Annotated in this window: 54 protein-coding genes, 2 tRNA genes, 3 rRNA genes, 1 pseudogene and 1 other annotated feature (1 of these 61 cut by a window edge); of the genes and pseudogenes, 38 read left to right on the top strand and 22 right to left on the bottom strand. The window is 38.7% G+C overall.

Going from position 1 to position 54,825, the window contains the following annotated elements; all coding sequences use genetic code 11:
* The first annotated feature begins 669 nt into the window (after positions 1-669).
* The 18 genes and pseudogenes from rpmH (at position 670) to G0028_RS18970 (ending at position 14,605) form a co-directional block, all read left to right on the top strand.
* Positions 670-804 (top strand): 50S ribosomal protein L34, encoded by a 135-nt coding sequence (gene rpmH, locus G0028_RS19050; RefSeq protein ID WP_000831329.1) that lies wholly within the window; start codon positions 670-672, stop codon positions 802-804.
* 35 nt (positions 805-839) lie between these two features.
* The gene (gene rnpA, locus G0028_RS19045; RefSeq protein ID WP_130075121.1) at positions 840-1,232 is read left to right on the top strand and encodes a ribonuclease P protein component; all 393 of its coding nucleotides are present in this window, start codon (positions 840-842) and stop codon (positions 1,230-1,232) included.
* Between the two features lie 9 nt (positions 1,233-1,241).
* Complete coding sequence (gene yidD, locus G0028_RS19040) at positions 1,242-1,562, top strand: membrane protein insertion efficiency factor YidD (protein WP_174494066.1); 321 nt, start codon at positions 1,242-1,244, stop codon at positions 1,560-1,562.
* 5 nt (positions 1,563-1,567) lie between these two features.
* Positions 1,568-3,307, top strand: a complete 1,740-nt coding sequence (yidC, locus tag G0028_RS19035) for a membrane protein insertase YidC (RefSeq protein WP_130075123.1) — start codon at positions 1,568-1,570, stop codon at positions 3,305-3,307.
* An 89-nt stretch (positions 3,308-3,396) separates the two neighbouring features.
* Entirely contained in the window at positions 3,397-4,761 is a 1,365-nt protein-coding gene (mnmE, locus tag G0028_RS19030) for a tRNA uridine-5-carboxymethylaminomethyl(34) synthesis GTPase MnmE (RefSeq protein WP_180046925.1), read from the top strand.
* Positions 4,762-4,963: 202 nt separating this feature from the next.
* Complete coding sequence (locus G0028_RS19025) at positions 4,964-6,205, top strand: tyrosine-type recombinase/integrase (protein ID WP_180046923.1); 1,242 nt, start codon at positions 4,964-4,966, stop codon at positions 6,203-6,205.
* A gap of 680 nt (positions 6,206-6,885) precedes the next feature.
* Complete coding sequence (locus G0028_RS19020) at positions 6,886-7,122, top strand: helix-turn-helix transcriptional regulator (protein ID WP_180046921.1); 237 nt, start codon at positions 6,886-6,888, stop codon at positions 7,120-7,122.
* 2 nt (positions 7,123-7,124) lie between these two features.
* On the top strand, positions 7,125-7,337 hold the full coding sequence (locus tag G0028_RS19015) for a helix-turn-helix domain-containing protein (RefSeq protein WP_180046919.1): 213 nt from the start codon (positions 7,125-7,127) through the stop codon (positions 7,335-7,337).
* Positions 7,334-7,840: a Bro-N domain-containing protein gene (locus G0028_RS19010; RefSeq protein WP_180046916.1), complete on the top strand. Its 507-nt coding sequence runs from the start codon at positions 7,334-7,336 to the stop codon at positions 7,838-7,840. Before G0028_RS19015 ends, G0028_RS19010 begins: the two co-directional genes overlap by 4 nt.
* Entirely contained in the window at positions 7,833-8,201 is a 369-nt protein-coding gene (locus G0028_RS19005) for a hypothetical protein (protein ID WP_180046915.1), read from the top strand. The genes G0028_RS19010 and G0028_RS19005 overlap by 8 nt, the downstream gene beginning before the upstream one ends.
* A 128-nt stretch (positions 8,202-8,329) precedes the next feature.
* Positions 8,330-8,662 (top strand): hypothetical protein, encoded by a 333-nt coding sequence (locus tag G0028_RS19000; protein WP_227554832.1) that lies wholly within the window; start codon positions 8,330-8,332, stop codon positions 8,660-8,662.
* Between the two features lie 2 nt (positions 8,663-8,664).
* Positions 8,665-8,976 (top strand): hypothetical protein, encoded by a 312-nt coding sequence (locus tag G0028_RS18995; RefSeq protein ID WP_180046913.1) that lies wholly within the window; start codon positions 8,665-8,667, stop codon positions 8,974-8,976.
* Positions 8,973-11,105 (top strand): DUF3987 domain-containing protein, encoded by a 2,133-nt coding sequence (locus G0028_RS18990; protein WP_194088736.1) that lies wholly within the window; start codon positions 8,973-8,975, stop codon positions 11,103-11,105. The genes G0028_RS18995 and G0028_RS18990 overlap by 4 nt, the downstream gene beginning before the upstream one ends.
* A 254-nt stretch (positions 11,106-11,359) precedes the next feature.
* Positions 11,360-11,599, top strand: coding sequence for a hypothetical protein (locus G0028_RS18985; RefSeq protein WP_180113115.1), 240 nt, complete (start codon positions 11,360-11,362; stop codon positions 11,597-11,599).
* A gap of 52 nt (positions 11,600-11,651) precedes the next feature.
* Positions 11,652-11,975: pseudogene (gene ssb / locus G0028_RS18980) on the top strand (single-stranded DNA-binding protein); the annotation flags it as partial.
* 1,019 nt (positions 11,976-12,994) lie between these two features.
* Complete coding sequence (locus G0028_RS21280; RefSeq protein WP_257222311.1) at positions 12,995-13,129, top strand: hypothetical protein; 135 nt, start codon at positions 12,995-12,997, stop codon at positions 13,127-13,129.
* A 12-nt stretch (positions 13,130-13,141) separates the two neighbouring features.
* Positions 13,142-14,361, top strand: a protein-coding gene (locus G0028_RS18975; RefSeq protein ID WP_194088711.1) for an IS3 family transposase whose coding sequence is annotated in 2 segments (ribosomal slippage) — positions 13,142-13,418 and positions 13,418-14,361 — 1,221 coding nt in all. Because the reading frame shifts where the segments join, the coding sequence is not laid out codon by codon here.
* Positions 13,417-13,533 (top strand) — a sequence feature (AL1L pseudoknot). (Overlaps the previous gene by 117 nt.)
* 40 nt (positions 14,362-14,401) lie before the next feature.
* A complete protein-coding gene (locus G0028_RS18970; protein WP_180047002.1) occupies positions 14,402-14,605 on the top strand; it encodes a NirD/YgiW/YdeI family stress tolerance protein in 204 nt (67 codons plus the stop codon).
* Between the two features lie 61 nt (positions 14,606-14,666).
* Here the strand turns inward: G0028_RS18970 and G0028_RS18965 are convergent, their stop codons facing one another.
* Together G0028_RS18965 and G0028_RS18960 are read right to left on the bottom strand one after the other, a co-directional pair.
* Positions 14,667-15,851: an MFS transporter gene (locus tag G0028_RS18965; RefSeq protein ID WP_180047004.1), complete on the bottom strand. Its 1,185-nt coding sequence runs from the start codon at positions 15,849-15,851 to the stop codon at positions 14,667-14,669.
* A 144-nt stretch (positions 15,852-15,995) separates the two neighbouring features.
* Complete coding sequence (locus G0028_RS18960) at positions 15,996-16,262, bottom strand: metal/formaldehyde-sensitive transcriptional repressor (RefSeq protein ID WP_130075130.1); 267 nt, start codon at positions 16,260-16,262, stop codon at positions 15,996-15,998.
* Positions 16,263-16,349: 87 nt separating this feature from the next.
* Between G0028_RS18960 and dmeF the strand changes: the two genes are divergently transcribed.
* Both dmeF and G0028_RS18950 read left to right on the top strand, forming a co-directional pair.
* The gene (gene dmeF, locus G0028_RS18955) at positions 16,350-17,327 is read left to right on the top strand and encodes a CDF family Co(II)/Ni(II) efflux transporter DmeF (protein WP_180047006.1); all 978 of its coding nucleotides are present in this window, start codon (positions 16,350-16,352) and stop codon (positions 17,325-17,327) included.
* 81 nt (positions 17,328-17,408) lie between these two features.
* Positions 17,409-18,113, top strand: coding sequence for a DsbC family protein (locus tag G0028_RS18950; protein WP_174494059.1), 705 nt, complete (start codon positions 17,409-17,411; stop codon positions 18,111-18,113).
* Between the two features lie 52 nt (positions 18,114-18,165).
* Here the strand turns inward: G0028_RS18950 and G0028_RS18945 are convergent, their stop codons facing one another.
* The 3 genes from G0028_RS18945 to guaD all read right to left on the bottom strand — a co-directional run bounded on the left by G0028_RS18945 (position 18,166) and on the right by guaD (position 20,702).
* Positions 18,166-18,417: a GlsB/YeaQ/YmgE family stress response membrane protein gene (locus G0028_RS18945; RefSeq protein ID WP_130075133.1), complete on the bottom strand. Its 252-nt coding sequence runs from the start codon at positions 18,415-18,417 to the stop codon at positions 18,166-18,168.
* Positions 18,418-18,615: 198 nt separating this feature from the next.
* Positions 18,616-19,143 carry a hypoxanthine phosphoribosyltransferase gene (gene hpt, locus G0028_RS18940; RefSeq protein ID WP_130075134.1) on the bottom strand — a complete coding sequence of 176 codons (528 nt, stop codon included), beginning with the start codon at positions 19,141-19,143 and terminating at the stop codon, positions 18,616-18,618.
* 242 nt (positions 19,144-19,385) lie between these two features.
* Positions 19,386-20,702: a guanine deaminase gene (gene guaD, locus G0028_RS18935; RefSeq protein ID WP_180047009.1), complete on the bottom strand. Its 1,317-nt coding sequence runs from the start codon at positions 20,700-20,702 to the stop codon at positions 19,386-19,388.
* 179 nt (positions 20,703-20,881) lie between these two features.
* On the opposite strand from guaD, the gene G0028_RS18930 reads away from it, so the two are divergent.
* Complete coding sequence (locus tag G0028_RS18930; RefSeq protein WP_180047011.1) at positions 20,882-21,355, top strand: hypothetical protein; 474 nt, start codon at positions 20,882-20,884, stop codon at positions 21,353-21,355.
* Positions 21,356-21,520: 165 nt separating this feature from the next.
* Here the strand turns inward: G0028_RS18930 and G0028_RS18925 are convergent, their stop codons facing one another.
* Positions 21,521-22,681, bottom strand: a complete 1,161-nt coding sequence (locus tag G0028_RS18925) for a glutathionylspermidine synthase family protein (RefSeq protein WP_180047013.1) — start codon at positions 22,679-22,681, stop codon at positions 21,521-21,523.
* Between the two features lie 54 nt (positions 22,682-22,735).
* The gene (locus G0028_RS18920; protein WP_130075138.1) at positions 22,736-23,104 is read right to left on the bottom strand and encodes a hypothetical protein; all 369 of its coding nucleotides are present in this window, start codon (positions 23,102-23,104) and stop codon (positions 22,736-22,738) included.
* 142 nt (positions 23,105-23,246) lie between these two features.
* Between G0028_RS18920 and G0028_RS18915 the strand changes: the two genes are divergently transcribed.
* Positions 23,247-23,843 carry a nucleotidyltransferase family protein gene (locus G0028_RS18915; protein WP_174494056.1) on the top strand — a complete coding sequence of 199 codons (597 nt, stop codon included), beginning with the start codon at positions 23,247-23,249 and terminating at the stop codon, positions 23,841-23,843.
* A gap of 49 nt (positions 23,844-23,892) precedes the next feature.
* Here G0028_RS18915 and G0028_RS18910 read toward each other — a convergent pair whose 3' ends face one another.
* Both G0028_RS18910 and G0028_RS18905 read right to left on the bottom strand, forming a co-directional pair.
* Positions 23,893-24,855, bottom strand: coding sequence for a TerC family protein (locus G0028_RS18910; protein ID WP_174494055.1), 963 nt, complete (start codon positions 24,853-24,855; stop codon positions 23,893-23,895).
* Positions 24,856-25,206: 351 nt separating this feature from the next.
* On the bottom strand, positions 25,207-26,406 hold the full coding sequence (locus tag G0028_RS18905) for a sugar transporter (RefSeq protein WP_180047015.1): 1,200 nt from the start codon (positions 26,404-26,406) through the stop codon (positions 25,207-25,209).
* A gap of 320 nt (positions 26,407-26,726) precedes the next feature.
* Here G0028_RS18905 and G0028_RS18900 point away from each other — a divergent pair, with 320 nt between their 5' ends.
* The 3 genes from G0028_RS18900 to G0028_RS18890 all read left to right on the top strand — a co-directional run bounded on the left by G0028_RS18900 (position 26,727) and on the right by G0028_RS18890 (position 28,389).
* Positions 26,727-27,017 (top strand): GNAT family N-acetyltransferase, encoded by a 291-nt coding sequence (locus G0028_RS18900; protein ID WP_174494053.1) that lies wholly within the window; start codon positions 26,727-26,729, stop codon positions 27,015-27,017.
* Between the two features lie 78 nt (positions 27,018-27,095).
* Positions 27,096-27,380: a GNAT family N-acetyltransferase gene (locus G0028_RS18895; RefSeq protein WP_174494052.1), complete on the top strand. Its 285-nt coding sequence runs from the start codon at positions 27,096-27,098 to the stop codon at positions 27,378-27,380.
* Positions 27,381-27,918: 538 nt separating this feature from the next.
* A complete protein-coding gene (locus tag G0028_RS18890) occupies positions 27,919-28,389 on the top strand; it encodes a BLUF domain-containing protein (protein ID WP_180047017.1) in 471 nt (156 codons plus the stop codon).
* Positions 28,390-28,464: 75 nt separating this feature from the next.
* Here the strand turns inward: G0028_RS18890 and mpl are convergent, their stop codons facing one another.
* Together mpl and G0028_RS18880 are read right to left on the bottom strand one after the other, a co-directional pair.
* Positions 28,465-29,832 carry a UDP-N-acetylmuramate:L-alanyl-gamma-D-glutamyl-meso-diaminopimelate ligase gene (gene mpl, locus G0028_RS18885; RefSeq protein ID WP_130075145.1) on the bottom strand — a complete coding sequence of 456 codons (1,368 nt, stop codon included), beginning with the start codon at positions 29,830-29,832 and terminating at the stop codon, positions 28,465-28,467.
* Positions 29,833-29,982: 150 nt separating this feature from the next.
* Positions 29,983-30,732, bottom strand: coding sequence for a hypothetical protein (locus G0028_RS18880; protein ID WP_180047019.1), 750 nt, complete (start codon positions 30,730-30,732; stop codon positions 29,983-29,985).
* 94 nt (positions 30,733-30,826) lie between these two features.
* On the opposite strand from G0028_RS18880, the gene G0028_RS18875 reads away from it, so the two are divergent.
* The 4 genes from G0028_RS18875 to G0028_RS18860 all read left to right on the top strand — a co-directional run bounded on the left by G0028_RS18875 (position 30,827) and on the right by G0028_RS18860 (position 34,899).
* Positions 30,827-31,168 carry a DMT family protein gene (locus tag G0028_RS18875; protein ID WP_180047021.1) on the top strand — a complete coding sequence of 114 codons (342 nt, stop codon included), beginning with the start codon at positions 30,827-30,829 and terminating at the stop codon, positions 31,166-31,168.
* 175 nt (positions 31,169-31,343) lie between these two features.
* On the top strand, positions 31,344-31,859 hold the full coding sequence (gene purE / locus G0028_RS18870; RefSeq protein ID WP_130075148.1) for a 5-(carboxyamino)imidazole ribonucleotide mutase: 516 nt from the start codon (positions 31,344-31,346) through the stop codon (positions 31,857-31,859).
* A 27-nt stretch (positions 31,860-31,886) separates the two neighbouring features.
* Positions 31,887-33,008 (top strand): 5-(carboxyamino)imidazole ribonucleotide synthase, encoded by a 1,122-nt coding sequence (locus tag G0028_RS18865; protein ID WP_180047023.1) that lies wholly within the window; start codon positions 31,887-31,889, stop codon positions 33,006-33,008.
* A gap of 595 nt (positions 33,009-33,603) precedes the next feature.
* Positions 33,604-34,899, top strand: a complete 1,296-nt coding sequence (locus G0028_RS18860) for a lytic murein transglycosylase (RefSeq protein WP_180047025.1) — start codon at positions 33,604-33,606, stop codon at positions 34,897-34,899.
* A gap of 79 nt (positions 34,900-34,978) precedes the next feature.
* Here G0028_RS18860 and G0028_RS18855 read toward each other — a convergent pair whose 3' ends face one another.
* The 5 genes from G0028_RS18855 to grpE form a co-directional block, all read right to left on the bottom strand.
* Entirely contained in the window at positions 34,979-35,356 is a 378-nt protein-coding gene (locus tag G0028_RS18855) for a hypothetical protein (RefSeq protein ID WP_130075151.1), read from the bottom strand.
* A 102-nt stretch (positions 35,357-35,458) separates the two neighbouring features.
* Positions 35,459-36,373 carry a matrixin family metalloprotease gene (locus tag G0028_RS18850; protein WP_180047027.1) on the bottom strand — a complete coding sequence of 305 codons (915 nt, stop codon included), beginning with the start codon at positions 36,371-36,373 and terminating at the stop codon, positions 35,459-35,461.
* 96 nt (positions 36,374-36,469) lie between these two features.
* Positions 36,470-36,889, bottom strand: a complete 420-nt coding sequence (locus tag G0028_RS18845; protein ID WP_180047029.1) for a hypothetical protein — start codon at positions 36,887-36,889, stop codon at positions 36,470-36,472.
* Between the two features lie 100 nt (positions 36,890-36,989).
* The gene (gene dnaK, locus G0028_RS18840; RefSeq protein WP_174494044.1) at positions 36,990-38,933 is read right to left on the bottom strand and encodes a molecular chaperone DnaK; all 1,944 of its coding nucleotides are present in this window, start codon (positions 38,931-38,933) and stop codon (positions 36,990-36,992) included.
* 158 nt (positions 38,934-39,091) lie between these two features.
* Positions 39,092-39,628 (bottom strand): nucleotide exchange factor GrpE, encoded by a 537-nt coding sequence (grpE, locus tag G0028_RS18835; protein WP_130075161.1) that lies wholly within the window; start codon positions 39,626-39,628, stop codon positions 39,092-39,094.
* 753 nt (positions 39,629-40,381) lie between these two features.
* Here grpE and G0028_RS18830 point away from each other — a divergent pair.
* Entirely contained in the window at positions 40,382-40,642 is a 261-nt protein-coding gene (locus G0028_RS18830) for a hypothetical protein (RefSeq protein WP_180047031.1), read from the top strand.
* Positions 40,643-40,806: 164 nt separating this feature from the next.
* On the opposite strand, the gene G0028_RS18825 is transcribed toward G0028_RS18830, so the two are convergent.
* Complete coding sequence (locus tag G0028_RS18825) at positions 40,807-41,271, bottom strand: hypothetical protein (protein ID WP_174494043.1); 465 nt, start codon at positions 41,269-41,271, stop codon at positions 40,807-40,809.
* 205 nt (positions 41,272-41,476) lie between these two features.
* On the opposite strand from G0028_RS18825, the gene G0028_RS18820 reads away from it, so the two are divergent.
* The 8 genes from G0028_RS18820 (at position 41,477) to G0028_RS18785 (ending at position 50,985) form a co-directional block, all read left to right on the top strand.
* Positions 41,477-42,547, top strand: coding sequence for an alpha/beta hydrolase (locus tag G0028_RS18820; protein ID WP_180047033.1), 1,071 nt, complete (start codon positions 41,477-41,479; stop codon positions 42,545-42,547).
* A 178-nt stretch (positions 42,548-42,725) separates the two neighbouring features.
* Complete coding sequence (locus tag G0028_RS18815) at positions 42,726-43,289, top strand: peptidylprolyl isomerase (RefSeq protein WP_180047035.1); 564 nt, start codon at positions 42,726-42,728, stop codon at positions 43,287-43,289.
* A gap of 427 nt (positions 43,290-43,716) precedes the next feature.
* Positions 43,717-45,253 (top strand): 16S ribosomal RNA (locus G0028_RS18810).
* Between the two features lie 59 nt (positions 45,254-45,312).
* A tRNA-Ile gene (locus tag G0028_RS18805) sits at positions 45,313-45,389 on the top strand.
* 74 nt (positions 45,390-45,463) lie between these two features.
* A tRNA-Ala gene (locus G0028_RS18800) sits at positions 45,464-45,539 on the top strand.
* Between the two features lie 439 nt (positions 45,540-45,978).
* A 23S ribosomal RNA gene (locus G0028_RS18795) occupies positions 45,979-48,871 on the top strand.
* Positions 48,872-49,066: 195 nt separating this feature from the next.
* Positions 49,067-49,181, top strand: a 5S ribosomal RNA gene (gene rrf / locus G0028_RS18790).
* The 16S, 23S and 5S rRNA genes sit together here with 2 tRNA genes alongside, the layout of an rRNA operon.
* A 451-nt stretch (positions 49,182-49,632) precedes the next feature.
* Entirely contained in the window at positions 49,633-50,985 is a 1,353-nt protein-coding gene (locus tag G0028_RS18785) for an MFS transporter (protein ID WP_130075247.1), read from the top strand.
* Positions 50,986-51,041: 56 nt separating this feature from the next.
* Here the strand turns inward: G0028_RS18785 and G0028_RS18780 are convergent, their stop codons facing one another.
* The 5 genes from G0028_RS18780 to ileS form a co-directional block, all read right to left on the bottom strand.
* Complete coding sequence (locus tag G0028_RS18780) at positions 51,042-51,542, bottom strand: lytic transglycosylase domain-containing protein (protein ID WP_130075246.1); 501 nt, start codon at positions 51,540-51,542, stop codon at positions 51,042-51,044.
* 416 nt (positions 51,543-51,958) lie between these two features.
* Positions 51,959-52,501 carry an NADPH-dependent FMN reductase gene (locus G0028_RS18775; RefSeq protein ID WP_180047363.1) on the bottom strand — a complete coding sequence of 181 codons (543 nt, stop codon included), beginning with the start codon at positions 52,499-52,501 and terminating at the stop codon, positions 51,959-51,961.
* Positions 52,502-52,631: 130 nt separating this feature from the next.
* Positions 52,632-53,117, bottom strand: a complete 486-nt coding sequence (locus G0028_RS18770; RefSeq protein ID WP_130075244.1) for an FKBP-type peptidyl-prolyl cis-trans isomerase — start codon at positions 53,115-53,117, stop codon at positions 52,632-52,634.
* Entirely contained in the window at positions 53,114-53,650 is a 537-nt protein-coding gene (lspA, locus tag G0028_RS18765) for a signal peptidase II (RefSeq protein ID WP_130075243.1), read from the bottom strand. The genes G0028_RS18770 and lspA overlap by 4 nt, the downstream gene beginning before the upstream one ends.
* On the bottom strand, positions 53,643-54,825 hold the 3' portion of the coding sequence (gene ileS / locus G0028_RS18760) for an isoleucine--tRNA ligase (RefSeq protein ID WP_180047367.1). The gene runs 1,661 nt beyond the window's last position; only the last 1,183 of its 2,844 coding nucleotides appear in the window; its start codon lies beyond the right edge, outside the window; it ends in the stop codon at positions 53,643-53,645. The genes lspA and ileS overlap by 8 nt, the downstream gene beginning before the upstream one ends.

Raw genomic sequence — 54,825 nt, 5'->3', positions numbered from 1 at the left:
GTGAAACTCCTTTATTTAAATTTAAAAATACGGCCCGACCATACGGGGGTCGCCATTCTAACCAAGTTATCCACATCTGTCATGACTAATTCAACCCAAATTGGCTAAAAAAGAGTCTTTTCGCAAATAAATTTAAATTTAAACCTATTGTGGATAAGTTTTAGAACAACCTGTGGATAAAAAAAGGTGTGTATTTATCCACATTTTATCAACACCTGAAGATCAGACTTATTCACAAGTTAAGTTTATATTTATAAAAAATAAAAGTAGCTTTTCCTCAGAAAAATAGCAACCTAATAATAATAAATTTAAATTTTAAAATTTGAATTTATTTATAAGCAGACGGTTTTGTGTGGATAAACTTAAGTTATGAATTTAAATTTAAAATCTTACGAAATTAAATTTAAAAGTGAATCTTATTGTGGATAAGTTTGTTGATATAAATGTTTATAAGTTTTTATATTTTATAAAACAAAAGCATAAGCTGTGTATATTATTTGTTTTTGGTCAAAACAATTAAAAATATTCAATTGTTGGCTGAAATTAAAAATATGAAAATATATAAAAAAGTAAAAGAAAAGTAAAAGAAAAGTCTATATTCATTGACAGCATAAAGAATGCACAATACAATCGCGAACCTTTAGAAAAGATCAACATTGGAGTTTCAACATGAAACGTACATTCCAACCATCTGAATTAAAGCGCAAACGCGTTCATGGTTTTCGTGCTCGTATGGCAACTAAAGCTGGTCGTCAAGTATTAGCTCGTCGTCGTGCAAAAGGTCGTCATAGCTTAACTGTTTAATTTTTTAAATAGTCAAGTTATACGATTTGGGTGTTATGTCACTTTATAGTTTCAGTCCAGCGGTGAGACTCCACTGTGCTGCAGATTACAAAAGTGTATTTGATGGTGCGCTTTTTAAAGTGCATCAACCCCATTTCTTATTTTTAGCAAAAGTAACCGAACAGCCGAATAGCCGTTTGGGTATTGTTGTTGCTAAGAAAAAAGTGCGCCGTGCACATGAAAGAAATCGAATAAAACGTTTAGCACGTGAAAGTTTTCGCCTAAATCAGCAACATATAGACTTATTAGATATTGTGGTGATGCCTAAAATGGGTATTGAAGCAATTCCGAATGCTGAATTACATCAGCAGTTACAGTTTGCATGGCAGAAATTGCAGCGTCTTGTTAAAAAGCACCATAAAATAGCAATTTCCTCTCCTCAAAATTAGAGCAAGCCAATGGTTCGTATATTGCATTGGTTGATTCGTTTCTATCAAGTTGCGATTAGTCCCCTCATTGGACCTCGTTGTCGTTATATTCCAACTTGTTCTCAATATTCGTTAGAAGCAATCCACACCCATGGCGCCTTAAAAGGTAGTTGGTTCGCCACCAAGCGTATTTGTCGCTGCCATCCTTGGGGAGGATTTGGTTATGATCCTGTGCCTAAAAAAGCAATTCGTTTTATTTCATTTCAGCAAATAGATTCTCAAACGTTTCATGTTGCTGTACCCTTGCGTGAACGTTTTTCGAACCAACATCACTCTAACCACTTGGGGTAATAGATATGCAACAATGGGCCAGGTTTGCAATCCTCGGGGCCATGTTTGTCGTCGCATATTTGCTTATTTTGGCTTGGCAAAAAGATTATGGTCATGCGAACACTACTAAAACACAGCCAGCAGCTGTGGTAGCGCATGATGTTTCTGCCGATTTGCCAAATGGTCAAACGACTGCGGCAACTAGCGATGTTCCGCAAGCAAATATTGCTGCTGCACAACAACCGACAACTGTACCAGCAACCGCAAATCAACAACTGATTTCAGTACAAACTGACCTTTACCATCTTTGGATCAGTCCGAAAGGTGGTGATATTGTGCGTATTGAATTACTCAATCATGACCAAAGTAAAAACAGCGATCAGCCGTTTGTCATGCTTGAAAGTGATCCTAAACGAACTTATGTCGCACAATCAGGCTTAATTGGCTTAAATGGTCCAGACAGCAGCCGTGCAGGTCGTCCAAATTATGAGTTTGAAAAAACTGCGTATACTTTAGCAGACTTAAAAGATACTAAAGACAAAGACGGCAAAGCAATCAAGGTACTTGCTGTACCAATGATTTTCAAAACTGCTGATGGCGTGGAAATCATTAAAACCTTTAACTTTAAGCAAGGTAATTATCCAATTGAAGTGAGCTATCAGGTGGTCAACCGTAGTGCACAAAATTGGCAGGGTCAAATGTTTGGTCAACTCAAACGTGACAACTCTGAAGACCCAGGTAAGTCTGACCAAGGTATTTTCACTTTGGGTACATTCTTAGGTGGTGCTTGGGGAACGCCTGATGAACATTATAACAAACTCAAATTTGCTAATTTCTCGGAAGAGAAACTTGATACACAAGCAAAAGGCGGTTGGGTTGCTGTTGTTCAACACTATTTTGTAAGCGCTTGGATTCCTGGTCATTTTGGTGGTCAAGAATACACAGCGAAATTGGAGTCGCGTAAATCTGCAGATGGTATGAATATCATTGGATTTACATCTCCAACCATTAATGTTCCTGCTGGTAAAGCGATGAGCATTGATGCAACATTCTACGCGGGTCCTAAAATTCAATCTGAATTGAAAGATTTAGCTGTGGGCTTAAACCAAACTGTAGACTATGGTTGGTTATGGCCGATTGCAAAACTCTTGTTTATGGGCTTGCAAATGTTCCATAACGTAGTGGGCAACTGGGGTTGGTCAATTATTCTATTGACGATCTTAGTGAAACTGATTCTTTGGCCATTATCGTCTAAGAGCTATCGCTCAATGGCGAAAATGCGTGTGATTGCACCTGAAATGCAACGCATGAAAGAAGAGTTTGGTGAAGACCGTATGCGTTTCTCACAAGAAATGATGGCACTTTACAAACGCGAACAAGTGAATCCGCTTTCTGGTTGTTTACCATTGTTGCTACAAATGCCGATTTTCTTAGCATTGTATTGGGTACTGATGGAGTCTGTAGAACTTCGTCATGCACCTTGGATGCTGTGGATTCAAGATTTGTCAGCGATGGATCCTTGGTTCATCTTGCCGTTGTTGATGGGTGTAACCATGTTTGTTCAACAAAGTTTGAACCCACAACCTGCTGATCCAATGCAAGCTAAAGTATTTAAAATCATGCCAATCATGTTTACAGTATTTATGCTGTTCTTCCCTGCTGGCTTGGTTTTATACTGGATTGTGAACAACTCGATCACAATTTTACAGCAATGGTTTATTAATAAATCTGTTGAAAAAGATCGTTTAAAACGAGAAGCAGCTTAAACTTAAAAAATTAAGCAATAGCTGATTAAATCCGCTTAAGATGGTAATCTTAGGCGGATTTTTTTATTGTCAAAATTTGAGTGATCTAGATGAGTAACCCTATCAGCCAAACCACAATTGCAGCCATTGCGACGCCACCGGGCCGTGGGGGGGTAGGTGTGATTCGTCTATCTGGACCGAAAGCTTATGCGATTGCAGAAGCATTCACTCAAAAAAGCTTACCCAAAGCACGTTTTGCAGGTTTTCGTCAGTTTTTAGATGAACGCAATGAAGTGATGGATGAAGGCTTGGTGATTTGCTTCCCAAATCCAAACTCGTTCACCGGTGAAGATGTGGTGGAGTTACAGGGGCATGGTGGGCCTGTGATTCAAAATGCCTTATTGGCACGTTTACTTGAGCTGGGTGCGACTGCGGCAAAAGCAGGTGAGTTCTCCATGCGTGCGTTTGAAAATGGCAAAATGGATTTGGTACAGGCTGAAGCGATTGCCGATTTAATTGATGCAACTTCACAGGCGGCTGCGCGTTCTGCAGTACGTTCATTACAAGGCGCATTTTCCAATAAAGTAAATACCGTTTTAGAAAAACTGATTCATTTACGTTTGCATGTTGAAGCAGCCATCGACTTTCCTGAAGAGGAAATCGACTTTTTAGCAGACGGTAAGATTCTGAGTTTATTGCAAGATGTGCAATCTTCAGTGGCTGCGGTACAGCAATCTGCGCGTCAGGGGCAGTTGTTGCGTGAAGGCTTACAGGTGGTGATTGCAGGTAAACCCAATGCAGGTAAATCTTCATTACTCAATGCTTTGGCAGGCAATGATCGTGCCATTGTGACGGATATTGCAGGAACGACCCGTGATGTTTTACATGAAAAAATTACCTTAAATGGTTTACCAATCACTTTAACGGATACCGCAGGCTTACGTGAAACTGGCGATATTGTCGAAAAAGAAGGGATTCGTCGTGCAATTCAAGAAATTGAACAAGCCGATCTTTTACTGTTGGTATATGACTTAAGCCAAGGTGAAAATCCTTTGGAATTGGCAAAGAATTATTTTGCGGATCATATAGAACCAAAACGCTTGATGCTGATTGGAAATAAATGTGATTTAACTACACAACAACCTGCATTAAGTGATTTGGATGGTTTTAGGCATATCACTGTATCGGCAAAACAAGATATGGGTGTTCAGTCGCTCATAGATGCGATTACAGCGCATGCAGGTTTTCAGCCTGAAGAAGATACCTTTATTGCTCGAACTCGTCATTTAGACGCAATGAAGCGCACTCAGCACTATCTGGCAGAAGCACATGAGCAGCTTGTGGTTTATCATGCTGGAGAATTGGTCGCAGAGTCATTGCGTTTGGCACAAAATGCTTTGGGTGAGATTACAGGTGACTTTAGTGCCGATGATCTGCTTGGGGTGATCTTTGGATCGTTTTGTATTGGAAAGTAATTTCATTTTTTAGTATTGTTCAATACGTTCTAGTAAGTTCTAATAAGTAAATAAAAAGCATTAAGTAATATATACTTAGTGCTTTTTTAATATTTAATTATTATTCAATAGTGTTCAATATATTCAACTAGTGCTATGCTTTTTTTAGTCACTTATTAGATACGTGACTTAAAAATACTGGTTTTAAGTGTGAGTGCCTAAGATGCCCAAGATAAATGGTTTATTTTTTTCTACAGATAGAGAAATTCAAAACCTCAAACCACAGGAAAAACGCTATTCAGTGAAAGATAAATTGAATAATGGTTTATTCATTGAGGTTAAAGAATCGGGTGTGAAGTCTTGGCACTATCGTTACTCATTAAACGGTAAACAAGAAAGATTGGTGATAGGTCGTTATCCCGATCTATCATTAAAAGAAGCTCGACAGATTAGAGATGAATCAGCCTCATTGGTGGCGAAAGGCATTTCACCAAAACAAAATAAAAGTAAAGTCACCAGTGTGCTATTCCGTGACTATGGAGAAATGTATTTCAAGGATGTTATTCAAAAAGAGCGTAAGAACTCATATAACATGGCTTTATGTTTGAAAAATGATATTTATCCCATGATTGGCAATATGGCTATAGAACAGATCGGCGTTGATGATGTCCGCCGTGTAATATGGCGTAAGAAAGATCAAGGTTATGATGCAGCAGCCAATCAAGTCAGAGGTTTATTAAAACGTATGTTTGATTATGCTATGACATTGGGTTTAGTTCCGTTTAATCCAGTGCTTGCTATCCCAACACGCCATATCTATAAGGCAGTGCCGAGAGATCGTTATTTAAAAACAAACGAAATAAAAGAGTTCTACACTGCCCTACTCAACTCACGTATATATCGTCCTAGAAAATTAGGCATTCTATTATCACTATTAACTTTGATTAGAAAGTCAGAGCTATTGAGGGCGAAGTGGGAGCATATCAATTTTGAAACACGTATATGGTTAATTCCTGAAACAAAGGCAGATAGTACAACTGGGCATAGCCGTGAAATGCTTGTTTATATGTCTGATCAAGTTATAGAAATATTAAAAGAATTAAAACAGATTGCAGGTGATGAGCCTTATGTTTTTGTAGGTAGAAAGACAGGCACACATATAAGCCATAATGCCTTTAATGAGTCCCAAAAGAACGCCCTTAAATTAACAAGTTTAGCTGACTTCACTATTCACGATCTACGGCGTACAGCAAGCACGCATTTAAATGAACAAGGTTTTAACAGTGATGCGATTGAGGCGTGTTTGAACCACACGGGGAAAGGGGTGCGAGCAGTGTATAACAAGGCGAAGTACGAAAAGGAGCGTACTACGATGTTGCAAAAGTGGAGCGATTATATTTTTAGTGTGATTTATGAACAAAACATAATCTTTTTTAATCAGGTTAAAAATAATAAGGTAGGGTAATTTGTAATTATTTGTAATATTCAAATATGAATATTATGTTCATAAAAATGAACAACTTATATTAACTTTTGTTAATGTTTTTATTTAACAAACTTATTAAAGTCAAATGGATAGTGTCGAAACCAATATGACACTATATGCATAAATATGAACTTACACACATCCGTTTGTTCGCTTAGTTTTACGACAACATTTAACGCACTTGTGTGGCAAAGGGGTAGCCATTTAAACATAACTCTTATAAAGTTACAGCATGTTCATTGAGTTGTAATAAATGTGAAAGCAATCAATGAATAATAAAAAAGAGTTGATGTACTGGAAATACATCAACTCTTTGGATGACATGGAGTAACTGGAAATTACTACATGTCGATATTTTTAAACCATGTCCACCAAGACACAAACCTAAAGGAACTTTAGAAATGTAAACAGCTTAAAAACAAGTTTTATCGGAACTCCGATATAGGTAAGTAAACTTACCCTATAGGTAGAACTATAGTTAGGAAAGACTAACTGGTCAACATTTTGTTTACTTAAAGATACATTCCATTGTTTCTTACTGAACCTATTGAACACCAATACAATGCTATATCTAGCTGATAAAACTTAGTTTAAAAACTCAAACATTCCTACTTTTCTATTTTTGTGTCTAGGCATTTCCATCACTGGAGAATGTTTAGATGACTTTATCTAAATCGCAACAAACTGAAAATAATCGCTTGATTCGCCGTAAAGAAGTCCAAGAAAAAACAGGACTTGGAGCTTCATCCATCTATGCCATGATGAGAAGCGGTGATTTTCCTCAATGCTTAAACCTGTCAGAACGCCGTGTCGCTTGGATTGAATCAGATGTCGATTCATGGGTAGCAGATCGTATAGCCAAACATAAAGCCAACATTGTAACGATGGAGGCTTAAACATGAACCACCAAACCCAAGTTTTAGACCACCTCAAGCAAGGTAAAACCTTGAGCCAAGCCGAAGCAATCAATCTATTTAATTGCTATCGCCTGAGTGCTGTCATACAGCGTTTACGCCGTTCTGGTTGTGACATTGTGACCCACCAAGAGCCGAACTTAAACCGTGACGGCTACCACGCTCGTTATGAATTGATCGGGGAGTTTGTTGCATGAATCCATCTATTTTTAATTTTAATGAACACGGCGTTCGAGTTGCCTTTGATGAAAATGGACAGCCTTTATTTTGCTTGGCTGATGTTTGTAAGGCATTAGATATGCAAAGAGCAAACCCAAGCCGATTTAATTTAAATCCAAAGGGTACACATAGTTTGTGTACCCCTACCACAAGCGGAAATCAATTCATTACTTTTATCAGTGAAGAAAATCTTTACCGCATTGTTTTCCGATCTACCAAAAAAGAAGCATTAAATTTCCAAACTTGGGTATTTAAAGAAGTATTACCAAGCATTCGTAAGACTGGCAGTTATTCAGCACGACAAACCGCCTATGAAGAATTAAACCGCTTATGTATGCAGGCAAAGACCCAAAAGGCTAAAGGATCATTTCATGGTACTGGGTTGGTAAATCATCGTTATTCAATGCGAGATTTAAACCTAAGAATCACAACATGCAAAAACAATTTACAGCTAACTTTTGAGGGGTTACACAATGACTGAGCATGTAAACCCTGAGTTTTTCAAAGCCTTTGACCACTACAAGGCAATGCTTAAACAGTACGGCGATGGTCATCCCATTACAGAGCAGGCTTTCATGATGACTTTGCATTTAATGCCTGAACACATCAAAAAGGAAATGGATGCCAAAGCCAAAGAATTAAACCTACTGCCACCAGTAAGCGGTTACACCGATGACGGCGACCCAATGTATAGCCTTGAAGATATTGCCAAGCATTTTGGTATCAGTTTTGAAGAAGCTGAACAGCAGTTATTGAAAATGATGGACAACCGTCAACAGATCGGGCTATCCAATGACGGCATTTTGATTAATTCAGACATTCATATTAACCGTGTGCAGTAGGTGAAAGTATGAATCAAATAATAGATTTTAAAGCCAAAACTCAAGCCTTAGATGCACTCAGATTTGAGCGTATCTATTTAGATATGAGCAAATTTGCTCACATTTATTCTGACAGTATTTTAAATCCTATGGGAGTATATCCAAAACTGGATGCACCACTAAAATACTTTATTGTTGTTTTTCTTGTTGCACTACGAAACTTTCGTAGTTATAGTTCCCTTGCTTTGAGCAAAATCTCAAAGTTAGCTTTGGTCGGCTATGATTCAAACGGCGCACAGTCCGCAAGGGCTTTTTTTGTGCGTAATATCTCTATGCGTTCGCATTTTATGGTGAAGCTGTGGAGGGACACGTTTACGTGTGTAGGTATCCGTTTGAACCTATCGACCAACCCTTTACAGCTTTGCCACCCTCATTTGGTCGTGAATGGTAAAGCTCCTTTAAACTCAAACGGAGCGCATTAATCATGCCTAATCAAAATAACACTACAAACACGCCTAAAATTTATAACGCTGATGACATGCACGACTTAGCCTCAATGGCTGAGTGTGATATGGATTGGATGAGGACAGCCCTATCAGATGTGCAGCTCAAAGTGAAACAAATCAAAAAAGATTTAATGGCTCGTAATCCAAGTGCTGAATACCATTTTTCCAACTTGGAGAAAGTCTTAGAAATGTTTGTATATTTATCAGAAGATCGTTGCCGTTATCATGAAAAAGAAGCTGAAAAATTCAGAGAAGAATTTGAGGCAAATAAAAAGGCGGTGACACTATGAATATCACCACCTCCATCAAACCCGATTCGATTCTAGCAAATTGTACGTTGCTTAATCCATCGGATGACACATATTTAAACCATCCCATCATTGAACGCTTTGGCAATCCATCACAGCCGATCTATGTAGACCAATGCAAGGTAGAGATTAACGGCGTGAGCTATGAGCAACCTTTGATTCTACCTATCGTCAATGGACAGCTTGAGCATGTGCAATGCGCCGTACTACAGGACAAACAACGTATTCAAGTCATACCTGATGGTTTAGCAAAAGGCTTTGCTTGCTATGGTGAAATGCAGAAAGATAAACCTATCATCATCACTCATAATTTAGAGGCATTTTTTAAACTTGCCTCCAGTATTGCCATTGGTTTTGAACCACCATTACAGCCGTTTTCCGTTGTGTTGGTTGTATTGTCTAATCTCACCAGTAAGAAATTAACGGAACTCAAGACGTTTGATTTTGAGCAAATACAATATGTTATTCAGCAGTTATCTAAGGCAGGCTATCAACAGTTATACATGCCTGTTAGACCTGAACAGATACAGCTTGAGCCATTTAAACAGCTTGAGCAAAACACGGCTGTTCGTTTACTCAATCAATATTTGAAATATGGCGAAAATGAGTTTTTCACTGAACTGATTAAAGAAAATGACGATGCCGAAGTACAGGCATTTATTCATGAAGCGATAGAGCAATTAAATAAGCCGACTTTATGGGGCGAATTATTACCATTGGCACAAGATGACATAGTGATAAAACCTTACCCTATTGATGCTTTACCACCACTGGCAAAAGAGGCAGTGCAAGCCATATCAGAGCATGTGCAGTCGCCCATTGCCATGACTGCCCAATGTGTTATTGGTGCTTTATCACATATTGCACAAGCCAAAGTAAATGCCCCTCATCCGTTCCAAACACAAGGCGAGCCATGCAGTTTGTTTTTACTTACTGAGGGTCAAAGTGGAAGCCGTAAAAGCACAAGTAAGAACCTAGCAGATCAAGCCATTATTAAACATGAGCGTAAGCAATATGAAGAATATCGCCGTGACCTAGAGCAATGGAAAAGCGGACAGGCATCATTGAGTAAAAAAGACCGTGAGGCTTATTGTGCTGAGAACCCACCACCCAATGACCCAAGTACAATATTCACAGATATTACGCTTGAATCAATTGCAGGCTTATACATTGACGGCATTTTAAGTAATGCTTCAATTTCCAGTGATGAAGCAGGTCAATTCTTTGGCGGTCATACAATGAAAGCCGATACACGGAACCAAGCACTAGGAGGCTATGCCAAGTTATTTGATGACGGTTTTATAGAGCGTACTCGATCTAAGTCAAACTTAAATGGTAGCGGTCGTGCTTATGATGTGAGAGCTACATTTAACCTGCAGGGGCAGCATGAAGTGTTAGCCAGTGCATTAAAAGACCCAGTGTTAAGAGGACAAGGCTTTTTACCTAGATTTATTTTAACCGTACCCGAAAACCTTGCAGGCACACGCTTACAGGATGCGATTCATAGAAATAAGAATGCAAGCATTGACCATAGGCTTATAGCTTACTGGACACGTTGCGAATATCTACTCGATGACTGCCCTCATCTAAAGCCTGAACATGAATTACATAATGGGCGTTTCGTTATGCCTATGAGTGAAGAAGCAGAAGCCATAGATATAGAGTTTTATAATCAAATCGAAGCACTACAAAAGAGAGGAAAGCGTTTTGAATACTTGCAGGCATTCGCAAGCAGAGCAAGCCAACTAGCACGGCGTTTAGCTACTGTATTCGCTTATTTTGAGGGGGCGCAGTGGATTGATGCCAAAACCTTACAGGGAGCTAGTGAGGTTGTAAATCATTCATTAAACGAATGGGCAAGCTATACAGATATTGAAATCAAAACAGAAAGTGAGGCGGAGCGTCTTGCACGTTATTTGATTGATAAGTGTATGGAAGATAAAAGCAACCTATTTTCTAAGACTTTAGCTTTAAAGGGTGCGCCATCAAAACTAAGAACAGTTAAGGAGTTTAACCGCTATTTAGACACATTGATTAATCATAACTATGTCAGATTGGTTACGATTAACAAGACACAATACATAGAATTAAATCCTTTATTGTTAGAATAGCTGCGATTCTGCGATTTTTAGGATGAAAGCCTCTAATAGCAAGGCTTTTAGTGTCGCAATTAGCCTGCGATTCGGTTGCGACACGTTGCGATTCGTAGGGTAGCGATGATGAAAATCTAAATTATGAATCGCAAAGTCGCAATAAATCGCAAATGGATTCCGACACCAAGAGGCAAGCTATACAAGCGATACGGCTATAAAATCGCAAAATCGCACGATTTCCTAGAAGTGAAAAAAATTAAGGCATACAAGATATGAAAAATACGACAAGAACAGAGTTCTTAAAATTAATGAATGATAACTTTGGTTATCCAACAGATAGTTGGAAAAGATTAAAAGATGGTGATGTACTACCTCTTAATGCTCAAGTGATGACAATTGGTAAAGATGATGACGGATATTTTTACCACCTTTGTTATGACACATTTAACGGCGTAAATGTATTTCTTAAAAATATGGGGGTAACTCATTGGCACATAGTAATTAATCGTTAAGCCATTAAGCCACGATTTGATAGATAAGAAAGAATTTAAGAGATTTAGAACAATGCCAAATGTGAACAAAGTTATTTTAATGGGCGTTTTAGGTCGTGACCCTGAAACAAAGAATTTTCCCAATGGTGGCAGTATTACCAATTTCAGCATAGCAACGACTGAGCAATGGAAAGACAAAACCACTGGAGAACGTAAAGAACACACCGAATGGCATCGAATCAGTACCAATAACCGATTGGCAGAGATTGCAGGCAAGTACCTTAAAAAAGGCAGTAAGGTTTATATTGAGGGCAGTTTAAGGACACGGAAATGGAAAGATCAAAGCGGTGCAGATCGGGAGATAGTCGAAGTTCGGGCGGATGTATTGCAGTTAATTTAAAAAAGAAGCTCCCTAAATATGAGGAGCTTTTTAATATCTGCATGGTTATTTTAACCATTAAGCCTTAACTTGCTGCGATTCTAAATGTGACCAAGTTGATCTATCACTAAAATCATGATGATTGAAAGCTCGTTTCTTTTGACGATCTTAATAAACTACAAGCGCATTTTTGGGGTGGGGGTATTGCTATCTTTCATGAGTTGCCAGTACCTAGACCGCCCATCATCCCACTTATAAAAAAATTCTGTTTTAGGTTAAAAGTTAAAGCTGATATTGATTAAGTTATTGATTTACAAGTTTTGTCTTTTAACTCTTATGTTAAAAGTTAATTATTGAGGTTAAAGAAAGTTAAAGACTTACAAGGCTCAATTTTGAGCTTTGGTATTAAATCAATTATTTAGTGAAGTGGGATAATCTCATATCACAAAACGCAAGTTTGCGTTCACCTTAAAAATCATGAATGGATAGATTTTAAATACTGCTTTATTCACCCTTAAAAGAGGTATTTGGCTTATCGTCATTTTTGACGACAACCCAAAGGGTCGCCTTTCAAATGCCACCCTCAAATTGAGGTTAAAACTTCCCTAATCCCTAAAATATTTTTTGAATGGTTGTTTATAGTTGTCATTGCCTACAGATCAAGGCGATTGAACTCACCATTTTAAATGTGAAAAACATAATGAACCCGAACAAGTCACCAGTAGAATAAAATGCACTGGAGCGCATGAGGCTTAAAAAATCCTAAAAAGAAGAATGTAATATATATCCCCGTCTATCCTATTGTTGACATAAATAGGCACTGTTTAGTCACTTGATTTTAATTTTATTTATAAGCTACTAATTTATATAAAAAATATAATTAAAATTATGTTCTGTATTGGTAAATAACAATCCGATTCGCTTCATAAAGCTGACTAAATGTCAGCTTTTTTAGCAATTTTTAGTATTGCGTAACTTTGATTTATAGGGCACAACATCCTCTTTAAGTTAAAGAGCGACATCCAATAAAGGCACTTTTGTATGAAAAAATCTCCTTTATTGCTTTTGTTACTTTACTCGGTTTAACAGCCAATGTTTGGGCAGGTAAACAGGATCATCTCATCATTCAAGAAGTGAACCGTACCGGGTTTGTCGGAGACCAAGCTTTCTGAGAGAATGTCCCGATGAAAAAAGTAAAATATACCCCTGAAATCAGAGAAAGAGCGGTTGAATTATTGATTGAATCCGAGAAAGATTATCCATCGAATTGGGCTGCGATCACCGCTATTGCTCCCAAGATAGGTTGTACTCCTGAAACTCTACGTGTTTGGTATCAAAAATATTTAGATAAACAAAACCCAATTAAAGTACAGCAACTTTCAGATCAAGAACGTATTAAACAACTCGAACGTGAAAATAAAGAACTGCAACGTGCTAACGAAATTCTACGTAAAGCAGCCGCTTTTTTCGCCCAGGCGGAGCTCGACCGCCCACACAAATAATGGTAGATTTCATCCATAACAATAAGGCGTTATATGGTGTTGAGGCGATTTGCAGGATTTTACCGATCGCGGCTTCTACCTATTATCGAACACTAGATTTCGTTGAAAACCCAGAACATCGAGCAAAGCGAGATCTACATGACTTGCATCATGCTGAACAAATTAAACGAATTTGGAAGGAAAGTTCAGGTCGATATGGTGTGCGTAAAGTTTGGCAAAAATTGAAACGTGAAGGCTATGTTATTGCTCGCTGTACAGTTGCTCGATTGATGCAAAAACTAGGTATACAAGGTGTTTGGCGTGGTAAGAATAAACAAACTACCCGTAGCCGAGAGGATCAAAAACGAGCAGATGACTTGGTGAAACGCAATTTTAGTGCTGATCATCCTGACCAGCTATGGGTCGCTGACTTCACGTATATTCAAACAAATTCAGGTTGGGTTTATACTGCATTTATTATTGATGTCTTCTCACGAGCAATTGTTGGATGGAAAGTATCGACACGGATGAATACAGATATGGTGCTCGATGCACTTGAGCAAGCGTTACATGCTCGAGACATGCCAAAGAATGTGATTCACCATAGTGACAGAGGGGTTCAATATCTTTCCATTCGCTATACCAATCGTTTAGAAGCAGCAAATTTACGAGCATCAGTCGGTACGACCGGTGATTCATACGATAACGCTTTGGCTGAAACAGTGAATGGCTTATACAAAACAGAGGTGATTGAATATTTAAAAGCAGACTGGCAAGGTTTAGCGGATGTACAACTTGCGACATTAAATTGGGTAGATTGGTTCAACAAAAAGCGTGTACACAGCGCATTGGGTTATGTATCGCCTTTTGAGTTTGAAGCAATGTACTATGATAAGATTAACCCGTTAGGTCACGTGGCCTAACTTAAATAAAAAGTCTCCGACAAACCCGGTACGGTTCAAAGTGACAAAGAATAAGTTAACTGTGGGACAGGCACTTAAAGCCAAGGATGAAACAGTATTGACGCTGACAGGAAAAATTGTACGTAAAACCAAAGCCGAGCATTATGAGTTAAAAGATCATACAGGTACGATCAATATTGAAGTGGATGCGCATCGTTATAAACTGACAGACATTGACGTTGTAAAGGTTGAAATTTCACCTTAAGTTTTTGGTATAAAAATATGTAGGGATGCCGAAATGTGTGATCCCTACATTCTCATTTTATCTATGAATTATTTGGAATTATTTTAATTTTTAAATGCTGAATCAATAAATACAGAGATAGCAACCCCATACCCACACAGAAACCCAATACGCCAGTCATTAAGCCAAAATGATCTGACAAATAACCAGCGCCAATAATCGGAACAATCGTACCAAAGTAGGCAATAAACAAATATGTGGAAACCACTGCTGCGCGATTATCAATATTGGTCATGTGATGAATCAAGGCAAAAGCACCGAGTAGACCTAAGCCATGTCCCATGCCCACACAAACAACACTCAAAAAGAATAAAAAACTCAGGTGCATGGTCATGCAAATCATAAGAATTAGATAACTGAGCAATAACAAGATTAAACCTGTATTCAAGGCTTTATGCATGTTCAGTGATTTCGCCATAAATTGGGCACAGGCTGAAACCAATAAAATACTGGCAATCGTTGCACCGCTCACCAAAGGACCGTGCCAAGGAATCACGTCTTTGATAAATGAGGGTGCAAGTGAAGCGAATAAACTAAATGAACCAAAAGCACAAAAAGCGGTAAAACTAGCAAGATAAAACAGCGTTTTAAAGTGTATTTCGGGCAGTTCTAAATGTGGTGCAACTGAAAAAACTTGTTTTTCAAACTGAATGATTTTAATGCTAAATAAACTGAAAAAACTGATCGCTGCTGCAATAATGACGGGAATATAGGGGGTAACTAAGGGGGCATCCGAAAATTGTGCAATTGCACCACCAATCAGAGGGCCAAAGCCGAAGCCCAATACCGTGATGATTGAACTGAGCTGTGCAGCACTGTTTTTATGTGTGTCTGGAATCGTATAAATCAGTCCAAGCATAGCAGAAGTACTGATGAGACCTGAAGCAATCCCAATAATAAAGCGTCCAAATCCTAAAAAATAAGCATTGCTTGCAAAGACAGAAAGTCCCAAGCCAACGATGGCAAAGAGTAAACCTGCTTGTAGCGTACGGATAAATCCAAAACTATTACTGCTGCGTCCTAAAAATAATAAAGTTGTCATACAACCAAACATATATGCCACAAAAATATAAGTAATGTGACTTGGAAGTAGATGCCAAAATTGTTGATAAATTGGATATAAGGGACTTGCTAATGCGGTTCCAATCGTTCCGATACACAGGGCTAGGCTCACGAGTAAAAATGAACGCCATGATTGTTGATTCATGTATTGAGCACTTAATTTCTAAATCATTTGCAGATAAAAAAAGCCAAGCTCAAAGAAATTGAGTTTGGCGGGAGGAGTCTGATTGGATGTCAGATTAAAACTTAATCAGCAACAGGTCAATGTGTTTTTAATTCGTTGGTCAAATTATCCGTAACGTTTTAACAATTGCATAAAAATTTCAAGCTCTGCTTCATCTATAGCCTGATGATCTGAAATAACATGTTCTTTCAAGTGGGCTTCAATCAGTTCATTCATTAAGCCATTTACTGCACCTTTAATGGCTGCCACCTGCTGTAAAATCTCAATACAAGATTTATCCTGTTGGATTAAAGACTCTTCCACTGCATTGATCTGCCCTTTGAGACGCTTGACCCGATTTAAAACTTTTTGATCTTGATGTAAATGTCCCATCTATTGACTCCAAAAAAATATACTCCCTTATAGTATATTTTAAAATCCGAGAATATACTCTAGGGGAGTATATTGGATTCAATTCACATGCAATTTAAAACCATTCAACGGCAGCATTCTCATCAATTTGACGAAGGCAATCCTTTAGCACAGAAGAAAATCTTATTTGCCACGATTTTGACAGGGCTGATGATGATTTTTGAGATTGCAGGCGGTTGGGTTTTTAATTCAATGGCTTTACTTGCTGATGGTTGGCACATGAGTTCCCATATGTTAGCGCTGGGCTTGGCATATATGGCATATCGAGCAGCACGGCATTATGCACAAGATGCCCGTTTTAGTTTTGGGACTTGGAAAATCGAGATTCTTGCTGGTTATAGCAGTGCAATTTTGTTGATGGTTGTGGCTTTATTTATGGCTTTTCAGTCGGTTGAGCGCCTATTTCACCCTGTACAGATTCATTATAATGAAGCAATTGTTATTGCGATTTTAGGTTTAGGGATTAACCTGATGTGTGCGTGGTTATTGCATGATGACCATCACCATCACCATCACCATCACCATCACCCTCATGAACATGAACATGAACATGGCGAGCATCATGAGCATGATTTAAACCAAAAAGCAGCATTTTTACATGTAGTTGCAGATGCTCTAACGTCTGTTTTAGCGATCATTGCTTTATTCGCAGGAAAATATTTTGGTTGGGACTTTTTAGATGCTTTATTGGGAATCGTCGGTGCAATTTTAGTGGGTAGATGGTCGTTTGGATTGATCAAGGAAACAGGAAAAACTTTATTAGATGCTGAAATGGATCATCCTGTCGTAGATGAAATACGTGATGTGATTTCAGATTTAAAATTGGATATTCAGATTACAGATTTGCATGTTTGGAAAGTGGGTAAAGGCAAGTTTTCAGTGATTTTAGCGTTGCAAACACCACTGCAGGACTTAACCGCAGATCGTATTCGTCAGGCATTAGCCATACATGAAGAATTGGTACATATTTCTGTGGAAATCAATCGTCCTGCAATGTTTAACTTTGTTCCACGTGAAACGCATTGAAACAACAGTTCTTCAACATCAGGGGTGTTAGATTGTGCTTTAATATTTTGATTATTTAAATTTCTAAGATATTTATTCAATATGTTAAAGCAATTGATCGCATTGAGTTTAAGTCTCGCTGTTTGTGGCAGTAGTTTTGCCAATGTTGACAGTGTTAAAGCCAAACTGTCGCAGCAATATCCAAATGTCAAAATCGACAATGTACAAGCCACTGAAATGCAAGGCTTGTACAGTGGTACATTAGATGGTCAGGTGGTTTACGTTAATGAAGATGTACAGCATCTGTTTATTGGTTCAATGATTCGGCTGAAAGACCAAAAAAACCTCACCAAAGATTTAGCACTTCAAAATAGCCCCAAAGCTGATTTTAAAAAGCTCCCCTTTAATGATGCAATTAAAACAGTCAGGGGGAATGGTCAGCGTCAGCTCGCCATCTTTTCTGACCCAAATTGCCCATATTGCAAAAGTCTTGAAGGGAATTTAGCCAAGCTGAATAATGTCACGATTTATACTTTTATTTATCCTATTAAAAATCAGTCGATTCTGCCCTCTAAACAAGTCTGGTGTTCTGACAATAAAGCCTATGCATGGCACAATTTAATTCAAAACAATATTCAACCCACAGCTGCAGCCAATTGTGCCACACCCATTGAACGTAATTTGATTTTGGGTAAACAATTGGGTCTACATGGGACACCTGCAATTATTTTCTCGAATGGTCATACTGTGATGGGTGCCTACCCTGCCGAAGAAATTGAAAAAATTTGGCAAAATTTTGGTTTGTAAAAAATAAAAAAAAGCATCTCGATGGAGATGCTTTTAAGTTTTCACGTTTGCATTAGCTTTTCTTGGTGACCATGTTGTAAATAAACAAAACGATAATTGCACCAATCACAGAGGCAATAAAGCCTGCTGATGAGCCGTCAGAATAGAGTCCGATGATTCGACCGCCATAGGTTGCAACCAATGAACCGATAATCCCCAAAGCAACTGTGACAATGAAGCCTGCTTTATCATTCCCTGGATGAATTGCACGTGCAATGAGACCTGCAAAAAAACCGATGATGATTGCGCCAATCAGTGCCATCATAATCCTTCTCCTTTTCTTTGTCTGATCTTGAATTTAGAACGTTAACCTGATTGTTATTTTTGAATATTTATATGATGATTGAAAGAATTGATATGCTACAAGTTGTTGCATTTTTGTTCTAAAGTAGTGGAAATGAAACATAAAAAAAGCGACCGAAGCCGCTTAAGTATTATGGGGGGAAATTATATCAAAGCTGAATTACAGACCAATTTCACCAATAAATGGAAGATGACGATATTTTTGGTCATAGTCCAGACCATAACCCACAATAAATTTATCTTCGACTTCAAAACCTAAAAATTTCACATCGAGTTCGATTTCACGGCGTGAAGGTTTGCTCACTAAAGTACAAAGTTCAATCGAGTTGGGTTGGCGCGTGCTTAAAATTTCGAGCACTTTGCTTAGGGTATTGCCCGAGTCGATGATGTCTTCGATGATGAGTACATCTTTACCACGAATTTCACCATCAAGATCTTTTAAAATTTTGACATCACGTGTTGAAGTTGTCCCACCACCGTAACTTGATACGGTCATGAAGTCGAGTTCATGTTCTTTGGTGATTGTACGGCAAAGATCTGCCATGAAAATCACTGAACCACGCAATAATCCGATTAATACCAACTCTTTGTCACTATTGGCATAATGCGCATTAATGTGCTGACCAAGTTCCTGAACTTTTGCTTGAATTTCTTCAGCAGAAATCATTACTTTCATTTCAACAGTCATGGGAAATACCTAAAACTAAAAATATCAAATTCGCAAAGTAAAAAAGGTGTTGACGAGCAACACCTATAAGATGCATCAATTTTAAAACATATCGACTGAAGATGCATCTTTTTTGCCAGTTGAAATGTAAAAACGCTAAAGTTTAGTGAGCATCTTTTTTCAGCAAGAGCGCACAGACCACAAAAACTGTTCCAATTAAAATCAATTTTTTCTTGGATTGTTTCAGCTTTTGCTGTGGTTGTTTAGCTTTGTTCATAGGCTTTATTTCCATAGATATACGTGGCTTGAATATTACGATCATCCCCCATAGTAAATAAGGCAAATAACGCATCTTCAATGTTTTTGGCACGTTGCTGACGTAACTGTTGTAGCGCTGTCGCTTTTAAGTTCAAGACCACAAAATCTGCTTCTTTGCCGACATTGAAGTTGCCTAATTTATCTTGCAAGTCTAAGGCTTTGGCACCGCCAAGCGTGGCATGATAAAGCGACTCAAAGGCAGACAGTTTGTCACCCTGTAGTTGCTGTACTTTATAGGCTTCATTTAATGTTTGTAATTGACAGAATGATGTCCCTGCGCCAATATCAGTTCCGAGTCCAACTTTGACTTGCTTTTCCCATGTTTTTTTCAATGGAAATAAACCACTGCCGAGGAACAGGTTTGAGGTTGGACAGAACGCGATGGCCGAGTCTGTATCATGCATACAATCCCATTCATGTTCTTCCAAATGCACACAATGGGCAAAAACCGAACGCTCGCCTGTTAAGCCATAATGGTGATACACATCCAAATACCCTTTTTGTTCAGGGAATAATTCTTTAACCCATGCGATTTCATTTTTATTTTCACTTAAATGGGTATGTACATAGACATCAGGATATTCAGCTTTGAGCTGCCCTGCCCGCTGCAATTGTTCAGGCGTTGAGGTCGGAGCAAAACGTGGGGTAATCGCATACAGGTTACGCCCTTTGCCATGCCATTTTTCAATGAGGGCTTTGGAGTCATCATACGCACTTTCTGCTGTGTCTGTGAGTGCTTCAGGTGCATGACGATCCATCATCACTTTACCTGCGATCAAACGCATTTGATGGCGTTCAGCCGCCTCAAACAAGGCATCAACTGATTGTGGATGTACTGTACAGAATACTAAAGCTGTGGTTGTACCATTTTTTAGAAGTTCATTGATAAAGAAATGGGCAATTTGGTCAGCATAAGCTTTATCTTGAAATTGAATTTCAGTTGGGAAGGTATAGGTATTGAGCCATTCTAAAAGTTGTTCACCGTAGGCACCGACCATTTCTGTTTGAGGAAAATGAATATGTGTGTCGATAAAACCTGGAACAATTAATTGATTTGCATAATGTTCAACTTTGAGATCAGCAGGCAAATAGGTTTGCCCTTCCGTCCAAGCACCAAACCAAACAATTTTTCCGTCATTGATGAGTAATAAACCATCTTCTACATATCGCACTTGGTCGTGAATATCACGCGCTTGGGCAACCGTATTCTGAATATCGAGGAAGCGACCGCGAATCGCCGTCGTTGCAATGATAGAAGACATTTTGAACCTACGTTGTGAATTTTTTCGATTGATTGTAGCCCATTTAGTAGCATGCTTCAGTAATTTATGTCTGAATGCACAGTGACAGCTGCCATGAAAGTGTTGGTTTTAGTGCTTTATCTTTGTGAAAAGAATGCGTAAAGTGTGCACAAATCAACGAATAAGAGATAACAATATTTATGTATTTTTGGAATACCAAAGCCTTAGCGCATGAACTTTCAGAAGACACTTTAGAGAAACGCCATTATAAAAATTATTATTTGATCGCCGCATTGGTCGTCAGTGCTGTGTATTACTATGGTATGTATTCACCTTATTACGATATACGTGTGATTGGGGTGGAAGCAATTTTAACTTTAATCATTATGTTTATTGGGATTCAGCGCAGCTATGTTGCCAATGGCGGTGATCATGGTGTGCATTTTATGAATCGGATCACGGCATTATCATTTCCAATTTTGTTGCAAACCACAGTCGCAGGTATTGTATTTGGCTTGGTATTACTGGGGATTTATCAGTTTTTCCAACTAGAAAATACTGCTTTTGATCTGTGGTATGAATGGTGTGTCTCTGCTTTTACCATTTTTTTACAGATTTTATTTTTTACCCGTTTGAATAAATACATGAAACGAGTAGCCGAGCATACGATTTAATCTCATCGAGTGTCTATGTTGTTGAAAAGCCGATATTGATAAGATCGGCTTTTTTATTTTAGGGTCAATAAATTTGTTGAATTTTATCTGATCTGATTTTGAGTGATTAATTTTGAAATCATCTTTTCTCTGCGTAGATCAATGTACATTTTAAGTACATCGTGTTTATTCCACAAAATAATGTGCTGCAAAATGTGCATCATTGCCAATAATGTCAAACTCGTCCTCACGGATCGACATACCTGCACAGGTGTGTCCCACCATCCATAAACCTAAGGTTGGTAATTTGCCATCAAATAACGGCGTATCTACCCATTTCTGCGCGATGTAGCCATATTTATCATAATCATCGAAATAGAAACTACCCGATGCAGCACCTTGGTCGAGATTGTCCTGTACTACACGAATATTGGCACCTTCACGTGCCAAAATAGGTTTTTTGACCCATTTGCCATGCAGCTGCATATCAGATTTAAATGCATGTGATTCGAGTAATAACGGATGATGCGGAAACTTCTTCCAAAGCTCGACTAATAGTGCTTTATTGGACAAGAGCATTTTCCAACACGGCTCAACCCAATGCGTTTCAGGTTTTAAGTACTGAGAAAAATTTTCTTCCCAAATCCATTCCCAAGGATACAGCTTAAACAAATTTTGAATTTCTTGATCATTCAAATCGACAAAGTTGTTGCCATCCCAACCGATATTTTCCATCGATAGCTCAGACACTTTATGCCCTGCTTGAAAGGCTGTATCCATTAAATATTCCAGATTGCCCCAGTCTTCACGTCCTGCTTCTTGGCATGCTGCAAAATGGATATGTGCGCCACGTGGAAAAATTGTTTTCCAGCGTTTAATCAGGTCTTCATGAATACTATTAAATTGATCACGGTTTGCAATATTTTCAACTTGTTCAATCCAATGCCACTGTGCAACTGATGCTTCAAGTAAACCTGTAGGGGTATCGGCATTGTATTCAAGCATCTTGATTTGTTGACCATCATAGGCAAAGTCAAAACGTCCATAAAGCATGGGTGCATGGTGATGCCATGAATGTTCAATGAGCGGAATAGCGCTGTGTGGTATTTGAAAATAATCAGGATAATTACCCTGCTGAATCATCTCCCCTGCCACGTGTAAGCACATTTGATGCAGTTCATTCGAGGCATCTTCAAGCTGTTCGATTTGCTTTAAGCTAAACTCATATGCTACCCCTTCAGACCAATAAATCGAGCCATCCGCAGAAGGTAAATTATAATAATCAAAGCCAATATTTTCGTGTTCTTGCTGCCAGTTTGGACGGGCTTGGAACAGTTTTCTTTTCATAATGTCATCAATAACTTTTAAATGAATTGTTACAGCAAACTCAGGATGTGAGTTTTAACCACCAAATGATCCGCCACTACGTCCAAAACCACCACGCACAGGTGAAGATTTACTATTTGATTTGGCGACTTGGGAAATATAAGGTTGCCCAACACTGAGATTGCTTGAGGGTTGGATTTTACGCCCTGCAAAATTCACTTTACGATTGCCCTGATAATATTGCGGGCCTATATAACGTATCCCGCCATAATAGCCACTATGGGATGAACTCGTGGTTTGTTCTTCTTCACAGAGTTCTGTATCCCAATCGTATGCACAATCATATTGGCTGTTATAAACATCTTGAACAAGTGGTTTATCATGACTACTACACGCAGTCATCAAAAGTGGCACAATGACTAAACTGATTTTTTTTGAACGCATGGTCTGCCTTGCATTTTCAGTATTTTTATCTATTTGCTTTCTAACAGAATAAAAATTAAAACAAATTTTATGCGCTGTATAATATGGGCATGTGCTGAAATTGTACAGTGACTATTTTTCCAAAAAAGCATGTTGAAAGCGCATGAAAAACCTACAACTATTTGATTTTACAAAACAGAATTTTGATCAGGCCCTGATAGAAATAATTTTTCGTGAACAAGCCTTGTGGCAAAGATTGGTTTATTTAAGACACATTGCACCCGATGCATATTTGAGTGCGGGTGTGATTCGCAACCTTGTATGGTCAGTTTTACATGGTCAAACCTATGATGTGATACACAGCGAAATTGACGTCATTTTCTTTGATGAGCATGAAGAGCATCAAAGAATAACCCATGAAATTACGAGACAATTAATCCAAAATTTCCCTGAAAATGAGTGGGATGTTGTGAATCAAGCCACTGTGCATACATGGTATAGCACGGAAAATGGTCAGTCGATTTTGCCTTATGCTTCGTTACATGAGGCTTTGTCCGTTTGGCCTGAAACAGCCACTGCAATCGCAATACGTTTATTAGAAAATGATGATTTAGAGATCATTGCACCCTTCGGTTTGTATGATTTATTTGCATTAAAGTTACGCTGGAATGATCGGTTGGTCAGCCATGATGTGTTTATGCAACGTGTGATGTCTAAACGGTTTTTGCAGCGATGGGAAAAGTTAGAGATTGTGTCCTGATATTGATTTTTAAAAAGCCTTTCATTGAGAAAGGCTTTTTAAACGGAACTTAAGAGTTTAGTGTTTGTTTCTTATTATATAGAATCGATAACCATGCTGTGATCGCTAAGACAATCACAATAAAGCCTAACGAAATCCAAATTGGCATATGGAACACATCGAGCATTAACATTTTAAAGCCGATGAAAACGAGAATAATCCCAAGACCATATGGCAAATAATGCATTTTTGCTGCTGCACCTGAAAGCAGGAAAAACATTGCACGTAAACCTAAAATCGCCATGAGGTTTGCGGTTAATACAATAAAGGGGTCGGTTGTGACAGCAAAGATTGCAGGAATAGAGTCGACCGCAAAGATAACATCAGATGCTTCCACTAAAATCAAGACCAAGAATAATGGCGTTGCCCATAACACGCCATTTTGACGGACAAAGAATTTTCCACCTTCCAAATTCGGCATAATTCGCATGTGTTTACGCAACCATTTTAGAATCGCCATATCTTCAATATTGCTGTCTTCTTCATCTTGACCTTTCAATAATTTAAAGCCTGTATAGACCAAAAATGCACCGAAAATATATAAAATCCACGAAAATTCTTGAACGAACCATGCACCAATAAAGATAAAAATGGTTCTTAATACGATTGCACCGAGTACGCCGTAGAGTAATAATTTACGTTGTAAAGCGGGCGGAATAGCAAAAGCTGCGAAGATCATCATCCAGACGAAAACGTTGTCAATTGCGAGGGATTTTTCGAGTAAATAACCTGCAAAATATTCCATGGTTTTGGTATTGGCGATGGTCACACCTGCGGTTTGTTGTAGATACAACCACAAACCACCACCAAATAAAGTTGCAACCGTGACCCAAGCAATACTCCAGTACGCTGCGGTTTTAACTTTTACTTCTTGCCCTTCTTTTTGTTTAAAGCCTAGAAAGTCGATGAGAAGCATGACTGCAACAATTGCAAAAAATGCAAAATACAGCCAAAGATTACCGATTGATTCCATAAAAACTCCATTTCTGGCAATCAATCAGGCATAAAAAAAGACCTTGACCAGTTGCCAGACGATTAAACATCTGTATCAACATGATCAAAGTCTTGCCTACATTATCTGTGACAGATAATGCTCAGATACCGGCTTTTTTATTTGTGTAAATAAAAAATGCGTAATGACGATATTCTGACATCTGGTCTCTATATAAAATTTATAATCCTATAGAGATCATTTGGAGAGGCTACTCCCCTTGTTCAATGAATTTGGAATAAGTATCAAACGTGGATACTTAATGTGATTAATATTGCATAATTTTTAAACTGACGCAATTTCTTTTTACACATTTCCTCAGAATAATTGCAGTTAAAAATCTTTACGAGTCACTAAAATGCAGGCCAATATTGTGCCGAGCAGTGCTAAGACGCCTCCGACTAAGCCAATGTGATTTAAACCATAATGTGCTGTAACGAACCCACCCAGTAAAGCACCACCGCCGATGCCGACATTATAAAGTCCTGAATAGATTGCCATTGCGACATCTGTAGCATCCGAAGCTAAATTTAGGGCTTTGGCTTGTTGTGCAAGGCTAAAACAAATAATCGCTATTCCCCAGAATAAACTCACCAAACTAAAATAAATAAAGTCAGTTGCAAGTGGAATCAGCAATAGCATTGAAATTGCGAGTACAGCACTACTCAATGGGATCGGGAGTTTTGGATATTTTTTAGCAAATTTTCCAAATAAATAAGAGCCTAAAAAGCCAGCAGCCCCATAGATCAGCAATAAGGTTGTCGTTTGTGATGAACTGAAATGTGCAATATTTAGGGCAAAAGGCTCAATATAACTATATGCGGTAAATTGAGCGGTAATCACAATAATGGTGAGTGCAAATACCATCATTAAGGCTGGACGTTGATAGAATACTTTTAAACTGCTTAATGAGCCTGAATTGACACTCGGAAGCTTGGGTAAAGTTTTGGCTAAAATTAAACAAACAATCGCAGCCCCAATGGCGATCAATGCAAAAGTATTACGCCATCCGTATGTTTCACCAATGATGCGCCCAAATGGAATACCTAAGACCATGGCCAAAGCCGTGCCTGTAGCAAGTAAGCCCAAGGCTTGAAACGCTTTGCCCTGAGGGGCAACACGCACAGCAAGAGAAGCTGTAATTGACCAAAATAAAGCATGGGCAAAAGCAATCCCGATGCGACTGAGCAATAAAACTTCAAAATTCCATGCAAAATAAGACAAGGTATGACTGAGAATAAAAACGCAGAATAATGCGATCAGTAGAAATCTACGTTCAAAATTTTTAGTCAATAACATGATGGGGAGGGAAATCGGTGCAACCACCCATGCATAAATGGTAATCATGATGCCCACATCGGTGGCAGGCATAGCAAAGCTTTGACCAATATCACTGAGCAAAGCAACAGGAATAAATTCTGTGGTATTAAAAATAAATGCAGCAAAAGCAAGGCTAATGACACTGATCCATTGCTGTGTTTGATTTGGTGTGGATGCTGATCTTGGGTTTTGGGGAGTAGTAGAGGCTGACATCGTCAATTGTTTAAATAATGTGTACTAAATTTTAGGCTGATTTGGTGGGCTTGTTAAGTGAAATAAAGTTTAGAAATATGTAGAAAGAAGATCATTAGTTGGTCGTGATCATTTTTTCATAGTGCCCTTCTTTGATCTGTGAGTAGAATGCGATAAACCTGAGTCTAACAGCATTTTACGCTGTATTTTAAGTTGACGATTTTGTGATTATTGATTTTAAGTGCTGTGCTGATGATTTTAAATTTATAAAAAAACTTAACAGAAAATATTGAATATTTATGGCATGTTGAAAAATACTGATTTTATCAAGAGGTAGAAAAATGTTAGAAATCAAGCATAAAAATGATGCTAAAAAAGGCGAATTTTATATTGGCGAGGAAGGTCATCGTTTGGCTGAAATGACCTATACATGGGCAGGTGAGGATAAATTGATTATTGACCATACCACAGTTGAAGATGAATTGCGTGGTGAAGGTGTAGGACGTAAATTGTTAAATAATTTAGTTGAATTTGCACGTGAAAAAAACATAGCAGTGATACCGCTTTGTCCTTTTGCAAAGTCAGTCTTTGATAAAGATGAATCTATTCGTGATGTGTTATTTTCATCGTAAGGATCTTGTTTAATCAAATTTTCTTTTTGCATGAACTTTGTTAAATTTATATTGATAAATTATTGATGAGATAAAAATATGCAATTCCAACATATTGATGATGCAAATCAAGGTGAATTTTTTTTAGAAAATGAGCAAGGTCAACGCATTGCTGAGATCAGTTATGTGTGGAGTGGTGAAGATAAGATCATCGCTAATCATACTTGGGTAGATGACTCTCTACGTGGGCAAGGTATGGCACGTCAGTTATTGGATACTTTGGTTGATTTTGCACGTAAAAAGCAGTTAAAAATTGTGCCGACTTGCTCCTATGTAGATGTTATGTTTAGACGTGATAAAAGCTTTGCTGATGTGATGCTATAAAAGAAATGTATTGCAGGAATATAAGCCTCAATGGGGATGAAGCTTATATTTACTTTGGACAGAATGATTGAGATTAAATTGAAAAATCGTGAGTGCTAAACCATAACAACTCATAAATACAGCCCACATCAGATAACCATGTAAAGCAATAAAGAGTATGGATAGGCAAAAAACTAGTATTAATTTAAATATCCAAGTGTTAAGTAGATAATGGCTACATATACCTAAAATAAATGACATGATGGCAATATTGATAAACTCGTTCAACCCAAGTTTATGTAAGAATAGTACAAGACCAATGTAAAAAATTTGTAGGATCGTGAGCAATAATAAATTTTTAATCATTTTATTCTCGAATAAAAAAACTTAACAATTAGGTTCACTCAGGGAAAAATCGGTTTACTTCTCCTATTTCTTATTATCGCTTAGTGGTCAGAGAAAATTGAGTGATCAGAACAGATGAATTTTGTGAGAAAAAAATTACAAATGATTAAAAAATGAGCAATAATAAAATTAACCATGATAAAGAAGAAAAGTTATGATTCGCTTATGCTATGCCAGTGTTCGAGTAGAAAGTGACAATGATTTGCTGCTTGATTTAAGTGATATTTTATCCAGAGCGCGAGGATTTAATGCCCAACAAGGTATTGTCGGGGTACTGTATTATGCTGAGGGTTCATTTTTTCAATGTCTCGAAGGTGAAAGAGAACACGTTTTTGCATTATTTGAGTCGATCCAACGCGATAGTCGACATACTGATATTCATCTATTTCACATTTGCTCTATTACTGAATTGAGTTTTAAACAATGGTCGATGAAATATGTAAATCCTAATACTAAAATTTCAAGTTACTTTAAAAATATTGGCTTAAGCCATTTTAAGCCTAATTTATTAACAGTCGAACAGATGGATGGCTTTCTCAAAATTTTATTACAGACTGCAAATGTAGAAAAACCTACAAAACATCATATTGGTTATCAAAATCGAGGTTATCAAAATTATTTTTAAGCGCCATGTTTTCAGTACATAAAAAAACCCGCTCTTGCGGGTTTTTCTAAATTAAATTAATGGTTTTATAACAGCTTATTTAGCTTTTAATGCCGTAATCAATTTTTGATGTAAACCACCAAAACCACCGTTAGACATAATCACCACGGCATCGCCCTCACCTGCTTCAGCAACTATAGTGTTGATGATGTCATCCAAAGTACGAGCAACCACAGCTTTATTCGGTGCGGCATCAATGACAGGTTGTAAATCCCAGTCTAGACCTTCAGGTTGATACCAAATGACTTCATCAGCCAAACGTGCAGAATGTGCCAAACCATCTTTGTGCGAACCCATACGCATGGTATTTGAACGTGGTTCAATGATTGCCCACAGTTTACGTTCGCCTAAACGTTTGCGTGCGCCTTCCAGCGTGGTGTCAATTGCCGTTGGGTGGTGTGCAAAGTCATCATAAACTTCAATACCATTCACTGTGTCAAGCAGTTCCATACGGCGTTTTACACCGCCAAAGTTAGATAAAGCTTCACATGCAGTTTCAATTGAAACACCGACATGTTCAGCAGCTGCAATCGTCGCCAAAGCATTGGCGACACTGTGTTGCCCTGTCATGTTCCATTTCACTTCACCTTTGACAACGCCGTGTTGTAAGACTTTGAAATGTGAACCATCCGCAGACAATTGTTCTGCATAGACTTCAGCAGAGTCATTTGCATCTAAAGAAGTACGAACCACAGGTGTCCAACAGCCCATTTCCAAGACTTCATCAATATTGCTTTCAGTGATCGGCGCAATGATACGACCTTCACTTGGAATGGTACGAACTAAGTGATGGAATTGTTTTTGAATTGCGGCTAAGTCATCAAAAATATCCGCATGGTCAAATTCAAGGTTATTTAAAATGGCTGTCTTGGGATGGTAATGCACGAACTTAGAACGTTTATCGAAGAATGCAGAATCGTATTCATCGGCTTCTACACAGAAGTATTTTCCACCGCCTAAACGTGCGCTTTCACTAAAACCTAAAGGAACACCACCAATTAAAAAGCCTGGATTTAAACCTGCCTGATCAAGTACCCAAGCCAACATGGTTGTGGTTGTAGTTTTACCATGTGTGCCTGCAACACCCAGTACGTGCTTGCCTTGTAATACGTGATCTGCAAGGAATTGTGGACCTGAAATATACGGTAGACCTTCGTTGAGCATATATTCTACCGCATCAATACCGCGTTTCATGGCATTGCCCACAATCACAAGGTCAGGATGGGGTTGTAAATGACTACGGTCATAGCCTTGCATCAAGGTGATGCCTGCATTTTCAAGTTGGGTTGACATGGGTGGATAGACGTTTGCGTCTGACCCTGTCACCTTATGTCCCAAGTCACGTGCTAACAGTGCCAATGAACCCATAAAAGTGCCACAAATACCCAAAATATGCAGATGCATTCGTTCTTACTCCACTGCTTTTATAGACACATCACTTTGTTGTTGTGGTGTTGTCATTATAAATTTAACTTAAAAGGTTGATTCGATTTGAAAGCAACGATAGCAAGGGTTTAAGGGAAAAGATAGTTTTTCTTGTTGTGTTTTAATGATCTATTCTCCCTCATCCCAACCTAGAAAGTACCCGATTGAATTTGGTCGCCAAAAAACAATATTTGCACTGAGTGCCGTTAAGTGTTCTTTATATCCTACAATGCCTGTCAGTTCTAACTCATCAGTGGTATTTAATGGGTGGATAAAGTTTAGAATCAATTCAGCAGTATGAAAAAGGCGAAAAAAATCTCCTTGAATAAGAATAGTTTTACGATCTTTTTCCCAATTTATTTTATGAGATTCAATTTCATCTAAACCTGTCGTTTGAATAAATTCTAATTTTTGTTTAGTTTGATATAAGGCATCTAGATATGAATAAATTTCGCTAAATGAATATTCTATTTTTTCTATATTTATATCAAATTGATAAAATGCTATAGGTTTAATAACGATTTGATCAATAAAAGAATTTTTATGATTTAAATGAAGCGTAATGGTTTGTTGTTTAAATAATGCAAGATATAAGTAAAATGCAAATAACATGTAATTGTATGGCGATGCTGCTACATCTAGTGCATCTATTTTTCTCCAGTCAACATACATTTGCTCTTTAGAGCGGATGGCAAATTCATCCAGTTCGAATGAATTGGAGATATTTTGAAAGTGATCATGATGAAAGTAAATTGATTGTGCATATTCAGTATTTCCTTCAATTAAACTTTTCTTGAATAAGGCTTGAATTTCTGAATATTGAGGAGTTTCGTGTGAAAAATCTAATTGAGAATTTATAAGATCAAGATCTATACCCATACGTCTATTTCCAATAAAAATTTGTAAATAATAGCTTTCTTTTTTGTTGATATTTTTGTGTAATTTAGCATCATTATACTGTGTTTAAAATAACATGCTGCTTCCCTTTTTACTCCTCATCCTTGCCAACTGTTTTATGACGCTTGCATGGTACGGGCATTTAAAATTTTTACCGCACGATGCACCGCTTTGGCAGGCGATTTTATTCAGTTGGGTGATTGCCCTGTTTGAATATAGTCTAATGATTCCTGCGACTAAACTTTTAGCACAACAAGGTTGGCCTATTGGGCAAATGAAAATAACACAGGAAGTTGTGACTCTACTAGTTTTTGTTCCTTTTATGATTTTCCTATTTAAACAACCCTTTAAACTTGATTATGTATGGGCAGGTTTATGCTTATTGGGCTGTGTATATTTTGTGTTTAGAAGTCAATAAACCAAAGTATTTAAATAATTTTCATATTCTCCAAAAAAATAATGAAAATATCGCCCTACTACGTCCGTTAAATTTTCTTGAGATGAAAAATCAGTCTATAATATGGGGCTCTTATTAAAGCTTGGCTCTCTCGTCGAGATTTATCTCTACTTTTTTAATCTCTGGAAAATTTGCAATGAATGCGGCCGCAGCACAAGACGCTCAACCTCTAGTTGGAATTATCATGGGTTCTCAGTCAGATTGGGCAACCTTAGAAAACACTGCCAATATGCTTAAACAGCTTGGTGTTCCTTTTGAAGCGGAAGTTGTTTCTGCACACCGTACACCAGATCGTTTGTTTGAATATGCTGAAACTGCACGTGAACGGGGTATTCAAGTGATTATTGCAGGTGCAGGTGGCGCAGCACATTTACCGGGCATGTGTGCGGCAAAAACTGATCTTCCTGTATTGGGCGTACCCGTAAAATCTTCGATCTTAAATGGTGTGGATTCATTACTTTCAATTGTACAAATGCCTGCGGGAATTGCGGTAGGTACATTGGCAATTGGTCCTGCAGGTGCAACCAATGCAGCCATTATGGCAGCACAAATTTTAGGTTTAACACGTCCTGAAATCGCAAAAAATGTTGCAGAATTCCGTGCTGCGCAAACTGAAAAAGTGGCGAGCAAAAATATTCCAGGTCAAATCTAAAGCCAAGCTGAACATAGGACATAGATTATGAATAAAACCATTGGGATTTTTGGTGGCGGTCAATTGGGTCGTATGATGGCGCAAGCTGCCTTACCGCTCAATATTCAATGTACTTTCTTTGAAGCCAATACAGACTGTCCTTCTGCAGCATTAGGTCCAGTATTTTCAACCAAGGCTGCAAATGGTCTACAAGACTTCATTGCCAGTGCAGATGTATTTAGTCTTGAGTTTGAAAATACGCCGTTGATTGATGTTGATGTATTGACCAAGCAAAAAGATTTACACCCAACGCGTCAAGCTTTAGCGATTGCACAACATCGCTTATCTGAAAAAGCTTTATTTGATGAGCTTGCGATTCCTGTTGCACCCTATAAAGCAGTAACTTCATTGGAAAGCTTGCAATCGGCAGTGGCAGAACTTGGCTTACCCATCGTGCTGAAAACCTCTCGTGGTGGTTATGATGGTAAAGGTCAGTTCGTCTTGCGCTCAGCAGATCAAATTGATCAAGCATGGGCAGAATTAGGTCCAGCAGGTGAACTCATTGCAGAAAGTTTTGTGACTTTCTCTCGTGAAGTTTCAATTATTGCCGTACGTGGTATAGATGGTGATGTGAAAACTTGGCCTTTGGCTGAAAATCATCATCACAATGGTATTTTGTCACATTCGATTGTACCTGCACCGAATAGCACAGATTTACAACCTGTGGCACAAGACTACATCACTCGCCTGCTTAATCATTTGAACTATGTTGGTGTACTCACACTTGAGTTGTTTGTGACTGAAAAAGGCTTATATGCCAATGAGATGGCACCACGTGTGCATAACTCAGGACATTGGTCGATTGAAGGCGCTGTATGCTCTCAGTTTGAAAATCACATTCGTGCAGTGGCAGGTTTACCGCTTGGTTCAACTGAAGTGGTTCGTCCAACGGTGATGATCAATATCATTGGGCAATATCCAAAATCTGAAGAAGTTTTAGCGTTAAATGGTGCTCATTTACACCTTTACAATAAAACAGAGCGTGAAGGTCGTAAGATTGGTCATATTACATTAATGCCAAATGACAGCGCTGAATTGACGAATTTATGCCGTCAATTGGCGAAAATTTTACCAAATCCTTTGGCACTTAGCGAAGATATGAGCATTTAAATCTAAATTTGCATGTAAAAAAAGCGATCAAACCTTTGGTCGCTTTTTTATTTTTTTTATTTCAGTATGATGTCGACCTTTCATTTTCATCATCTCGGCATCGAGCATGTATGAACATTAATCTCCTCTAATTATGCTAATTCATGATTTAAATTCAAACTTTTATTTTTGAATTTAAATTGAGCCTATTGCAATATTTGAATTCAAATTTTGAGAAATGAATTCAAAACTTTTGAATTTAAAAAGGTAAAGTTTAAATTCAATCTAAATTGCTTTTTAAATTTAAAAATCCCCTTTTGAATTTAAATAAAAAATGAATAAAATTAAATGCTTTAGATCTTATTTTTGCAAGATTTAAAATCGAAAGGTTTGTGGATAACTTTTGATAATAGTTTGAATTTAAAACTTTGAGATAGTTTTAAATTCAAACATTAAAGAATGTTTAGCCTGTGGATAGTTTTTTAAATTCAAAAAATGAATTATGAATTTAAAAAGTAGAAAATGAATTTAAAATTTACGTTTTGTTTCTGTCATTTTATCCACAGAATGGTATGTTAATTACATAATTTTAATGAACAAAGATTTTGTGGATTATATGCGTAGCTTATATTTTTTATGTGGTACTGCTCTTTTAGCCATGACACAGGCAAATGCTGAATTGGTGATTAATGGTCAAACATCACCTGTTAGTGCAACTTCTGTGATTGCCAATACATCTTCAGATTATTCCCCACAACGTGATTTTCAAGGTTGTTTAGCCAATTTACGTTCACGTGCGATTGCTTCAGGCGTGAGTGGTTCAACCTATGACCGTTATACGCAGAATTTAACACCTGATTATTCAGTGATTGCGAAGTTGAATTATCAACCTGAATTTTCTACCCCGATTTGGGATTATCTTTCGGGTTTGGTGGATGAGGAACGTGTAGAAAAAGGTCGTCAAATGTTAGCGCAGCACCGCGATATTCTAAATCGTGTGGCTGCGGCATATGGTGTGCCTGCTGAAACGGTTGTTGCTGTATGGGGTGTAGAAAGTAATTTTGGTGATATTTCAGGTAAATATCCATTATTGCAAGCTTTGGGCACTTTGAGTTGTGAAGGGCGTCGTCAAGATTATTTCCGAGGTGAATTTTTTGCCACTATGCGTATTTTACAGCGCGGTGATCTACGTGAAGAACAATTAAAAGGCTCGTGGGCAGGGGCATTTGGTCATACTCAATTTATGCCATCTACTTATGAAGAATTAGCTGTTGATTTTGATGGAGATGGTCGTCGTGACTTGGTTTCAAGTACTGCTGATGCCTTAGCATCTACTGCAAATTTCTTGAAAAAACGTGGTTGGCAAACAGGTATGCCATGGGGCTTTGAAGTCAGAATTCCCGATGGTGCTTCGGTTGGTGGTGAAAGTCGACGTAATAAAAAGTCGTTAAGTTCTTGGCAAAGTCGTGGTTTTACCCGTGTAGATGGTACACCGATTATTCAAGGTAATTTATCAGGTGCGTCATCAGCAGGTTTGATGATGCCTGCAGGTGCGAATGGTCCGGCATTTTTAGTCTTTAAAAACTTTGATGCGATTTATGGTTATAACGCAGCAGAAAGTTATGCTTTGGCGATTGCTCATTTATCTGATCGTTTACAAGGTAAGGGAGCTTTCCAAACAGCTTGGCCAACAGATGATGCGGGAACATCTCGTGCGGAACGTCGTGAAATTCAAAATTATTTGTTGAAAAAAGGCTATGATATTGGTGATGCAGATGGTTTGATTGGCGATAAAACCCGTCAAGCCATTCAACAAGAACAAAATAAATTGGGTTTAAAGCCAACAGGTCGTGCAGGGCAGCAGATTTTAAAAGCATTTCGTAATGAGGCGGCAAAAAGTATGATGCAGTAAAATGTATTGATCATTTAAATCTCTTAAAAAAGGTCTGCAATGGCAGACCTTTTTATATGATGTAGTGAGGTATAAAGATTTATTCAATATCTATTTGATCAATTTTCACAGCTTCTAATAAATCTAAAATCACAGCCGTAACATCTTGCGTATGATCACGATCATTGAAAATTTCATAAGCGGTGATGGTTACATCTGTATCGCTTGGTAATTGTTTTTGTTCTTCTTCAATTAAATGTTGGATCGGGAGCAAAGTTTGTTTAATTTCAATATGTAAAATATCAGCGAATTCGATATTTTCATCTTCGAGTTCGATTTGTTGTTCATTGAAATAAGGCAATAAAATAGCATGGAGATAAGGTTGAAGTTCAGTAATATCAAAAATTTCAATATCACGTGTTTGTTCAATCGTGCTGATATGATCATTTACTTCAAGAATAATATGATAATAACTCACAGGAATCTCCTTTAAATATCTATGATCACCATAGCATGATTTTCAGAAAATAAAATTAATACTTATTTATAATATGGGTTTTAAATAAGCATAAAATCATGTTTAGCGTGAGTTTAGCATGGCTAAATCTGCAGCGGTTAATCTAAAGTTTTGCAAATCTTGTTCTTTCATTATGGGATACATCAGTGCTTTTGGGTCGGTATTATGTAAAAGTCCGAGTGCATGACCAAGTTCATGTGCAATCGTTACACGCAGATCTGCATCAGATTGAAATTCATAAATATTAATACTTTCACCATTAAACACACCTTTATCAAATTGGCGCGGTTGAAAACGAGCATTAAATTGATCGACTGAATGATTGAATTGTTGGGTATTTGAGTTTAAGGCATCCACGAGTTGATTGAGTTGATTTACTTTTTGATTATGTAGTGCCAGTTTTTGACTGAGATTGATACGTTCAGTATCTAGTTGATTTTTTAATTGTTCTAATTGTGCTTGCGTTGATGGATGCAAGGATTGATTTGATTGATTAATACTTTGCACAAACTGATTATATTGGGAAACTTTGCTTTCATAATTCACTTTATAGATGTTTATTTCACGATTAGACTGATCTAATTCGGCACGTAATTTTTCAATATTTAATCTTTCATTATTTTGATATTGTTGTGTATTTTCTAAAATGTTTAATTCTTGTTGGCGTGCTGTGGACTCTGCTTGGCGTTCATCATAAATTAAATTAATGGCTAATTTGGCGTGAGGGTCATAAACAAATAGTCTTCTCATTGTACCTTGATGCCAAATATCTGCACCTTGTTGTGCTAAAAGTGCTAAATGTTCACGACTCATATGAAAACGTGGGTCAATTTCACCAATGTGATAACGTAAGCGAGTATCTAGCGGGTGAGAAATGCGGTCAATCGTAGAATTGTGGTTTAGGTGCGGGTGTAAATAACGCTGTATAGAAAAATAAGCAGTAAAAATAATCGTGAAAACAATCAACCAAAAGCGCATTTTTTATATTTGAAAGTTGCAATATTGCTAATTTAACTTAAATTCAAAAATGCGCAAGTGAACTTTAAGTGTGCGCTATGCTGAAATCTTAAGAAATTAATTTTTTTCTTCAAATAAAGGCTGATACAATGCTGGAATTGCTAAGATTGTCAGCAAAATGCCTGCAGCTACAAAAGCCAAGTCATTGAAAATAGCGGCAAAACTGCTCATATAAATCCAATGCATATAAGGCAAAAAGTAGATGAGAAAGGCAGGGAAAAATGTATATAAATAAGCTTTTCGAGCCCAATTTTTTCGTAAAAATAAGCCAATGCTAATGATGGAAATTAGAATCGTTGCGCCTGTGATGATAAAGAGTTCAAGGCTTTGTGGTTCGATATATAAGGTTTTGTCGAGTAATGCAAGTTCAGGTTGTGGACTGAGTACATCGACCAATGCTGCAATGATTGGCAGAATGAATTGGGCTGCAATCAAGCTATAAAATATAGGTAAAGAAATAGCAGGGGATTTTTGCATTCTTGTCATTCTCATTTTATAAACGTGATCAATATAGAATAAATTGAAGTATAAAAAAACCGCTCAATTTCTTGAGCGGTTTTTTATTTAAAGCGACAAATTATTTTTTGTCATCTTTCACTTCAGTGAACTCAGCATCAACTACGCCATCATCTGCTTTTTGCTGTTGTTGACCAGCATCACCGCCAAATTGGTTCGGGTCGAAACCTTGAGCTCCGCCTTGACCTTGAGCCGCTTCATACGCACGTTGCGTAATTGGCATAATGATGTTTTGTAAAGCTTCAGTTTTTGCTTTGATCGCATCAACGTCATTTTCTTTTGCAGCAACTTCAAGCTCAGACACAGCAGCATCGATTGCAGATTTTTCATCAGCAGTCACTTGCTCGCCCAAATCTTTTACTGCTTTTTGAGCAGAAGATACAAGTGCATCAGCTTCGTTACGTGCTTTTGCTAACTCTTCAAATTTACGGTCTTCTTCAGCATTTGCTTCAGCGTCTTTGATCATCGCTTCAATTTCAGCATCGCTCAAACCTGAGTTTGCTTTAATTTGAATTGATTGCTCTTTACCTGTGCTCTTATCTTTCGCAGATACTTTTAAGATACCATCAGCGTTGATGTCGAACGATACTTCAATTTGTGGCACACCACGTGGAGCAGGGGGAATGTCACCTAATTGGAAGTTACCCAACAACTTGTTTTGTTGAGCCATTTTACGTTCACCTTGGTAAACTGAAATATCTACAGCTGGTTGGTTGTCCGCAGCAGTTGAGAACACTTGAGATTTCTTCGCAGGAATCGTTGTGTTTTTCTCAATGATTGGTGTTAATACACCACCCATTGTTTCAATACCAAGTGTCAACGGTGTTACGTCAAGTAAAAGTACGTCAGTTTTGTCACCTGAAAGTACGGCACCTTGGATCGCAGCACCAATCGCCACTGCTTCATCTGGGTTCACGTCTTTACGTGGCTCTTTACCGAAGAACTCTTGTACTTTTTGTTGTACAAGTGGCATACGTGACTGACCACCCACCAAGATTACGTCAGAGATGTCAGAAGTCGAAAGACCTGCATCTTTAAGCGCAACTTTACATGGCTCAATGGTACGAGCAACCAAGTCAGCAACCAAACCTTCAAGTTTTGCACGTGTAACATTGATCACTAAGTGTTTAGGACCAGTTGCATCAGCTGTGATGTATGGAAGGTTAATTTCAGTTGAGTTCGATGAAGAAAGCTCAATTTTTGCTTTTTCAGCTGCTTCTTTTAAACGTTGAAGTGCAAGCGGATCTTGTTTTAAGTTGAAGTTTTGTTCTTTTTTGAACTCTTCAACTAAATAGTCGATCAATGCATTATCAAAGTCTTCACCACCAAGGAATGTATCACCATTTGTAGACAATACTTCGATTTGTTGGTCGCCATCTAAGTCAGCAATTTCAATGATAGATACGTCGAATGTACCACCACCTAGGTCATATACAGCAACTTTACGGTCACCTTCTTTTTTGTCCATACCGAACGCAAGTGCCGCAGCAGTTGGTTCGTTGATGATACGTTTAACATCTAAACCTGCAATTTTACCTGCATCTTTTGTTGCTTGACGTTGCGCATCATTGAAGTATGCAGGAACAGTAATCACTGCTTCTGTTACTGTTTCACCTAAATAGTCTTCAGCAGTTTTTTTCATTTTTTTCAAAATTTCTGCTGAAACTTGTTGTGGTGCAAGTTTTTTGTCGTTTACTTCAACCCAAGCATCGCCATTGTCCGCTTTCACGATTTTAAATGGTGCAATGCCGATGTCTTTTTGTACTGCTTGGTCTTGATATTTACGACCGATCAAACGTTTGATTGCATACAATGTATTTTTAGGGTTAGTCACTGCTTGACGTTTAGCAGATTGACCCACTAAAGTTTCGCCATCTTTATAAGCAACGATAGAAGGAGTTGTACGTGCGCCTTCAGCATTTTCGATTACTTTAACTTTGTCACCCTCAAGTACTGCAACACATGAGTTTGTTGTACCTAAGTCAATACCAATAATTTTAGCCATTCATTTATTCCTCTAAATTCTTTTGAATCCTTTCGTTTTCCCTTTTATTCATTAGGGAATACAAAAGGCATTTTCTTGTAATCCGATATGAGAGCCATTCAAAATTTTTCAAGTTATTTTTTAGAAAATATTTTAAAAAACTCTCAAATATTTTGACCTTATTGACCGACCATAACCATTGCAGGGCGGAGCAAGCGACCATTTAGGGTGTAGCCCTTTTGTAAAACGTTGCCAATTTCATTGGCTTTAGCATTTGGATCAATACCTACTGCTTGATGTAAGTCTGCGTTAAAGCCATTTGCTGTATCTGCTTCTACAACACCAAATTTCTCCAGTGTAGTAAGTAATGATTTCAGGGTAAGTTTCACGCCTTCAAGTACTGCATTGTCTTCACCTGCGGCTTGGATCGCGCGCTCAAGGTTATCAACAGAATCCAATAACTCTTTAGCAAATTTTTCGAGTACCGTGTCTTTATGTTTTTCAGACTCTCGTTGAATACGCTCTACACTTTTTTGTGCTTCATACACAGCATTGGCAGTACGTGCTTTTTCAAGTTTTAAATCACCTTCAAGCTGTGCAATTTTTTCTTGTAAATCTTCAACTGAAACTTCAGCTTGCTCGGTTTCAGCTTGAGTTTGCTGTTCTGCTTGCTCTTGTTGAAGATCTTGAGCGTCTTGGTTTTGCTCAGTCGCCATAGATTTACTCCGTTTAAATGGGTTCTTAAACATGTACAGTCCTTTTTGGCATCAGGGTTCACTGTGTTTAAGCTGAACTGCCATGAGTGTTTAATTTGTTAATACTCAAAATGTGTGGGCATCGCCAAAAAATTCAAGTTATTGCGGTGATTATTTACTGTTATTTCGTATATTTCTAAGATTTACTTACAATTTGATATTTTTTGTAGGGAATTTACAGAGAAATTCGCAAAAATTTACCCCTCATCAGCATTTTGTTGGTACGAATCATTTTGTTTGCTGCTTAATATTTATACATAAAACCAATAATGTGATTAAAATAAAATCTTTCTTATTTTGGATTGAAAGCGCTATTCTTTTCGCTGTAGTTAATCCTGTGTAATTTAGAAATACTTTTTCAATGCGTATCCGACCCTCTTGGATACGCTTTTTTTTTGGCTAAAACATCGATTTTACAATGTAAGGTAAATAGAGCTTTATATTGCGATATTTAACTGAGGTTGTGCGGATATCTGTTAAATTTAAAGCAAAATTTTATCTATTTTTACTCTAAAAACAGTAGATTATTTAGACTAATTTTAATGAAAATAGACCGATTTAAACATTAATAAAATATCTACAACATTTTACCTGATGTGCTTAAAAGTCTAACTAAGAACACACGCAATGCAAATAAATATCAGGAATCATAGGCAACACAAAGAATTTGAATCTTTGTGTTGTTTATAGAGTCTAGAAAGGAAGTATTTTTAAATGAAAAAGTTAGGTTTAATTTCACTTGTATTGGCAGGCGTATCTTTGGCTGCCGTTGGATGTACTTCAACAGAATCGAGCAGTGCACCAGAAACCGCAGCAACACAACAAGCACCAGTAGATAGCTCTGCACAAGCTGCAAGCGTGGAGACATCATCACAAACAGGTGTTGCGGTGCAATCTGACCCAACATTACAACAAGCTGCACCTGTGCAAGTGAATCCAGAAGCCGATGTGGTTGAGCAGCCTGCTGCACAATAACCGTTAAATTTAGGTGAAATAGATAGACAGTAGTTAGGATGCCTTACTGTCTATTTTTTAATGACTTATTTTTTTAAAGTATTGAGGTTTAAAGATATTCAAGCTTGAATCAAAAAAACCTGCGTGAATACAGGTTTTGATTGATTTATGATGTATAGAAGTGATTAGTCACGATCATGCTCTCTGCGCTGATCACGTTTTTTATCATCTCGACGTTGGTTTTGTTGTTCCCATTTTCGTTTATTGTTGTCAAAGTTTGGTTTCTGCTGCTGACGCTGCTCCCAAGTCTGTCTTTGGATTTGTTGTAAGCGTTGCTGTTCACGTTCTCTACGTTGACGATCTAAATGTTGTTGTCTTTCGCGTTGTTGCCAGTCGCGTTGATGTTGTCGATCACGGTCAACTTGTTGTTGGCGACGTTGTTGTTCTAAGCGAGCTTGCTGTAAACGATAAGCGCGTTCTCTTTCCCAACGGTCACGATCATGATCGCGGTCATAGCGGCGGTCGCGATCATAACCGCCATAATTTCCACCGTAATAACCACCTTGACGATAAGAGCCATCATCAGGAAAAGCCACACAACCGACAGTCAATACAGCAGTTGTTATTGATACAATAATTGTTTTCATCATCTTGACTGCCTCCAAAATAAATTAACCGAATAGCATAAAAAAACTGATTTAAAGCAAAAATGCTAATGACAAGCACTATGTAGTCAGATTAGCGTATTTAAGTTTTATATTTGTATATGGATTGCGAGACTTATATACAAATATAGTCAGCTAAAGGCTGATCGTGTAGAAAATATGAAGAATCAAGTATACAGAAGGACGAGCTATGGTCGCTTTGAACAATAACATCCAAGAATTAATAGAAAAGGCACAAGGTCCTGCGGCGCGTTCTTTGGATCGCTTACCTAAATTTGCGCAAGAATCATTAACAAAATTATTGGGCTATCCCTATCAGTACCCACAATTAGACAGTTTCACTAAATGTATGATGGCTGCCCAATTAAAACAGGGTAAGGCTGGATTTATTGGTGCAAATGTTGAATCTTCACGTAAACAATTTGAAATGCAAATGCAATCGATTGTGAACAGACCTACATCTGTGCAATTTGTTGAAGACATTCGTCTACCTTTGCAAAGTGGCAGTATCTATGCACGCCATTACCATCCTGCACCAAGCAAAAAACTACCTATCGTGGTGTTTTATCATGGTGGTGGTTTCGTGGTGGGAAGTGTGGACACGCATGATGAAGTCTGTCGACTCATTGCCACGCATGCCAAAGTACAAGTACTGAGTATTGAATATCCACTTGCACCAGAGGTTGGACCTTATGATTTAATTCAATCCTGTGAAGATGCATTGGCTTGGGTCTATCAAAACCGTCGTCAATTCAAAATATTTAAAAATCGTATAGCGATTGCAGGTGATAGTGCAGGTGGAAATATTTGTGCAGTCCTGTCACAACGAACAGTAAATAAAGCTTATGCACCTGAAGCACAGTTTTTGATTTATCCAGCGGTCGATTTTAAGAGCCGTCATCCATCATTCTTTGCCTATAAGGATGGTTTGGTTTTAACTAGCTCAGATATTGACTATGTGACTGAATACTATGCGACAAAATACAATGTACCACTTGATGCAACCATAATTTCACCAACCTATGGCACATTTAAGAAATTACCACCTGCTTTTATTGTCACAGCAGGGCATGATGTATTGCATGACGAAGGTAAAATTTACGCTTATAAGCTACGTCAAAACAATGTCAAAGTTCATTATCATGATTACGAAGATCAAACGCATGGTTTTATCAACTTGACTCCAATTTCACGAAAAGCAAAAAGAAACGTGATTGAAATGAGTAGAGAGTTCAGAAAATTTTGGGACAAAAATAAATAATCATGAGATCTAGAGAAATACTTTTGTTTTATGTGAAATGAAAGCATTTCTAAAACCCGAGTTCAGCTTTACATTCAGCTTCTTTAAATCCAATGGTAAATAAAAGCATTATTGATAAAGACTGCATGCTAGTTCATCGTAGTCTATAAGAACTGAAATTTAAGCCAAGGAATAAAGCATGAAAAAACTGAGTCTATCGTTGTTACTTTTAGTGGCTTCGAGTTCAATATTTGCCAACACACATATGCAAATTAAAACCAATCAGGGTGATATAGAAATTGAACTATATGACCAGCAAGCACCCATCTCAGTAAAAAACTTCAAAAACTATGTAAATAGTCAATTTTATAATGGCACCATTTTTCATCGCGTGATTCCGGGGTTTATGATCCAAGGCGGTGGTTTCGATAGCAATATGCAAGAAAAACCAACGCAAGCAGCAATTAAAAATGAAGCAAGCAATGGTTTGAAAAATTCACGTGGTAGTTTGGCAATGGCAAGAACCAATGATCCAAATTCAGCCACCAGTCAATTTTTTATTAATGTCGCAAATAATGAATTTTTGAATAAAGCTTCAGGAAATCCTGGTTATGCTGTATTTGGTAAAGTGATTCAAGGCATGAATATTGTTGACAAGATTGTCAATGTGCCTACACAAAATTTAGGACCATACCAAAACGTACCTGTACAAGCTGTGAAAATCATCAGTATTCAAACGAAAATAAATACTGCGAAAAAATAATAAAAAATAAAGCAGAAATATTATATTCATATTTCTGCTTTATAATTAAAAACTTATACTTGAAATTGAATAAATATGCATCATATTGGTGCGTAAAAAAAAGACACTCAATAAAACAAATGCTTAAAAGTACTTGCAAGCATTTTAAAATTCCCTATACTGTGCTCATCCCGACGCGATACAGCAAACAAACTTAGCTTACAGGGTTAAGTTGTTGAGTTTTTTATTGCGTCTTATTTATCACTGACGAGGTGGTAAATAATTCATTAAGAGAATATGAAGAACAACTTGTGTGGATTTTTACTGATTGATTGATCGAAATTATTTTCATTGATTGATGGTAGAAATTACTCGAAGTTTATTTGAGAAATTAAAGTCAGAAAATTGATGAGCCAAGATTTGTACCCTTATAGGTACTAATGATTTTAAACTGAAGAGTTTGATCATGGCTCAGATTGAACGCTGGCGGCAGGCTTAACACATGCAAGTCGAGCGGGGAAAGGTAGCTTGCTACTGGACCTAGCGGCGGACGGGTGAGTAATACTTAGGAATCTGCCTATTAGTGGGGGACAACGTTTCGAAAGGGACGCTAATACCGCATACGCCCTACGGGGGAAAGCAGGGGATCATTTGACCTTGCGCTAATAGATGAGCCTAAGTCGGATTAGCTAGTTGGTGGGGTAAAGGCCTACCAAGGCGACGATCTGTAGCGGGTCTGAGAGGATGATCCGCCACACTGGGACTGAGACACGGCCCAGACTCCTACGGGAGGCAGCAGTGGGGAATATTGGACAATGGGGGGAACCCTGATCCAGCCATGCCGCGTGTGTGAAGAAGGCCTTATGGTTGTAAAGCACTTTAAGCGAGGAGGAGGCTACTTTGGTTAATACCTAAAGATAGTGGACGTTACTCGCAGAATAAGCACCGGCTAACTCTGTGCCAGCAGCCGCGGTAATACAGAGGGTGCGAGCGTTAATCGGATTTACTGGGCGTAAAGCGTACGTAGGCGGCTTTTTAAGTCGGATGTGAAATCCCTGAGCTTAACTTAGGAATTGCATTCGATACTGGGGAGCTAGAGTATGGGAGAGGATGGTAGAATTCCAGGTGTAGCGGTGAAATGCGTAGAGATCTGGAGGAATACCGATGGCGAAGGCAGCCATCTGGCCTAATACTGACGCTGAGGTACGAAAGCATGGGGAGCAAACAGGATTAGATACCCTGGTAGTCCATGCCGTAAACGATGTCTACTAGCCGTTGGGGCCTTTGAGGCTTTAGTGGCGCAGCTAACGCGATAAGTAGACCGCCTGGGGAGTACGGTCGCAAGACTAAAACTCAAATGAATTGACGGGGGCCCGCACAAGCGGTGGAGCATGTGGTTTAATTCGATGCAACGCGAAGAACCTTACCTGGTCTTGACATAGTAAGAACTTTCCAGAGATGGATTGGTGCCTTCGGGAACTTACATACAGGTGCTGCATGGCTGTCGTCAGCTCGTGTCGTGAGATGTTGGGTTAAGTCCCGCAACGAGCGCAACCCTTTTCCTTATTTGCCAGCACTTCGGGTGGGAACTTTAAGGATACTGCCAGTGACAAACTGGAGGAAGGCGGGGACGACGTCAAGTCATCATGGCCCTTACGACCAGGGCTACACACGTGCTACAATGGTCGGTACAAAGGGTTGCTACCTAGCGATAGGATGCTAATCTCAAAAAGCCGATCGTAGTCCGGATTGGAGTCTGCAACTCGACTCCATGAAGTCGGAATCGCTAGTAATCGCGGATCAGAATGCCGCGGTGAATACGTTCCCGGGCCTTGTACACACCGCCCGTCACACCATGGGAGTTTGTTGCACCAGAAGTAGGTAGTCTAACCGCAAGGAGGACGCTTACCACGGTGTGGCCGACGACTGGGGTGAAGTCGTAACAAGGTAGCCGTAGGGGAACCTGCGGCTGGATCACCTCCTTAACGAAAGATTGACGATCGGTAAGAATCCACAACAAGTTGTTCTTCATTGAAGTATCTGAGGGTCTGTAGCTCAGTTGGTTAGAGCACACGCTTGATAAGCGTGGGGTCACAAGTTCAAGTCTTGTCAGACCCACCATTCTGACGAACACATTATTTAATTGAAAAATTAAATATTGAGTACAGGGAATTAGATATTTTAGATCTTAAGCTGGGGACTTAGCTTAGTTGGTAGAGCGCCTGCTTTGCACGCAGGAGGTCAGGAGTTCGACTCTCCTAGTCTCCACCAAATTTTAAGAATAGAAAAGCAACGCTTTTCCTTAAAATTTAAGCAAAAAGCTATGCTTTGCGCAGGCTTTAATCGAACGAAGTCCTAGATTATAGAAATTAATAAGAAGTTGGCGTAATATGCGCATCTTGTTAACTTCTGTGATTTATCACAGTTGACTGCGATCTGACGAAGACGTAGTGAATCATTAACAGAATATATTTGAGTTGAAATAAATTGTTCATACTCATTGAAATCAAAAAACGAAGAAGCAATTCTAAGTTTGAGAGATTGATGAGTTACTAGCGATAAAACTGAATCAAGCGTTTTGGTATATGAATTTAGATTGAAGCTGTACAGTGCTTAAGTGCACAAGACGCCAACTGTATGATTGACTGAGTAATTAGTTGATCTGTTGCTCATCCTACTTGTAGGGATGAACGACTGTTTGGGGTTGTATAGTCAAGTAATTAAGTGCATGTGGTGGATGCCTTGGCAGTCAGAGGCGATGAAAGACGTAATAGCCTGCGATAAGCTTCGGGGAGGCGGCAAATATCCTGTGATCCGGAGATTTCTGAATGGGGAAACCCACTTACCATAAGGTAGGTATCGTATGATGAATACATAGTCATACGAGGCGAACGAGGGGAAGTGAAACATCTCAGTACCCTTAGGAAAAGAAATCAATTGAGATTCCCTCAGTAGCGGCGAGCGAACGGGGATCAGCCCATTAAGTTATATGTGTTTTAGCGGAACGCTCTGGGAAGTGCGACCGTAGAGGGTGATAGTCCCGTACACGAAAGGGCACATATAATGATGACGAGTAGGGCGAGGCACGTGAAACCTTGTCTGAATATGGGGGGACCATCCTCCAAGGCTAAATACTCCTGACTGACCGATAGTGAACCAGTACCGTGAGGGAAAGGCGAAAAGAACCCCTGTGAGGGGAGTGAAATAGATCCTGAAACCGCATGCATACAAGCAGTGGGAGCCGACTTGTTCGGTGACTGCGTACCTTTTGTATAATGGGTCAGCGACTTATATTCAGTAGCAAGGTTAACCGTATAGGGGAGCCGTAGAGAAATCGAGTCTTAATAGGGCGTATAGTTGCTGGGTATAGACCCGAAACCGGGTGATCTATCCATGAGCAGGTTGAAGGTTGGGTAACACTAACTGGAGGACCGAACCCACTGTCGTTGAAAAGCCAGGGGATGACTTGTGGATAGGGGTGAAAGGCTAATCAAACTCGGTGATAGCTGGTTCTCCCCGAAAGCTATTTAGGTAGCGCCTCGGACGAATACCATTGGGGGTAGAGCACTGTTTCGGCTAGGGGGTCATCCCGACTTACCAAACCGATGCAAACTCCGAATACCAATGAGTACTATCCGGGAGACAGACTGCGGGTGCTAACGTCCGTAGTCAAGAGGAAAACAATCCAGACCGCCAGCTAAGGTCCCAAAATCTATATTAAGTGGGAAACGATGTGGGAAGGCATAGACAGCTAGGAGGTTGGCTTAGAAGCAGCCACCCTTTAAAGAAAGCGTAATAGCTCACTAGTCGAGTCGGCCTGCGCGGAAGATGTAACGGGGCTAAAATATAGTACCGAAGCTGCGGATGTATACTATGTATACGTGGTAGGGGAGCGTTCTGTAAGCCGATGAAGGTGGATTGAGAAGTCTGCTGGAGGTATCAGAAGTGCGAATGCTGACGTGAGTAACGACAAAACGGGTGAAAAACCCGTTCGCTGAAAGACCAAGGGTTCCAGTCCAACGTTAATCGGGGCTGGGTGAGTCGACCCCTAAGGCGAGGCCGAGAGGCGTAGTCGATGGGAAATTGGTTAATATTCCAATACTTCTGTGTAATGCGATGAGAGGACGGAGAAGGTTAAGTCAGCCTGGCGTTGGTTGTCCAGGTGAAAGGTTGTAGGCATGTATCTTAGGCAAATCCGGGGTACTCTATGCTGAGAACTGATAGCAAGCTGTACTTGTACAGTAAAGTGGCTGATACCATACTTCCAAGAAAAGTCTCTAAGCTTCAGTTACACAGGAATCGTACCCGAAACCGACACAGGTGGTCAGGTCGAGTAGACCAAAGCGCTTGAGAGAACTCTGCTGAAGGAACTAGGCAAAATGGTACCGTAACTTCGGGAGAAGGTACGCTGCTTTTGGTGATGGAACTTGCTTCCTGAGCTGAGAGCAGCCACAGAAACTAGGCCCCTGCAACTGTTTATTAAAAACATAGCACTCTGCAAACACGAAAGTGGACGTATAGGGTGTGATGCCTGCCCGGTGCTGGAAGGTTAATTGATGGGGTTAGCGTAAGCGAAGCTCTTGATCGAAGCCCCAGTAAACGGCGGCCGTAACTATAACGGTCCTAAGGTAGCGAAATTCCTTGTCGGGTAAGTTCCGACCTGCACGAATGGCATAATGATGGGGGCGCTGTCTCCAGCAGAGGCTCAGTGAAATCGAAATCGCCGTGAAGATGCGGTGTACCCGCGGCTAGACGGAAAGACCCCGTGAACCTTTACTGCAGCTTGACATTGAACTTTGATCTTACTTGTGTAGGATAGGTGGGAGGCTTTGAAACCGAGACGCTAGTTTCGGTGGAGCCAATCTTGAAATACCACCCTGGTAATATTGAGGTTCTAACTCTGTCCCGTGATCCGGGACGAGGACCATGTCTGGTGGGTAGTTTGACTGGGGCGGTCTCCTCCTAAAGAGTAACGGAGGAGTACGAAGGTGCGCTCAGCGTGGTCGGAAATCACGCGTAGAGTATAAAGGCAAAAGCGCGCTTAACTGCGAGACCCACAAGTCGAGCAGGTACGAAAGTAGGTCTTAGTGATCCGGTGGTTCTGTATGGAAGGGCCATCGCTCAACGGATAAAAGGTACTCTGGGGATAACAGGCTGATACCGCCCAAGAGTTCATATCGACGGCGGTGTTTGGCACCTCGATGTCGGCTCATCTCATCCTGGGGCTGAAGCAGGTCCCAAGGGTATGGCTGTTCGCCATTTAAAGAGGTACGCGAGCTGGGTTTAGAACGTCGTGAGACAGTTCGGTCCCTATCTACCGTGGGCGCTGGAAATTTGAGAGGATCTGCTCCTAGTACGAGAGGACCAGAGTGGACGAACCTCTGGTGTACCGGTTGTGACGCCAGTCGCATCGCCGGGTAGCTATGTTCGGAAGGGATAACCGCTGAAAGCATCTAAGCGGGAAGCCTACCTCAAGATAAGATTTCCCTAGGACTTTATGTCCTCTAAAGAGCCGTTGAAGACTACGACGTTGATAGGTTGGATGTGGAAGTGCAGCGATGCATGAAGCTGACCAATACTAATTGCTCGTGAGGCTTGACTATACAACACCCAAACAGTTGTTGTATAAACTGAAATCGATTCATATCTGATCTAACAGTCAGATCAAACCTTGATTTAGTTCAAAAGCTAGTTACAATAGCAACTCAAATTATCCTGTTAATAACTCATTTGGAAAAAGCATTGGCATACACTGAAAAGTGAATAAATAAGACCAAAGCAAGTATCCATAACAGTTTGCTGGCGACAATAGCAAGAGTGAACCACCTGATCCCTTCCCGAACTCAGAAGTGAAACCTCTTAGCGCTGATGGTAGTGTGGGATTACCCATGTGAGAGTAAGTCATCGCCAGCTTTTAAATTTAAAACACCCCCAACCATAAGGTTGGGGGTGTTTTTTATGGCGGGTGGGAAAATAATGTTTATAAAAATGGAATAATTTGGACGTTTTTTCATCATTATTATGATAAGTTCAAATAAATAAGACATAGTATTTGTCACATTAGACTAAAGATTAATCAATTATTTCTCTGTTGTTATGTTTGCAAGCTAACTAAAGTCTAATATCTGTAGTGTTTTTAATTAAGTTTTTGTTTATTCAGGATTTAATTTTTTTCTTTGTTACACTTTTTATATAATTTATCCATTTTATTGATCTTTTGTGTCAGCTGTAGGTGGCATTTTATACCAAAAAATAATTTTTATACTGAGAAGGTATAATTTTATGCTTATAAGGTTTTAGACAAAAAATGAACAGCCATTCATTGTAGTTTGAAATATAAGTCTCACAATTGGAGGTGAGTAAAATGACAGCGCAAACAATGAATGTAAATGCTGTAGTGGACCATGCGAAGTTTAAATCATTCCATGTCAATATTATTCTTTGGTGTTTATTTATCGTCTTATTTGATGGTTATGATTTAGCAATCAATGGCGTAGTTTTGCCATTATTGATGAAAGAGTGGGGGATGACTGCTGTACAAGCTGGTATGCTCGCCAGTACTGCATTGGCAGGCATGATGTTTGGTGCGATGTCCTTTGGTATGCTTGCAGATAAAATTGGTCGTAAAAAAGTCATTTTAATCTGTGTTTCTTTATTTAGTTTTTTTACTTTTTTGGGTGGCTTTGCTTCAAATCCAACTGAATTTGCAATTTTACGTTTTATTGCAGGTCTAGGAATTGGGGGCGTTTTACCTAATCTTGTTGCTTTAACAGCAGAATATGCACCACAACGCTTAAAAAGTACTTTAGTAACCACAATGTTTAGTGGTTATGCTGTTGGCGGTATTATGGCAGCATTATGTGGTACATGGTTTGCAGCTGATTTTGGTTGGCAAATCATGTTTTATATCGCAGGAATCCCACTATTATTTGTTCCATTCTTTTGGAAGTTTTTACCTGAGTCTTTAACCTTTTTGGTAAAAGCACAGAAAATGGATGAAGCACGTTATTTTTTAAAGAAAATAGAACCTACGGCGCAAGTGTCATCTGAAACTCAATTAGTTTTATCATCAGATGATCAAACACAAACAGCTTCAGTCAAAGCATTATTTTCTGAAAATCGTGCAGTCGGGACATTATTATTTTGGATTGCATTTTTCATGTGTTTATTAATGCTTTATGCATTGGGAAGTTGGTTACCAAAATTAATGATGGCAGCAGGCTATTCATTAGGTAGTAGTTTGATGTTCTTAATGGCACTGAATATTGGTGCTGTGATTGGTACGATTGGTGGTGGTGTTTTAGCAGATCGTTTTAACTTTAAACCTGTATTAATTGGTATGCTCATAGTAGGTGTTTGCTCACTGGTCGGACTAGGCTTTAACTCACCACAACCAGTGATTTATTTATTGGTTAGTTTGGCAGGTGCATCTTCGATTGGTTGTAGTATCTTACTTTATAGCTATGTTGCACACTTTTATCCTGTTGCAGTACGTTCTACAGGAATTGGTTGGGCTTCTGCAATTGGACGTACAGGTGCGATTGTAGGGCCGATTTTGATTGGTTATTTATTAGGGTTAGAGCTGCCTCATAAATGGAATTTTATTGCGGTAGCGATTCCTGGTATTATTGGTGCGATCGCAATCTCATGTATTCGAATTAAAAAAGCTGAGAGTAAAATAGAAGTGAAAGCAACCGCTGCAATTTCTGCAAACTAAGCAAGATAGAATGATAAAAAAACCTTGGTTTGTGCCAAGGTTTTTTTATCAAAGCGTTATAAGGCATCTTTTAAAAGATGTTGGTGTTGTTTCACTTCTCGTGCATATTTTTTACCTTGGCGTTTCATTTTCCAACTAGATTGATAGCCTGTAGGCCCAACATTATAATATGCTAATGCTTTTTTCCAGCTCCCTGCAGATTGGTTATATTTGGCTAAAATATAAGTACCACATTGGATATTGATCTGCTCATTAAATAGGTCACCTTGACAAGTTTGTTGCCAATAACGCGGAATCACTTGAGTAAGTCCAACAGCACCTGCAGGTGAAACAATATCACTTCGATAACTTGATTCTTGGCGAATCATTGCAGCGATCAATACGGGATCTACTTCATATTGTTCAGCATTTTGTATAATTATTGGTGCAATGCGTGCAGCAGTATTAGGTTCTACTGAATATGCTTTTTGAATGCCTTGTGCTAATTTAGCTGAGCGCTTTTCAATAGAACCTCCACCTAGCGTAGAACAACCTGTAATCACAAGCGTAGTAGACAAAAGTGCCAAATTTATAAAATTTGAATGTACTTTTAAAAAGTTTTGATAACATTTAGAAAAATAGGTAGAAATCAACAAAATATAACCAACACTCACAATCTTTAGGCAAAATCTTAAGTAGCGTTGTTCGGAGAGTCAAGGCTGAATGCTTTAACATTTGCAAAGGAATGTGAGTAGAATTTGAATAGAAAAAAGCCCAATCATCCTGAATGGGCTTTTTTGTATCAGTTACTTAGGTATAACTCCTGTCGTACCTCACATCCTGATGCTAAAACTTATGATTATTGTTTTTCGTTTTGGAAACTTCCTGTTCCCTATAACAATAGAATATAAAATTTTAAGATCACTGCATAGCTGCAAATGACCGCAGTGTATGTAAGCTTAAACTTACATTACTTTTGATCATCTTTAAAATTTTATATATTACTATACTGAATCAGTTTATTGATCACTGACGCAACGGCTTTGTTATCAAATTCGTTACCTTCAAAATGCTCAGTTTTGTTACGATTGAAAATATCTCGCAGCTGAATGACGGCATTTGAGTCGATCATATCGAGGGCAGTGCACACTTGTTTGAGTTGCTCGACCGATGAAGTACCATTGTTACCTCCATAACTGACAATACCAAAAGGTTTGCTTTTCCATTCTTTGCCAAGGTAATCAATGGCATTTTTAAGCACTGCACTGTAGCCGTGATTGTATTCTGGTGAAATAAAAATAAAAGCATCCGCTTGGGCAATATGATCTGCCCATTCTTGTTGTCGAGGTTGGTCGTAAATACCTGAGGCTGGAGGATGTGCACCGGCAAAAAGAGGTAAGTTCCATTCTTTCAAATCAACTATGCGTGTATTTAATGTATGAAAGTCGAGTTGGTTAATTTCTTTAGATAACCATTCTGCAACTTTAATGGCAGTACGTCCTTGACGAATGCTGCCCACAATAATAAATATATTCATGTATTTCCTGCGTTTATCGTATTGTGGTTTTAAATTAGTCTGAAAAATTTATTTTTGATAGTCATAAATTGTATTTATTAAGTTTTATATGTAAAAAAAGCTCCCGAAAGAGCTTTTTATATTTTGATGCTTACATCAATTTCACACCTTGTTGACCTGCAGGTGTGACTTTGAAAATTTCTACTTCAAAAGTAATGTTTTTCCCTGCTAAAGGATGGTTAAAATCGACTTCGGTAATATCTTCACCAACTGTTTTAACTACACCAAATAGGCTTTGTTTAGCTTTGTCTTCAAACTCGATCATGTGACCTTCAACAGGACGTTGTTCAAACTTCACGGTATCGAATTTTTGTACATTTTCAGGGTTCCAAGGACCGAAAGCATCTTCAGGAAGAAGGCTAACCGTACGACGGTCACCTGCACGTAGACCAAATAATGCTTTTTCAAAACCCGGTAATAAACTACCATCGCCCATCACCAGACTGACAGGTTGTTCACGGCTACGGGTATTGTCAATTTCCACACCATTTTCAATGGCAACAGAAAAATGCAGCTCTACTTTGGAGCCATCCGCAATGCGGGTTTCTTCATTGGGATTAATAATTTCTTCAGTCATTTTGCGCTTTCCGCATTTTGAATACGTTTCTTTTCTAAAAAGAAGGTATCAATTAACAATAAAATAGTGCCCAAAGTAATGGCGCTGTCTGCTAGATTAAAAATTGGGAAATGGCTATTGTTATAATATACATGTATAAAATCGACAACATAACCTAATGAAACTCGGTCAATTAGATTGCCAACCGCCCCACCTAAAATGAGAGCAATAGCCGCAGGCAGGATGATCATTTTTTTGGGCATACGCATCAGCCAAAAAATAAAGATAATCGAAACAACGCCTGCTAAGCCTGTAAAGAAATATTTTTGCCATCCACCAGCATCGGACAAGAAACTAAAGGCTGCGCCATAGTTATGTGCCAATGTCCAATTTAAAAAGGGCAGTACAGGATTTTGTTCACCATATTTTAAATGGCTAACTGCAATCCATTTGGTCCATTGATCCAATACAATGGCAAGGACTGAAAGTCCAAGCCAAAGTAAATTGTGAGGATAAAACTGCAATAAGCCCTTTTTATTTTGTGGATTAGGCATATTTTCTCTCTTCGCCTTGACCTGTAGGAAGGTTAATAATACAACGAGAACAAAGACCTGGATGTTCGTGGTGTGTATTTACATCAGGAAGCACATGCCAACAACGCGCGCATTTTTCACCTTCAGCCGCAGACACTTTAACACGTAGACCTTCTAGATCCGTGACTTCACCTTGTGCTTCATCAAATGTATGAACAATCACTTGAGACGTGATCAAGACAAAACGAAGCTCATCACCCAATTGGTCTAAAACAGTTTTAAGTTCTGCATTTGCCCAAAGTTCAACTTTTGCTGACAAGTTTGAACCAATCAGTTTGGCATTACGTGCCGCTTCAATTTGCTTGTTCACCGCAGATTTTACAGTGATTAATGTTTGCCAATCTGCTTCTGAAATCAAGTTTGCAGTTGATGCAACTGGAATGTCATACCATTCAGCCGTAAAGACATATTTTTCAGACTGTTCAGGAATCAGCGGCCAAGCTTCTTGTGCTGTGAAACTCAAGATAGGTGACATCCAACGTACGAATGCTTGTACCAAGTGATACAAAGCAGTTTGCGCAGAATGACGTGCTGCTGAATCCGCTTTAGTCGTATATTGACGGTCTTTGATGATGTCTAAGTAGAAACCACCTAAGTCATTGATACAGAAATTGGTTAATGCATTTGTGACGATATGGAAGTTCATATCTTCATAGGCTTGTTGAATGGTTTTCTGTACGTCTGCAGCACGTTGCAAGATGTATTGATCAAGAGCAATCAATTGATCGATAGGCAGTGCATCAGTCGATGGTTTGAAACCATTCAAGTTCGCCAACAAGAAACGTAAAGTATTACGAATACGACGGTAACCATCAGATGCACGGCTAAAGATTTCTTTACCTGCGGTCATTTCATAACGGTAATCCGCAGATGCGATCCAGAAACGTAACCCGTCCGCACCCATATCTTTGATGATGTCTTGAGGGGTAATGATATTCCCAATTGACTTCGACATCTTACGACCTTTCTCATCCACGACAAAACCGTGAGTAAGCAAGCCTTTATATGGCGCACGTTTGTTGATGGCAATTGAGGTCAACAATGAAGATTGGAACCAACCACGATGTTGGTCTGAACCTTCAAGATACAAGTCAGCAGGGTCTTGTAGTTCTTCACGTTGGCGAAGCACTGCATAA

Origin of the sequence: Acinetobacter piscicola (assembly GCF_015218165.1) — a bacterium.
GTDB classification, from domain to species: Bacteria; Pseudomonadota; Gammaproteobacteria; order Pseudomonadales; family Moraxellaceae; genus Acinetobacter; species Acinetobacter piscicola_A.
Note: the sequence above shows the minus strand (reverse complement) of the source record. Positions and strands in the feature narration are given on the sequence as shown.

Bases quoted from the DNA above. Each gene is read 5' to 3' on its own strand.
- rpmH (WP_000831329.1), top strand. From the start codon at position 670: ATGAAACGTACATTCCAACCATCTGAATTAAAGCGCAAACGCGTTCAT.
- rnpA (WP_130075121.1), top strand. From the start codon at position 840: ATGTCACTTTATAGTTTCAGTCCAGCGGTGAGACTCCACTGTGCTGCA.
- yidD (WP_174494066.1), top strand. From the start codon at position 1,242: ATGGTTCGTATATTGCATTGGTTGATTCGTTTCTATCAAGTTGCGATT.
- yidC (WP_130075123.1), top strand. From the start codon at position 1,568: ATGCAACAATGGGCCAGGTTTGCAATCCTCGGGGCCATGTTTGTCGTC.
- mnmE (WP_180046925.1), top strand. From the start codon at position 3,397: ATGAGTAACCCTATCAGCCAAACCACAATTGCAGCCATTGCGACGCCA.
- G0028_RS19025 (WP_180046923.1), top strand. From the start codon at position 4,964: ATGCCCAAGATAAATGGTTTATTTTTTTCTACAGATAGAGAAATTCAA.
- G0028_RS19020 (WP_180046921.1), top strand. From the start codon at position 6,886: ATGACTTTATCTAAATCGCAACAAACTGAAAATAATCGCTTGATTCGC.
- G0028_RS19015 (WP_180046919.1), top strand. From the start codon at position 7,125: ATGAACCACCAAACCCAAGTTTTAGACCACCTCAAGCAAGGTAAAACC.
- G0028_RS19010 (WP_180046916.1), top strand. From the start codon at position 7,334: ATGAATCCATCTATTTTTAATTTTAATGAACACGGCGTTCGAGTTGCC.
- G0028_RS19005 (WP_180046915.1), top strand. From the start codon at position 7,833: ATGACTGAGCATGTAAACCCTGAGTTTTTCAAAGCCTTTGACCACTAC.
- G0028_RS19000 (WP_227554832.1), top strand. From the start codon at position 8,330: ATGGGAGTATATCCAAAACTGGATGCACCACTAAAATACTTTATTGTT.
- G0028_RS18995 (WP_180046913.1), top strand. From the start codon at position 8,665: ATGCCTAATCAAAATAACACTACAAACACGCCTAAAATTTATAACGCT.
- G0028_RS18990 (WP_194088736.1), top strand. From the start codon at position 8,973: ATGAATATCACCACCTCCATCAAACCCGATTCGATTCTAGCAAATTGT.
- G0028_RS18985 (WP_180113115.1), top strand. From the start codon at position 11,360: ATGAAAAATACGACAAGAACAGAGTTCTTAAAATTAATGAATGATAAC.
- G0028_RS18965 (WP_180047004.1), bottom strand. From the start codon at position 15,851: ATGAATCAACAATCATGGCGTTCATTTTTACTCGTGAGCCTAGCCCTG.
- G0028_RS18960 (WP_130075130.1), bottom strand. From the start codon at position 16,262: ATGGGACATTTACATCAAGATCAAAAAGTTTTAAATCGGGTCAAGCGT.
- dmeF (WP_180047006.1), top strand. From the start codon at position 16,350: ATGCAATTTAAAACCATTCAACGGCAGCATTCTCATCAATTTGACGAA.
- G0028_RS18950 (WP_174494059.1), top strand. From the start codon at position 17,409: ATGTTAAAGCAATTGATCGCATTGAGTTTAAGTCTCGCTGTTTGTGGC.
- G0028_RS18945 (WP_130075133.1), bottom strand. From the start codon at position 18,417: ATGATGGCACTGATTGGCGCAATCATCATCGGTTTTTTTGCAGGTCTC.
- hpt (WP_130075134.1), bottom strand. From the start codon at position 19,143: ATGACTGTTGAAATGAAAGTAATGATTTCTGCTGAAGAAATTCAAGCA.
- guaD (WP_180047009.1), bottom strand. From the start codon at position 20,702: ATGTCTTCTATCATTGCAACGACGGCGATTCGCGGTCGCTTCCTCGAT.
- G0028_RS18930 (WP_180047011.1), top strand. From the start codon at position 20,882: ATGTATTTTTGGAATACCAAAGCCTTAGCGCATGAACTTTCAGAAGAC.
- G0028_RS18925 (WP_180047013.1), bottom strand. From the start codon at position 22,681: ATGAAAAGAAAACTGTTCCAAGCCCGTCCAAACTGGCAGCAAGAACAC.
- G0028_RS18920 (WP_130075138.1), bottom strand. From the start codon at position 23,104: ATGCGTTCAAAAAAAATCAGTTTAGTCATTGTGCCACTTTTGATGACT.
- G0028_RS18915 (WP_174494056.1), top strand. From the start codon at position 23,247: ATGAAAAACCTACAACTATTTGATTTTACAAAACAGAATTTTGATCAG.
- G0028_RS18910 (WP_174494055.1), bottom strand. From the start codon at position 24,855: ATGGAATCAATCGGTAATCTTTGGCTGTATTTTGCATTTTTTGCAATT.
- G0028_RS18905 (WP_180047015.1), bottom strand. From the start codon at position 26,406: ATGTCAGCCTCTACTACTCCCCAAAACCCAAGATCAGCATCCACACCA.
- G0028_RS18900 (WP_174494053.1), top strand. From the start codon at position 26,727: ATGTTAGAAATCAAGCATAAAAATGATGCTAAAAAAGGCGAATTTTAT.
- G0028_RS18895 (WP_174494052.1), top strand. From the start codon at position 27,096: ATGCAATTCCAACATATTGATGATGCAAATCAAGGTGAATTTTTTTTA.
- G0028_RS18890 (WP_180047017.1), top strand. From the start codon at position 27,919: ATGATTCGCTTATGCTATGCCAGTGTTCGAGTAGAAAGTGACAATGAT.
- mpl (WP_130075145.1), bottom strand. From the start codon at position 29,832: ATGCATCTGCATATTTTGGGTATTTGTGGCACTTTTATGGGTTCATTG.
- G0028_RS18880 (WP_180047019.1), bottom strand. From the start codon at position 30,732: ATGGGTATAGATCTTGATCTTATAAATTCTCAATTAGATTTTTCACAC.
- G0028_RS18875 (WP_180047021.1), top strand. From the start codon at position 30,827: ATGCTGCTTCCCTTTTTACTCCTCATCCTTGCCAACTGTTTTATGACG.
- purE (WP_130075148.1), top strand. From the start codon at position 31,344: ATGAATGCGGCCGCAGCACAAGACGCTCAACCTCTAGTTGGAATTATC.
- G0028_RS18865 (WP_180047023.1), top strand. From the start codon at position 31,887: ATGAATAAAACCATTGGGATTTTTGGTGGCGGTCAATTGGGTCGTATG.
- G0028_RS18860 (WP_180047025.1), top strand. From the start codon at position 33,604: ATGCGTAGCTTATATTTTTTATGTGGTACTGCTCTTTTAGCCATGACA.
- G0028_RS18850 (WP_180047027.1), bottom strand. From the start codon at position 36,373: ATGCGCTTTTGGTTGATTGTTTTCACGATTATTTTTACTGCTTATTTT.
- G0028_RS18845 (WP_180047029.1), bottom strand. From the start codon at position 36,889: ATGCAAAAATCCCCTGCTATTTCTTTACCTATATTTTATAGCTTGATT.
- dnaK (WP_174494044.1), bottom strand. From the start codon at position 38,933: ATGGCTAAAATTATTGGTATTGACTTAGGTACAACAAACTCATGTGTT.
- grpE (WP_130075161.1), bottom strand. From the start codon at position 39,628: ATGGCGACTGAGCAAAACCAAGACGCTCAAGATCTTCAACAAGAGCAA.
- G0028_RS18830 (WP_180047031.1), top strand. From the start codon at position 40,382: ATGAAAAAGTTAGGTTTAATTTCACTTGTATTGGCAGGCGTATCTTTG.
- G0028_RS18825 (WP_174494043.1), bottom strand. From the start codon at position 41,271: ATGATGAAAACAATTATTGTATCAATAACAACTGCTGTATTGACTGTC.
- G0028_RS18820 (WP_180047033.1), top strand. From the start codon at position 41,477: ATGGTCGCTTTGAACAATAACATCCAAGAATTAATAGAAAAGGCACAA.
- G0028_RS18815 (WP_180047035.1), top strand. From the start codon at position 42,726: ATGAAAAAACTGAGTCTATCGTTGTTACTTTTAGTGGCTTCGAGTTCA.
- G0028_RS18785 (WP_130075247.1), top strand. From the start codon at position 49,633: ATGACAGCGCAAACAATGAATGTAAATGCTGTAGTGGACCATGCGAAG.
- G0028_RS18775 (WP_180047363.1), bottom strand. From the start codon at position 52,501: ATGAATATATTTATTATTGTGGGCAGCATTCGTCAAGGACGTACTGCC.
- G0028_RS18770 (WP_130075244.1), bottom strand. From the start codon at position 53,117: ATGACTGAAGAAATTATTAATCCCAATGAAGAAACCCGCATTGCGGAT.
- lspA (WP_130075243.1), bottom strand. From the start codon at position 53,650: ATGCCTAATCCACAAAATAAAAAGGGCTTATTGCAGTTTTATCCTCAC.